Here is a 57,671-nt window from a genome sequence, read left to right on the forward strand (position 1 = left end):
AATAATTGCTTTTTCTTTTTCTAGATAATCTTCTAGTGATTTTACAATAATTTTTTGAGCTCTTGAGCTCTCATGTTTCCTTTTATCCTTATTGCCTTCTATAACTGTATTAATGTCATCAACACAATAATAAGCATTCTGTTCTAGATCTCCTAATTTAGGATCTAATGCCTGTGGTATAGAAATATCAATAAAAACTCTTGGCTTTTCTCCTACATCTTCACATTTGACTATGTACTCAGTAACATTAACTGCTGCAATTATAATATCCGCTTTTTTAATCAGTTTAGGTAAATCTGATAAATAATATGCACTAGCATTATTAAAGGTAGATGTAATTTTTTCAGCTTTTTCTATTGTTCTATTAGCTAACATAATATGTTTAGGATTAAGAGCTGTCACATGGCGAAATAAAAGCTCCCCTGTTTGACCAGCACCTACTATAAGCACATTTTTGGTAGAAATATTGTCCAACTGCTTTTTAGCTAAAGTAATTGCTGAAAATGCTACTGATACAGGACAGTGACCGATTCTAGTTTCACTACGAACCTTTTTAGCTGTAGCAAAAACCTTCTGGAAGACTCTATCTAATTCCTTACCTATAGCATGATTTTTTTTACTAAGAGTATATGAATCTTTAACCTGACCTAATATCTGAGGTTCTCCTAAAACCATAGATTCCAAACCACATGCTAGTTTCATCAAATGCATGATTACTTCGGTACCTTGACGTAATTTAAAGTAATCTCTTATTTTAAATTCTGGATTTCTAACATAACTTTGCCACCAAGCCAAAATATCATCTACAACTCTTAAATCTGTTATTTCAAGATATACTTCAGTCCGATTACATGTTGACAAAATCACAGCATGAACAACATTATCTATAGCTAGTATTGACTTATATAACATCGACACATCAAGCCCTGAAAGTGCAAACTCACTACGAACTTCTATTGGGGATTTTTTATAATCAATTGCTAAAGATATTAATGCCATATTCAAATAATTTTTAAACGTAATAATTACTGATTAAACTCAGAAAAACAAAATCATATTTTAGCATAAAAGACCGAAACATTACATTCTAAATCTAACTAATAAACTTAGAACGTTGGCAACTTTTATGTTAAGATGTTGTAAGTTTACTATAAACAAATTTAATTTGTAGACGTCAATAACCATGAAAAATTTATCTAAAAAACAAAGTCAAGCCCTATATACGATAGTAGGTATAATAGTTGTAGCTATCATTTGCACTATAATTTTACAGTTTTATAACTCTGATAATGAAAAACGCATGTTTGAAGCATCAGACATTTACCAAAGAGCACTAATTGCAAATGAAAATCCTAAATCTCCGACAAGTATAAAAATATCAAAATTTGAAGAGGTAACAAAAGACTACCCAAATACTAGCTTTGGCATATTTGCTAGTTGGCAATTAGCTGATTTATATATGGCTCCTACTGATTTAGATACCAAGAGTTTTAATATTAATTTATCCAACCTACCTAAAGCTATTGATGTATTGCAACAGAGTGTCCAAAGCAATCCTAATGATACCTTGACAGATATTACAAAAGTTAGGCTTGCTAAGCTTTATATATCAAGTAACAACCCTGATAAAGCTATCTCTATTCTTCAAAGCATTAACTCTCTAAATAGCAATGCATATCCACTAATGCTATTAGGCGAAGCTTATAGTGAGAAAAAAGATAAGGATAAAGCATTAGATGCTTGGAATAAAGCTCTACAAGATCCTAACAGCTCAGCTGAATTCAAACAAATAATTACCCAACTTATAAATAACGCTAAATAATCATGAAAAAATTATTTTTATTAACAACTCCTTTGCTACTATCATTATTAGTCGCTAGTTGTTCTGAGAGTAATGTCCCACCACCCACACCATTAGCCGAAAAACCTCCTAAGGAGGCTAAGGTGAAAGTTAAATGGAGCAGATCTACGGGTAATGGTAATGGCGGTTTACCAATCTATAATGTCTCACCTGCATATGCTAATAATATGGTATTTGTTCCTAATCAAAATGGTATGGCTTATGGTTTAGCAATTACAAATGGTAAAATAATTTGGAAGCATGATACTGGCACCATTCTATCATCTCAACCAAGTACTATAGCTAACGCGGTAATATTTGGTTCTATAAAAGGAACTTTAACAGCTGTCGATCAAAAAGATGGTCAAATACTATGGCGGACAGATGCTCCAAGTAGTATCTTTTCTCAACCAACAATATATAGCAACCATTTATATACTCATACTCACGATGGTTCTGTGACTTCTTTTGATGTCACCAACGGTGCAAAAGTATGGAATGTAACAAACAATATTCCTGAGATAACACTACCAAGTGACTCATCTCCTATTATACTTAATGACACTGTGATGGTAGGGTCTGCTTTTGGTACAGTACTAGGCTTTACTCTAGACAATGGTGATAGAACTATCAACTTACCAATTGCTATTGCCCATGGCTCTTCACCTGCTGATAAGATGGTAGATATCACATCAAATCCAATGTTATATGGTAACTATCTTATATTTGGTGCCTATCAAGGTGCTATTGTTGCTCTAGATAGAGATACCGGAAAAATGCTTTGGGCAAAAAAAGCTTCTATAATTAATAATATGGCTATTAATAATGGTGTGATTTTCACAGTACAAGCTAATAGTGAGCTTAAAGCATACGATATCCAAACTGGAGATACAGTTTGGACACAAAATATACTAGAGTGGCGCAAAATAACTGCTCCTATATATTATAAAGGATTGATTGTAGTCGCTGATTATCAAGGTTATTTACACTTTTTCAACTCGCTGAATGGAGATTACTTAGGTAGATATAAACTTACTCCTAGAAGCGACTTTTTTGACTATGGAATTTCAGGACAATTAGTTCCAACTGAAAAAGGTATACTTGTAGAAGCTGATAGTGGTACTACATATTTAGTTGATGCTCATAGTGATAGAGTTATTTATGAAAATATCCTAGGTGACTATAAAGTCGACCGAGGTCAAAACGTTAAGGTTATTTATCCTCTAGAACAACCAAAATCGGCTCCTATGGAAAATACACCAAAAGATCTATCTAGCAAAGAAGTTGACTCTGACAAGTCTAAAAACAGTACTGGCTCAGCAGCGACAACTGCAGCGGTTGTCGCAAATGCTAGTGGTAATACAGATATATCGAACTCAACTAATCAAAATTCACCAAGTTCGAGCAACAGTACAAATTCAGAAGCACAAAACTCTAACTCTTCGATAGCTGAAGGTGTTGTAACATCAAATAACACAACCCCTATACCAAAAGGTAAAACTGCCACCATAATAGTTGGTGACTTTAGTAAGAGTGGTTCTGACTAATGTATAAAGGTATACGTCCATCGATTTTCATTTTGATTCTAATGGTCTCTTTGGGACCTTTTGGTGACACTATTTATGCTCCTGCTTTACCAGAAATCAAAACTATTTTAGGCACAGACTATCCTCATGTACAACTAACTATAACATCTTACCTACTTGGTTATTCAGTTAGCCAGCTTTTATACGGTCCTTTTTCAGATAGGTTTGGACGTAAGCCTGTAATGTTAGTAGGCTCAGGCTTTTTTATCATTAGTTCAATAATATGTCTACTCAGCACAAATATTGACACTCTAATTTATGCAAGACTACTTCAGGGATTTGGTGCTGCTGCTGGCGGTGTAATAGCAACAGTTGCCGTCAAAGATGCTTTTAAAGTTAGTGAGCAAGGCGCTATATTTGCTATTATGAATATTGCTTTTGCTTTAGCTCCTGCATTTGGTGCTATTCTAGGAGTTTTCCTTAGTCCTAACCTGATATTCTGGATATTATTAGTCGCTGCTACATTTTTATTTATTCAAGTAACTGTTTTTTTTCCAGAAACAGTAAAAGAAAAAAATATAGATGCACTAACCCTGAGATCCTTCTTTAAGAATTACTTTTCCCTTTTCAAGGATCATCAATTCTTCTTTGCAACCTTTGTATTAGGAATAAATATTAGTGTGATATACGCCTGTTTAGTTACAGCTCCCGATATTTTTATAAATATTTTAAAGCTTGAAAAAGCTAATTTCTTATATCTACTTACAATTATGGTTACTGCCGTAGTATTAGGATCAATTATATGCTCAAAGCTAAGTCGTGTAATAGCTTATAAGCATTTAGTTAATTTTGGTATGCTTTGTACTTTAATATCAGGATTGCTCTTTATTTATGCATTCCACAAATTAACAGGATTAACCCTATCTATAGCTTTAACTGGTGTTCTTTCTCTGACATTTATAGGTGTATCATTCAGTGTACCCTTATTAACACCAATAGCATTAGAGAACTTTACTACTACTGCTGGAGCAGCATCTTCAGTTATGGGTTTTATGCAGATGGGAATTGCTTCAATAACTACTGCTGTAATTAGTCAAATTCATTTTGGCAGTGAATTTACTCTAGCTTTTGCATTTGTACTACTGCCACTTATTGGACTAATAATATTTTTTCCTTACAGTTGCTATTTTCTCAAAAAGTAAATATCAAGGACCTTTATGCCTTAGGTTTACGAATTAAAATGATTATATGATAGAATCTACTTTAAATAATATATTTCAAATATCTAAAAATTTATAAATGCAAAACTATAATGCTAAATCTATCGAAGTTCTTACTGGTTTAGATCCTGTAAAGAAAAGACCTGGTATGTACACTAATACCGAAAACCCAAACCATCTTATACAAGAAATTGTTGATAATAGTGTTGACGAAGTTTTAGCTGGATATGCTAGTAAAATAAATATCACCTTATATGATGATAATAGTATCGAAGTAGCTGATGATGGTCGCGGTATGCCTGTAGATATCCATCCAGAGCACAAAATGTCCGGTATCGAGCTTATTATGACTAAACTACATTCAGGTGGTAAATTCAGCAACAAAAACTATACACACTCTGGTGGTCTTCACGGAGTTGGGGTTTCTGTTGTCAATGCCTTATCAAGCAAACTTGAAGCAGAAATCAAACGTGATGGTAATGTTTATCAAATAACTTTTGAAGATGGTCTAAAAACTAAAGATTTAGAGATCATTGATAGCGTTGGTAAAAAAAATACTGGTACTAAAATTAGATTTTGGCCTAACAAAAAATATTTTGATGATATCAAAGTTAACGTTAAAGCTCTTAAAAATCTCTTAGAAGCTAAAGCAATACTCTGCAAAGCACTTACAATTAAATACTCAAATGAAATAAAAAAAGAAAGAATCTCTTGGCATTTTGAAACAGGATTAAAAGGTTACCTTGACCATAAATTAGAAGCTGAGACTCTTCCGCTTGAGCCTTTTATGATAGATAATTTTTCAAATGGTGATTCTTATTTAGATGCTGTATTTTGCTGGTGTGAGGATCCTTTAGAAAGTATCAAAAACAGTTATGTTAACCTAATTCCAACACCGCAAGATGGCACACATGTTACAGGTCTTAAAAATGGTGTTTATGAAGCTATCAAAACTTATATTGAAAAAAATTCTCTTGGGATAAAGAATGTCAAAATTACAGCAAACGACTCATTTGCTAAGTTAAATTACGTAATATCCGTAAAAATAACAAATCCTCAATTTACAGGCCAGACAAAGGAAAAACTCTCCAATAAAGATGTGACTTCATTTGTAACCACAGCTGTCAAAGATTTGCTAACAATATGGCTGAATCAAAATCCTGATGAAGCCCGTCAAATCATCGAAAATATTAATAGCATTGCCCAAAAAAGAATTAACGCTGATAAAAAAACTACTCGTAAGCGTATTATGAATACTTCGATTCGCTTGCCTGGTAAACTTACAGATTGTATCAGTTCTGATGTAAACTCGACTGAACTTTTTATAGTAGAAGGTGACTCTGCTGGGGGCTCCGCTAAACAAGCACGTGATAAAAACTTTCAAGCTGTCTTACCTCTTAAAGGTAAAATCCTAAATAGTTGGGAGCTTGATGCAGATACTATTATGAACTCCCAAGAAGTTCATAACATTGCTACAGCAATTGGCGTTGATCCAGATAGCGATGATATTTCTGGCTTAAGATACAACAAGATTTGTATCCTTGCTGATGCTGACTCAGACGGCCTACATATTGCAACTCTTTTATGTGCCATGTTTCTTAAACATTTCAGAAAACTTATCGAGTATGGGCACATTTATATTGCTCAACCGCCACTATTTAGAATTGACATCGGTAAGAATACTTTTTATGCTCTTGATGAAAACGAAAAAGAAAAGATTTTAGCTGAGAATACCAAACTAACAGGTAAGATAAATATTATGCGTTTCAAGGGTCTTGGCGAGATGAATCCTATCCAATTACGTGAATCAGCTATGGATGTATCATCTAGAAGACTTTTACAGCTTACAATCTCTAATACGTATGATGATGCTGAAATTTTAGATATGCTTTTGGCGAAAAAAAGAGCCAAAGACCGTCGAGATTGGCTTGAAAATCATGGTGATAAAGCTGAAATTGAATAATATTTTTCTCTCTCTACAAATAAGGAGTATAATTAAAAATAATACTTAACTTAAAGGAAGATTAAGTGTCCATCTTATACTCAAAAAATTTTGACTCTTTTGATTGGGGCTGGCTTGTAATAAGCTTTGGTATGGCTCTAGGGGCTGGTATAGTTTTGGTACCAGTTACAGTTGGAGTATCTGGCATATTTATATATTTAATATCTGCATTATTTGCCTACCCTGCTATTTTTTTATTTCAAAAACTGTATATGAACACTCTATTTGATACCAAGGAGTCAAAATGCTACAGTGAAACCATAAAAGACCTATTAGGTGAAAAATGGAGCATTGTTCTTGGTTTTTTATATTTTATAATGATGTCCATATGGACTATAGTTTATGCTGAGACAGTAGCAAATGCTCTTAGCGATTATCTATATCACTTTAATATAATAAATATTAGACTCGATAATAGTACTATTTATAGCTTGATATTAATGATCATTTTAGTAGCTATTGGAACAAAAAGTAAAAATCTACTATTCAAAGCATCTACTTTACTAACTCTTATACTTCTATGCTCTGTTATCATAGCAGCTATATATGTTATCCCTGAATGGAACTTCTCTCAGCTGAGTATTTATCCAAAAGGCTGGGAGGCTGTACCTAAAACAATAATTATGATTCCATTTTCTTTAACAACCATATTATTTATACAATCATTAAGTCCCATGGTGATGGGATATAGAGAACAATACTCTAAGAATAATGATTTAGCAAAATACAAAGCTCAAAGAACTATGAAAATAGCTTTTTTTACATTATTGATAATTGTTTCTTTTTATGTTCTTTCTTTGGCTTTAATTATTCCTCAAGATCAAGCAATTTTGGCAAAGAATCACAACCAATCTGTATTTTCAATACTCTTAAAAATCTATAGTCATAATACATTTTTGCAAATACTCGGAGTAATTATAAATATTTGTGCTATTTTAGCAGCTTTCTTGAGCATTTTAACAGGAATGAGAGAGTCATTACGAGGTGTACTATTAAATATCACAAAAAAATTCTTTGATAAGAACAAATTCTCTTCAAATCAAATAGAAGCAACTATTATTATTTTGATAATACTATTAACATGGTTATCTATTATATTCAAAATACCTATTTTTTATTTAGTTCCATGGTGTGGTCCTATATTTGGCATCATAGGTTGTTTAATACCGGCCTATATTGTTTTTAAGGTAGATAGATTTGCAAAATATAAAACTATTTCTGTTTACTATATAGTTTTAGTTGGAATCATTTTGTGTATATCGCCACTATTATCTGCATATCTTTAAAGTAAAAAGATAATTTAGTTTCTCATTTAGAAAAATTTATAAAATAAAAGATATTTTTTGATAAAAGATACGGCAACCTAGGGTCATTAAAATCTGCTTTTATTTACAGATATCTGCCAATCTTCCTGTCATTACTCCCAAAATAGCATCATCTGTTTCATTCATTCCTTTACCAGTGGCTAAGATTGCAATATTTTTGATTGTATCTTCAACATCATCACCAACAATACCGTCATGTGGAGTTACCGTATTACCAAGCATTGCAGCATTCACAGCATCAAACGCTGCATATACTGAGTTTGCTATCTTAATCGAGCATGATGAATTAGCACCATCACACATAATACCAATAATTCCTGCTAAAGCATTAATGATAGATTTCTCAACTTTATCCTCAGATAAGTTTAACATCATTGCTAAACCACCAGCAATACCAGCAGATGCGCATGTTGGTCCACATAGAGCTGATAGCCTACCAATACTTGATTTGATATAAACTGTTGAAACAATAGCAAAGAATAAAGCGCGATATAGCTCTTCTTGAGACTTGCCCTTTGACTTTGCAAACTCAATAAGTGGTAATGATAAAGTCAGCCCTATGTTACCACTACCAGCGGCTGTCATCACAGGTAATGCCGAGCCTCCCATTCTTGCATCACTACCAGCTGATGCTGCTGCCGCAGCACGATTACGGATATCATCTCCATAAAAGCCATTATCGATACCTGAACGAATATTTCTACCAGTCTGGATACCATATTGATGCACCAAACCCTCATTTGATATATTAGAATTATCTTTAACAATTTTATCTAACATATCACTAATTTTAGATGTATCTAAATGAGATGCAATTTTGTAAATCTCTTTAATCGAGAATTTAGAGATTATTTCATCAACAAGATTGCTCTTATTATCTGCATCATCAACTTCATAAATAATTTCATCATTCTTCTTGATTAAAGTAATATTTGTATGCGTATATTTAAACTCGACTATAACCTTGTCTTGTTTGTAATACGCTTCTATACGAATATATAGCTTTATAGGCTTGGATGCATTAAATACTTTTATACAATCTTTTTGTAAATACTCTTGTACTTTCGGAAGATCTGCTTTAGTTACCCCAGAAATTACCATAAGTTCTTTAGCTGCATTACCAGCAATTGTACCCATCGCGACAGAGGCTTCTATACCAATCATTCCACCACTATTTGGCACAGTTACGCTTTTTACATTCTTTATCATATTACCAGAAGCAAAAACATCTATTCTATCAGGTATATGTCCTAGCACATCTCGTGTTTTTGCAGCACAATACGCCAAAGCCACAGGCTCTGTACATCCTTCAGCTGGTACAACCTCTTTATACAACAAGTCTATCAATTGCTGTTCTCTACTCATCTCTCTAATCTCCTTTAGATTTAAAATCTACCTTTCTCCAATCAAAATATTTACCAGGGTCTGTTTTTCTATTCGGTGCGATATCACTATGTGCAGCAATATCACTCAACTCTCGATAACTCTGCTGTAAATCTCTTAATAAAGTATTGAGCGAATTATATTGTTGTTGATTATACACACTATTATCAGTGCCTTGCAATTCTATTCCTATCGAAAAATCATTACAGCCTTGTCGGCCATTAAATTCACTTACTCCAGCATGCCACGCTCTATCATCTGCAGAAACAAATTGCATTATCTCGCCATTTCTTTTTATATAAAAATGTGCAGATACTTGTACACCATTTAAACTTTGAAAGCTCTCATGTTGCTGGCAATCAAGCTTGTTGGCAAAAAGCTTCTCAACATTAGTATTATCATACTCACCTTCTGGTAAACTTATACAATGTATAACTACTAGACTGATATCATTAACATTAGGTCTTTGATTAAAGTTAGGACTTTTTATATGCTTAGCTTTTTTATACCAACCTTGCTCGAACATCTTAGTATTTAAAATCATTTGTAATAGTATTATACTTTATCAACTAATTTGGTAATTTTGAATAATTTTAACTATGAAATGCCTTGATTGTAAGCTTGCAAAAAGAACTTTTTTATACGGTATAATAACATTAATAATCGTAGTATTTAGCTATAGTTTCTTAGATGTAAAAGTAGCAAATTTTATACATACTAGTGATTTTTTCGGTACAGCAATTAGTACTCTAGCAGCGCTAACCTCTCAAATTTTTTCACCTAAAATTTGGGCCATCATCACTGCTATTGTTACACTAATATGTATTTATAAACACATAACTAAAAAGCCATCAGAAAAACTCTACATTATGTCATTAACCTTGATAATGACTATTTTAATCACCACTATAGTCAAAGTCATATTAGCAAGGTATAGACCAGAAATGTTACTCTTTGACAACAGATATGGTTTTCACTTTTTCTCTTTCAAAAAAGCTTATAATTCTATGCCATCTGGTCATACAGCATTAACTTTTGCTGGCTTACTTGCGATAGCTAACTTTTTCGACAAAAAATTTATCACGATTATAGCCGTAGCTGTATGTTGCTTCGTTGCTGTTAGTAGAATTATTATCTTAGATCATTTTATCTCAGATGTAATAGTAGCTGCATACATAGGTATTTTTACCTACTTATGGTCAAAAGCATTTGTTGAAAATAAAAGATCGAACTAAAATCAATTTATATATTCTTTGAAATAAGTCAGTGCTTTTCGATAAACATCTTGCTTGAAATAAACCACATGATTTATTGGATACCAATAACTAACCCATCGCCAATTATCAAATTCAGGAGAGTCATTGGCTTCTAAGTTAATATTACTTTCTGAAGTTTTTAATCTTAATAAAAACCATTTTTGTTTCTGTCCTATACATACAGGCTCTCGACTTCTCACAAGTGAATCTGGAATATCATATTTAAACCAATCTCTAGTAGATGCAATTACTTCAACATCATGAGGACGTAAACCAACTTCTTCGTATAACTCTCTATACATAGCCTGCAATGGTGTCTCGCCTATTGCCACTCCTCCTTGAGGAAACTGCCAAGAGGTTCTACTCTTTCTTTGACCCCAAAATACTCTATCTTGTCTATTCAGTAAAACTATCGCTACATTTGCTCGATACCCACTTTTATCTATCATTATTCAAAGAAAACTTTCTTCTACCTAATCTTATTGTAAACTAATTTTTCTAAGTTTGATAACTTATAATTAGATTTAGTTCATAACAATATTATCTATAAATATTAACAAAATAACCATTTTTTGATTCTTTACTTATCTTCATCAGTCAAATCATTTAACATAGTTATTAATACCCATATAAACACTCTTAAAATAGTGATTCCAAACACTCTTAGTAATTGCTTTTTTATACAAGCTAAACAAACTCCTAACAATATAGCTATCACTGATGAAAATATTGAGCTTACATATCAGCAAACAGCTAACCAAATTATAAATCTAGCGAGATACTTGTCAGAAAATGGCTATAATCAGAATAGTATAATCTCTATATACAGTTCAAAACGATATGAGATTATCATTGCCTTTTTGGCAGTATCAAGTATAGGAGCAAGTTGCGTACAGTTAGATAAATCATTTCCTTTACCTTTGCTTAAAGATATTATTAACGATACAAACTCGGACCTAATCCTATGTGATGAAATACCAAATATTAAATCAGTTAAATGTATAGATTATATAAATATCATCTCAAAATATAATGACTCTAAGATTCAAGTACCTAGTGATATAAACACAGATCCAGAAAAAGATTTTTGGCTAGTATACTCATCAGGTACTACAGGCAAAAATAAAGGAATTTCAATATCTCATAGAGCAATCCTTGAATCATATAAGATTAGAGAAACTATCAAACCATATGATAGTGGTAGTTCGATTGGTTGTAATATTTATTATCTCTGGGAAGCATTTAGACCCTTATTAAAAGGCGGAAGAACTAATATAATTCCAGATACAATACTTTATGATTTTAAAGCGCTTGCAAAATATATCAAAAATAAGAAAATCAATGAAATTCTTTTTACACCTTCATATCTTGAAACTTTATTATCAACCTCTGAAGATACTGCTATAGAAATATTTAATAATATTGATACATGCTGGTTAAATGGAGAAGTAGTTTCTAGCTGGTTACAATACAAACTAGAAAAATTCATGAGCTCCACAAATATATATAATCTGTATTCCATATCTGAATGTCACGATGTTGCAGTATATAAATTACACCCAAATGATAAATATTTAGAAGAAGATGGCGTTGTCCCTGTTGGTCATGTACTACCCAAAGTTGATGCAGTTGTGCTTGATGAAAATAAAGAAATAGTTAAGAATGGCCAAAAAGGAGAAGTCTATATCCACTCTATAGGATTAGCTAATGAATATATCAATAGACCTGATCTGAACGCAGAAAGATTTATCACTGCAGCAAATAGTCCAATCAAGAAGCGACTTTATAAAACTGGAGATTTTGGCAAGCTATCAGATGATGGACAGTTAATAACAATATATGGTCGATGTGATTATATTATCAAACTAAGAGGTTATACCCTTTCACTACCATTTATTGAATCTGTTATTAAGGATAAATTTGACATAATGCACTGTATAGTCGATAAAATTGGTGCCACAAGAATGTCAGAATCACTAATTGCATATTTAGAAATTCCTAAAGAGAATCAAGATACTTTTCGCCAACGATGGAATCTAAAAGATAACAATAAACCATCTAAAAAACTACTAGATAAAATTGCTCCTTATCTAGCTCACTATATGCTCCCTAAATATATTGTTCTACTCGATGAAATACCTCTTAACAGATACTCAAACAAACTTGATAGGAATAGCATTAAACATGATGATTTAATCATTGAAACTCAAGAAGTTCAATCAATCAATAATCTGCAAGACTATAAAAGACTATGGTCAAATATCTTAAATATATCTGAAGATGATATATCTCTAACAAGCTGTTTTTTTGAGCTTGGCGGATCATCCTTATCTGCAATGTTACTTATAAGTAATCTAAAAGAGCTTGGCTTTGATATTACTATCAGCAATTTTGTTGAAAAAAGTTCTCTAAAAGATAGTTATAATCTAATAACAAATAATCAATCCTCAACAAAACAAAAAATCACTCAAGAGATCTTGGATGATATTAATAAATTTACAACCGCTATAAAACCAAATATTTGCCAAGATTTACCCTCAACAAATACTGGAAATATCTTATTGACAGGCGCAACAGGATTTTTAGGCTCTCACCTTCTAACTCACTTAATATCAAATGAGAAAATACAAACAATTTACTGTTTGGTACGAGCTACAGATAAAAACCAAGCAAGACAAAGAGTCGAAAAAACTCTTAAAAAACTTAACGTTAAAACAAACTCAAAAATAGTATATTTAAATGGAGATATTACTAAAACAAACTTTGGTTTAGATAGTAAAAAATGGTTAGAACTATCTAAAGAGATAAATACTGTTATTCATACAGCAGCGTCTGTTAACCTACTATTACCTTATAATGCTTTGAAACCAAGCAATCTTGATGGAACAGCACATTGTATTGATTTTTGTCTTACGAATAAAAGTAAACATTTAATATACATATCCACTAATGGAATATTCCCATTACATCTGAATAAAATTTTTGATGAATCTAACTCCATTGATTGGATTGAATCACTAGAGTCTGGCTACTCACAAACAAAGTGGGCAGCAGAAAAACTTGTTCATAGAATGATTGAAAAAGGTCTTAATGCAAGTGTTTTAAGACTAGGAAATATCTCACCTCAAACACCTAGCTATATAAACAAATCCGATACGAATTGGTTACTACTAAAAGAAATAATTACCCAGAAGAAAATACCTCAAAATATAAACTTAGAAATGACTCCCGTAGATCATATAACTAAGATTGTAGAATATCTCATATTGACTAAGCCAGACTACAACACCCTTAATATTACTAACAAAAATTTTCTTAACGCAAACATATTAGCTAAATGTTTCAATTATGAAACTATCGAATATAATAATTGGCTTGATGCTATTATAGATGGCTCAACAAAATTCTTAGCAAAAGATAAGCTAAATATCGACTCATCAATATGTAACTATGATAGAACCAATTACCAAAGAATCATGAAAGAAATCAATATCAATTATCCAGAAATAACTGCTGAATATATAAATAATATTTTTCTAGGAGGTAAAGATGAGCTTACTTACAAATAAACATGTATTAATAGTCGGTGCCTCTAGTGGTATGGGTAAAGCTATTGCTAATGCATGCCGAGAAAAGCAAATGAAAATATCTTTATGCTCGCGTCGTGAAATTGATATTCAAGATGATACTACATTCTTTCAATCAGTAGACATCCAGAATTTAGCTCAAGTAGAGAGTTTTATAAACCAAAGTATAGATAATTTTGGTGAATTTGATTATGTCATTAACTGCGCAGGTGTTATGTATTATCAATGTATAGAGAATAGAAATTACCAAGAATGGATGACTACCATAAATACTAATGTCATAGGATTTACTAATCTTTTATACTCTGTACTACCATCACTAATCAAAAATAAAGGCATGCTGATAAACATAACATCTGATGCTGCTAGGCAAGCCTTTCCAGGTCTAGCGATTTACTCGGGTTCAAAGGCTTTTATGGAATATACACTTAGAGCCATTCGTTTGGAGTTAATTGATAAAGATGTCAGAATTATCAACATCCAACCAGGTAATGTTGCTACTCCATTGCAAAACATGTCTACAGATAGTGAGGCTGTCAAAAAATATGCTAGTGATGATTCAGATAATTTCATACAGCCACAACAAATAGCTGAGACAATAGTTTTTGCGATGAATCAACCAAAAAATGTTGCCATAAACGAAATACTAATAGAACCTCAAAAAGAGCCTATCAGCGGATAACTTCAAACTATATAAACATCTATACTTGTAATATTTCATTCAATTAGCTAATGTATAGATAAATTATTCTTATTCTCAGGATTTTTTGGTTTGAATTTTAAAAAACGAGCTTTTCTATTTGGCTCGCTATCTGGAATATTTTGGGGTCTTGACTATACATTAGCAGGACAAGTTCACACACTTCTTACAATGACTTTTTTAGTTTCAATGTGGCTTACTTCAATACATGATTTAGGAGTTGCAGCAACTGTCAGTGTCGTATCAAAATCATCTGTAAAAAAAGTTAAAGATCTAAAGCTTTGGCAAATTATAAGTATATGCTGTATCCCGCTTCTAGGTGGACTTGCGATGACTATGTACATGCTTTCGACAAGAGATATCTCTACTGGGACAGCAATCATAATATCATCATGCTATCCTGCTGTAGGAATGATAGGCGCGCGAATCTTTCTCAAGGAAAGCTTAACTCCTCTGAAAATATTAGGATTTACAATTGTTTTAATTGGTATTACCCTAACAGCCTATAGTGAATTATTTGATCAGGTAAATAGCATTATAGGTCTTAGCTTTGCAATTTTAGCAGCTATTTTTTGGGGACTAGAAGGTGTTATCTATAAAATGGTTTTGAATGCTGATGTCTCGGCAAATACATTACTTTTTCTACGTAAGATCTCTACAATTATAATATTCTTACCATTCACTTGGATTATAATCAATACAGTTAGTATTTATGTGCTATTACTTATAGCTGCTATTGGTGTTATTGGCTATATTGCAGATCTAGCATATATGCAAGCATTTAAGTACTCAAATGTAACTTTAGCAATGTCACTAAATATTACTTATATTATTTGGGGGCCTTTATTTGCCTTTATGCTATTTGATCAAAGTATAAGTATTCTACTTCTCATAGCTTGTGCAATTTTAATATTTATAGGCAATTATCTAATATTCAAATCCAAATCAGTTTACTAAAAAACTGAATTTTCCCCGTATAAATAATTAGGTAGCTGAAAGGTATAAAGAGCATAACCTCCTACTAGATCAGATGATTGATCTCCTATTGAGATAAGTATCTTATACCCCAAAGATTCAATATAAGCCCTTCTCTCTGCCTTAAAATTTTTAAAGCCCTTGGAATCATATTCTGTCAAGTTATTTGGAAAAACAAATACATCTTCAAAACCTACATAACCAGCATTATGTAATGCCTGTTTTGTCGCTTCAAGATGCTTAGCAAAACGCGCGCTTATGAAAAATATTTTAAGTCCTTTAGCAAGACAGTAAAGATAGAAGTCTAAAGTAGCCTTGATTGGATAAGCACTAGTTTTTGCAAGTAGTTCATCCCAAATTTGATGATTCTCCTGTTGAGGAAAGCCTACTTCTTTAAAAGGATAATAATGATTCAATGAAGTTTCATCAATATCAAGAACTATGGCATGATTTTTTAATGATGATTGAGCATCTATTATTTGCTTAGCTTTTTCAAGAATACTTCTTACCTCATCTTCATGAGCTTGACTCTCATAATAAGAAATAACTTGTTCTTGTGTCATATATACGTTTATTTTAGACCTAATTCTTTCAATCTTTCTTCTAGAAATATTCCAGCTTGAGGATATTTTTCAGATAGATATACTTCTGGCTTAGGATGTATAAAGCACGGTGTTGAAACTCGATCAAGATTCTCTATTTCACCTTCTGGCTTTACAACTCTATGCTTAGTTGCAATATACTCACCATTAGTCATTTCTTGAAGCATGTCACCGATATTTATAACTAGAGACTCACTATCACATGGCACATCATACCATTGATTAGTTACTGGTGATAAAACTTGTAAACCTGGTGAAGAAGCTATTGGCAACAATGTAATTAAGTTGATATCTTCATGGGCTGCAGCTCTTACTGCACCTGACTCTTCATCACCTTTCATAGCAGGATAATGTAATATTCTTAACAACGTACTTTCATAAGAAACAGTATCTCTTAATCGTTGTGGTAGCTTACTAGCAACAGCTGGATCCATATGCTCATCTATCCATTCAAGAAGTGTCTCACCAAGCTTCATCATTTTTTCAAACATTTCTCTAGCTGCACTACTTACTTCCTGAGGATATCGACCATTAGGAAAATATAAATGATAGAAGTGCTTAATGTCTTTTACTGTTTCACCCTTTGCAACTTCAGAGACATCTTTTGGAAAATATCCATCTTGGTTTTCAACATCAAATAAATATTTATCAGCATCACCTGACTTTAAAAAATCTTGCCACTCATTATAAACAGTTTGGATAAGATTCCAGTCAATAGGATGAGTCTTTAAAACTGCAAAACCAGTTTCTTTCAAAGACTTTGTAAACTCTTCAGCTGCATTATCTGCATAGTAATCAACGCTACGAATATTCATTTTTACTCCATATTTTTAGAGGGAAACAATTCAAGGACTGCCTTTAATTATATCAATAATACTTTTATGTTTCATTAACTTGATGATATCTTAGATAGGAAAACTTAATTAAATAAACTTCTATATCTTCTTATTTATTTTTCTACGCAAATATATCTCTAACTTATCAAGTGATCTTGCAAGTTTTTTACTTATTGCAATAAATGGTAATAAAGCTAATCCTATAAAAAATAATCCTGGTCCAGGAGTAAATAGCATAATTAGACCAAGTATCAAAGCCACAATTGAAATTATTAAAAACATTAATAAAACTAGAGGATTAGATAATTTTTTACGATAATATCTGTGCAATAAATAAAACCTTTTTCCTGGTTTAGCTTTTACTATACTTTTAAGTTTTAATATCACTTTTAAATATACCTTCTAAGTTAAGCAAATAACGCTAGCTCTAATAGTTTTAACCTCTTGGATGATGTTTTTGGTATATTTCTTGTAAGCGATTTTGAGATATATGTGTATAAATAGTTGTTGTTGATACATTACTATGACCTAATAATAACTGAACCGATCTAAGATCTGCACCATGATTGAGCAAATGTGTTGCAAAAGCATGTCTTAGAGTATGTGGCGATATATCTGTGTTTATGCCCGCAATAAGCGCATAGCTCTTAATACGATGCCAAAAAGATTGACGAGTTATTCTCTTTGAATGTTTGCTAATAAAAACAGCTTCCTCTTTAAAATTTTTAGCTAACGACTCGCGCGACTCTTCAAAATACTTATGTAAATATTCAAGAGCATACTCTCCTATCGGCACAATTCGCTCTTTCGAGCCTTTACCCATGACTTGTATTACCCCGACATTCAAATCTATATCATGAGTATTTAGCCCAACCAACTCACTAACTCTCAAACCGGTAGCATACATAAGCTCTAGCATTGCCTTATCACGAATACCAATATCATCTGTTAAATCAGGCGCTTGAAGTAGCCTTTCGACATCAACTTCTGTCATATCTTTAGGCAACCTTTTAGCTAACTTCGGTAAAGTTAATTTTGTAGTCGGATTAGTAGTAGCTTGTCCTGTCGATATAAGCCAATTATAGAACTTACGTAATGTAGATATCATACGCGCATTAGATCGGCTACTATAGCCATTCTTAGAACGATAAGATATAAAAGCATATAGTTGCTCAAAATCAAGATTAATCAATTCTACTTGTGAGAAGTAACTTTGTAAGAACTTTAGATCTGTGCGATAAGATGAAATAGTGTTTTGGCTTAAACCGTGCTCAAGCCAAAGATTATCAAGAAAAGCATCAACAGCTGTAGACACTTTTTGATTTTCCTAGAATTATACTTTTTCTTTAATTCTAGCAGCCTTACCAGTAAGACCTCTCATGTAGTATAGCTTAGCTCTACGTACATCTGCTCTCTTCTCAACAGTGATACTGTCAATTAGAGGTGAGTGAGTTTGGAAAGTTCTTTCTACACCCATACCTGAAGACATTTTTCTTACTGTGAAAGCAGAGTGAAGACCTCTGTTTCTTTTTCTAAGAACGAAACCTTTGAAAGCCTGAATTCTTTGCTTATCGCCTTCTTTAATCCATAGGTTAACAGTGATCGAATCACCTGGATTAAATTCTGGAAGATCTGTTCTGATTTGTGACTTTTCTACTAATTCAACAAATTTATTTTTCATTTTTCTCTCCTTTTGTGCTTACCATATCTATTTTATAATCATTTATAATTTGCTTATCTTCTTCAGATAGGCATAGGCACTCAATTAAATCTTTACGACGCTCATAAGTTCTTATCAACTTCTGTTTACGCCTCCATTTTGCTATTTCCTTATGATTACCAGATAACAAAACACTTGGGACCGCATTACCATCAGGCAAAACAGCTGGCTTTGTATAATGCGGGTAGTCCAAAAGACCATCATAAAAAGAATCCTCAATCATGGAATCCTTGTTACCCAACACCTCTGGCAATAGCCTTATCAGACTATCCATAACTAACATAGCAGGGAGCTCACCACCACTTAATACAAAATCACCGACTGAAATCTCTTCATCAACATAATCTTGAATCAAGCGCTCATCAACCCCTTCATATCTACCACAAAGCAGTATCAATGAATCATTTTCTAAAAGCTCAAGAGCCTTATTATGATTAAACACACTACCCTGAGGTGACAAGTATACTACTTTTGTATTATAACCTAAAGTACTTTTTGCATCTTTGATTGCCTGTGATAATGGTTCATATTTCATAACCATACCGGCTCCACCACCAAAGCTGGTATCATCTACCGTTGCATGCTTATCAGTTGTATAATCTCGAGGATTAAAGCATTTTATAGATACCTTAGAGTCTTTTATCGCCCTAGCAGTAATCCCAAAATCATTTATCGCCTTAAACATTTCAGGAAATATAGATATTATGCCAAATTTCATTTTTCTAAATCTAGAATTAAAACAGCTCTAATTTTAGTACTTAAGACAAACAAACACAAATATTGAATCACAAAGCAATTGACTAATAATCGTATTCCCAATCAACAACTATTTTTTTTAAATCAAGATCTTCACTAACAATATATTGCTTAACATAAGGAATAAGATATTCATCAGAGTCTTTCTTACAAACTAAAACTTCATTAGCACCAGTTTCAATAATCCCAATTACTTTACCAAATGAATCATTAGCTGTATTTACAATCGTACATGCAATTAAATCTGTAAAATAAGCTTCGTCGTCACCAACCTTTGGCAATGCTTCTTTTGGCACTCCAATTAGAGAGTTAACATACTTCTTTGCAGTTTCTACATCATTAACACTAGCAAGCTTAATATACAGCTTATCAGCTCGTCTTAAGACACTCTCATCTTTAAGTGGTTGCCAAGCACTATTAGCCGGTAACTGGATATACCAGTCGCCATAACTCAAAAGTGTTTCTATTGAACTTGCTAAAGGATACAAGTTAAGCTCGCCATCAAGCTTATATGTAGCACCAATTTTAGCTATTTCCACAAAATCTTGTGACATAAAAGAAAAATAATTTGATTCTATAAATACGAATTAAGCAACTTTTTTAGCTTCTTTGATTAAGCTAGCTACTCTATCAGATGGTTGAGCACCTTTAGCAAGCCAAGCTTCAGCTTTAGCTACATCAAGCTTTAATCTTTCTTCACCACCTTTAGCTAAAGGATTAAAGAAACCTAGTTTCTCGATAAATCTACCATCTCTTGGACTTCTTTTATCAGCAACTACGATTCTATAGAAAGGACGCTTTTTAGCACCACCACGTGCCATACGAATTACTACCATTTATTTATTCTCCGGTTTTATATTTTAATTTTTTAATTATTAAAATTTATTAGCTAAGCTTAGCAGCCATAAACCTAGCAAAAATTATGCAAAAATTTAATAGCAATACTTTAAAGTCTCTTGACTAAAATGTCAATAGTTGACTTTACATAAACATAATATATAATACCCGAAGTCGCTGAATTTAACAAACAACTTGCTTGCGACACTAAATAATAAGCTAAAGCGTTTCTACTAAATTTTTATTCAAAATTTTCTAGAGACCTTTTAGCAATACTAAAAGGGAGAACAAAATGTCAAAAAATTATTTATTCACATCTGAGTCGGTTTCAGAAGGACATCCAGACAAACTAGCTGATCAAATATCAGATGCAATCTTAGATGAAATTTTAAAACAAGATAAAAACGCTCGTGTTGCATGTGAAACTTTAGTAAAAACTGGTATGGCTCTAGTTGCTGGCGAAATTACAACTTCTGCTTGGATTGATATTGAGGAGCTAGTCAGAAAAGTAATCGTTGAAACTGGATACGATAATGCAAACAAAGGTATTGATGGCAGAACTTGCTCTGTAATCAATGCTATTGGTAAACAATCTAGTGACATTGCCCAAGGTGTTGATCGTGGCTCGCTAGAAGATCTTGGTGCAGGTGATCAAGGACTAATGTTCGGTTTCGCCACCAATGAAACACCAACTTTGATGCCTTCTGCGATTTACTACTCTCATTTACTAATGAGAAAACAAGCAGAACATAGAAAATCAGGCAAACTTGCATGGTTAAGACCAGATGCAAAAGCTCAAGTAACTTTAGCATACGAAAATGATAAACCTAAGTTCATTGATACAATTGTTTTATCTACTCAGCATAATGAATCAATATCTCAAAAAGATTTACACGATGCTGTTATCGAAGAGATTGTGAAAGAAGTAATCCCTGCTGAACTAATCACAAAAGACACGAAGTATCACATTAATCCAACGGGTGTGTTCTTAATAGGCGGTCCTCAAGGAGATTGTGGTCTTACAGGTAGAAAAATTATTGTTGATACTTATGGTGGAGCTGCTCATCATGGTGGAGGTGCATTCTCTGGAAAAGATCCTTCAAAAGTTGATCGCTCTGGCGCATATATGGGTAGATATATCGCTAAGAATATTGTTGCTGCTGGGCTAGCTGATAAATGTGAAGTTCAAGTTGCTTATGCTATTGGTGTAGCAAAGCCTGTTTCTTTGATGGTCAACACCTTTGGTACAGGTAAAATTTCTGATAGCAAAATTGAAAAACTAGTCTCAGAAACTTTTGATCTTAGAGTTGGTAAAATTATCGAAAATCTTGATCTACTTAGACCTATTTATCGCAAAACTTCTAACTATGGTCATTTTGGTCGCGAGTTACCAGAGTTTACTTGGGAAAAAATAGATAAGGCTGATAATCTTAAATCTGCTGCTAAAATCTAATTTCTTATTTATATTCTCTATATTTCAATAAAATCAACCACCTATATTATTAGAATCTATTACAATAATATGACAATACTTTGTGAATGTGAAAGTGATTGTCTTTTTATTAAGAGTTTATAGCTAATCATATATTATTTATACAATATTGAGAATAATTATATAAACTCATATGCCACTATACTCCGGCATTTCTAGTATCTATTTTTCAATCTAATCGAAAATACAAGGTAATAAGAAAAAGACTTATATTAGGAAATATAATTGGCTCTATTAGAGACTTTTAAGATAAACTTTTAGAGGTGCTCATGAAACTTCTGAGTTAGATGACTCTAACTAAATTAGATAATTTAATAGTTCGTTAATCACTAAACATTTATATCTAAAGAGTAGTTCTTGAAAGCAACAAATCTAAATATCCCTTACCAGTTTCTATAAAGTTAATCATATTTTAGGTTACAAAGTTCGATAATAGAATATAGACACTCTTTTTTTGGACAGTATCAAGGCAATATTACATTACATTACATTGTGTCAGGGCTTGACTACAGAATCTGGTAAAAGCTTAGATATGAGTCATTTAGTCAATTATCACTTAAATTATTATGTGCATAAGAACAAATTTACTAAACAACCTACAACCTTTGATACATAAATTTTAAAGTTATATTTATAAAATATTAGAGGGAAAGTTTTTGAAAGAGAATACTTAAGAAATATTTATTAGATTATGCTATAGTACTAGCTTTGTTATATTTTTTCTTCGCTTGAATAAATTCGATTTTTAAATCTTTATATTTAGATTTTATCTCTTTGATATCAGCTTTAGATAATACATTTTCTTTCTTAGCTTTTAGATATTCTTGCTTAGCACTATACATGTTTTTAACATTTGTAACTAACTTAGAGTACAATTCCTCAATACCCAAATCAAACGATTTATTCTTCTTAGTTAGCGCCTCATCTAACTTGACCTTAGCTTTCGCAATTTCAATCAAATGCTTAGGCGTAGTTTTAAGATCATAACACCAGCCTATTTTTGCTAAACCTGCAATAAACCACTTAGATGGATCTAGATCAAACCATCTGATACCATTTCTATAATCACCAGCAAACGCATGATGATAGTTATGATAGCCTTCTCCACCAGTCACTATAGCAGTTATCCAACTATCTCTAGCTGTATTTTTTGTAGAATATGGTCTTTTGCCTATAGTATGAGCCAAAGAGTTAATACAAAAAGTTGCATGATGTACTAAAATAACTCTAAGCAGACCACCTAAAATTAAAAAACCTAAGGCGCTCTGCCAAGCAGCAGTTAACGTACCGCCGGTTAAGAATCCAAATATAAATCCTATTAATGTAGGCAATCCAAAACATGCTAAAATAGCTAACACAGTATAATGATTATGTTGGAAGACCACAGCCTTATCTTTTAGAAGATCATTGACACCTCTAATTTCTTGTACATCTGGACTACTATGTCTTAACAGCCAGCCAAAATGAGAGAACCAAAAACCTCTTGTAGCTGCATACGGATCTTTTACAGGATCATCAACATCTTTATGGTGCTTTCTATGATCTGAAGCCCACTGAATTATACTATTCTGTAAAGCTGCTGTCCCAAAAACCATAAGAGCATAACTTACTATCTTATTAGCTTTATAAGTTTTATGTGACCAAAGTCTATGATAGCCCATTGTAATACCAACACCTGTTAGAATATAAAATACAACTAAAGCCACATAATCCGCAGTTGAAAAACCATAAGTCATTGCATACCAAGGTACAGCAATCAGAGCAACTATTGGAAGTAACAGAAGTCCGAAGACACTCTTCCAAACTATACTGCCTTGTTTTTCTATGGTTTGATGTATTATTTCATTATTATTATTCATTTAGAACCTTTAACCTTTTTTTGAATTTAACCCACTTGATGTGGATACGGGAAAATTAACTACAATGCTATGATAACACGTATCTGATTTTTTTGATAGCTATTTAAGCGCGTTTAAATTTGAGCTCTAGCTTTAACATTGATTTCTAAATTAGAATCCTTAAAACTATTGGCATATCTATAAGCGCCAGCAAGAGCAATCATTGCACCATTATCTGTACAATATTTCATTGGAGGGAAAAATATCTCATAACCCTTATTCTTAGACAGTACATCCAACTTAGAGCGTAGCAATTTATTCGCACTAACCCCACCAGATATAACCAACCTTTTATTTCCTGTCTTCTGTAAGGCTTTTTCACACTTTGTTACTAAAACATCTATAGCCGCTTCTTGAAATGCATAACATAAATTTGCTTTATTTTCATATGACTGATCTGTTTCACTATACCAAGTATTCAATACAGCAGTCTTTAGACCACTAAAACTAAAATCCAAATTAGGCTTATTTTTCATTGGTCTAGGCAGATCATACTTTTTTTTATCTGTAGCTTTTTCAGCAAGATTAGCCACCTCGACTCCACCAGGGTATGACATCCCTAGAAGTTTAGCTGTTTTATCAAATGCTTCTCCGGCAGCATCATCAATAGACTCTCCGAGTAAAGAGTATTCACCAAACTCTCTAACTTCGAATAATTGAGTATGCCCACCAGATACCAGTAATGCAACGAATGGATATTTTATATCACTACTTTGATCTAAAAGAGGGGATAATAAATGTCCTTCAAGATGATGTACGGCTACTGTATCAATATTATGTATCAATCCTAATGTTTTAGCAAAAGTTGCCCCCACCATTAGTGCACCAATCAGTCCTGGCATAGCTGTATAGGCAATACAGCTTAAGTCATTAAAATTGATGTTAGCATTACTGAGCAGCTCTTTAGTCAAAATATTTAATTTTGCAATATGTTCACGTGATGCAAGTTCTGGAACTACTCCACCATATTTTTTATGCAAATCTATCTGACTATACAATACATCTGCAACAAGAGTTTTAGATGAATAATCATAAATCGCCAAACCAGTTTCATCACAGGAGCTTTCTATACCTAAAACAAGCATTATTTCTTAGCAGCCCCAGCACCACCATTAGTCTTTGTGATCTGAATAAATTTAGTTATAAATGAGCCCACAACCAAACCAATCACAAAAGCAATAGATAAAAGCACCATAAGAGGCAATGTTGTACTACCAAATATGTAATCAAAACTGACATTATCAGTATTCAATATAGATAAAAAAACAATTACAATAATTGCTAAACCAAATAGTATTTGCCAAAACAGTTTTTTAATTGTACTAAACATTAGCTACATTCTTAAATAAGACATATTGACAATATTATAGTTAATTTTTTTGAAATTATAAAACTTAATTTGAGAGATATTTTAGAAAACTCTTTGGTATTGCATTTATAAATATGCAATACCTTGATACAAATAATAATTAGAAATCTAAAGATTCCAAAGCATTTCTTAATGACTCTTCAATATCATCATTAATATCTTTATCTTCTTTTTCAATCTGATTCTCAAAGAGAGTATCTTCAGTGTTAAATGATGATGCTTCTGTGAATATCATATTATCTTCTACACCTAGCTCTTCTCTCATCTTCTCAATTTTATTAGACTCTTTTCTAACCGCTAAACCTGTACCTGTAGGTATTAATCTACCAATAAGAACGTTTTCTTTAAGTCCTCTTAATTGATCAACTTGAGAATGTATCGAAGCCTCAGTTAATACTCTAGTCGTTTCTTGGAACGATGCTGCAGACAAGAATGACTCCGTAGATAAAGATGATCTAGTGATACCCATTAGAGTAAGCTCATACTCAACCAATCTCTTACCTTCTTTAGCTAGCCTATCATTTTCTTCAAGTATTCTTACTAATTCAATACTTTCATCTTTGACAAACTTACTATCACCTTCATCAAGAATTGTTGCTTTTCTTAACATCTGTCTAACGATCGTTTCAATATGCTTATCGTTAATTACAACACCTTGCATACGATATACAGACTGAGCTTCAATCAATATATAGTCAGCAAACGCTTCTAAACCTTTATACTTAAGAAGATCATGTGGATCAGTAGGACCATCGGCTAACACGTCGCCTTTAGATACCTGTTCACCATCAAAAACTACTAGATGTCTAGATTTAGGCAATAGTATCTCTTCAGCAATATGACCGCTCTTATCCAAGATTTCAATCCTTTGCTTTTCTTTAGTATCTCTATTACCCAATCTAACCATACCATCGCAAGGCGATAATATTGCAGCATCTTTAGGTCGTCTAGCCTCAAAAAGTTCAGCAACTCGTGGAAGACCACCTGTAATATCCTTATTCTTAGATCCTTCTAAAGGAATCTTAGCAACAACATCACCAACCTCTAATACTGAATCATCAGTAACGTTCAATACAGCACCTACAGCTAATGAAATTGATTTAAGCTCATTGCCTTTTTCATCAACAACTTTAACAACTGGCTTTAAGTTCTTAGAGGTTGTTCTTTGAGATATTGAAGTTATCTCAATAGTTTGCTGACCAGTTAAATCATCATATGTATGCTTTGATGTAATACCATCAATAACATCCTCTAAAACTACTTTACCAGCAACATCAGTAATCAATGGTTGAGCATGCGGATCCCAAGTAGCTATAACATCGCCAATCTCAACACCCTTGCCACTTGCTAAAGGAACAACCGCACCCATAGGGATTTTATGTTGCTCTCTAACACGGCCCATAGTATCAGAAACTATAATTTCACCAGCTCTTGATATAACTATATTTTGACCATCTTTATTTGTAACTGTTCTTATGTTTTTGAACTTAATCTTACCAGCAGTCTTAACTTTAATATCAGATACTGTAATACCTAATGATGCCGCACCACCAGTATGGAATGTTCTCATCGTAAGCTGTGTACCTGGCTCACCAATTGACTGAGCAGCAATTACACCAACAGACTCACCGACATTGACTTTTCTTTCACGAGCAAGGTCACGACCATAACATTTAGCACATAAGCCTCTACGAGTTTTACATGTAATTGGAGATCTAACCTTGATCATGTCAATACCATTATCGTCAAGTATCTCAACAAGATTTTCATCAAGTAGAGTACCAGCTTCTAATAGAACAACTCCCTTTTCAGTCACAACATCAGCAGCTAATGTTCTACCTAAAGCTCTCTCTACTAGAGGAACTTTAACTTCGCCATCTTCAACAATAGCTGAGAACATTAAACCATCATCAGTACCACAATCTTCTTCGATAACAACTAAATCTTGGGCAACATCCACAAGTCTACGAGTTAGGTAACCAGCATTAGCTGTCTTCAATGCTGTATCTGCTAGACCTTTACGAGCTCCGTGAGTAGATGTAAAGTACTGCAATACTGACAAGCCTTCTCTAAAGTTTGCAGTAATAGCAGTTTCAATCATCGTTCCATCTGGCTTAGCCATTAGACCACGCATACCTGCAAGCTGTCTCATCTGGTTATAAGAACCTCTAGCACCTGATTTTGCCATCATATATACAGAGTTAAATGATTCGATTTCTTTATTCTCACCATTTACCATTACAGTATCTTTTGAAATCGCATCCATCATCGAAGCACCAACCTCATCCGAGGTTTTGCTCCAAATATTGATGATATTATTATATCTTTCATTCTCTGTAATTAATGAAGACTGATACTGCTCCGTAATATGCTTAATTTCTTTTTCTGCTTCTTCTACTTTAGCTTCTTTATTTTCAGGTATTGTCATATCATCAACACCTACAGAAACGCCTGATAATGTCGAATATTTAAAACCTGCATACATCAGTTTATCTGCTAAAACTACAGTCGCCTTACCACCTAGCACTCTAAATGCTTGATTAATAATCTTAGAAATTTCTTTCTTAACAAGTACTTTATTTAATAATGAGAATGACAAACCTTCTGGCAATATATTAAGAAGTAGTGCTCTACCAACAGTAGTATTTATAACCCCCTTCTCATTATAAGTATTGCCTTTAGTATCAAAAACTTGTCTATCTATTCTAAGCTTAATTTTAGCATGGATATCTATAGTGCCAGAGTTATATGCTCTACTAACGTCATCATAGTTTGAAAATAATTTACCTTCACCACGAGCGCCTTCTTTTTCTCTAGTAATGTAGTACAAACCTAGTACAATATCTTGAGTAGGAGTGATAATCGGCTGACCAGATGCTGGAGATAAGATGTTGTTTGTAGACATCATTAATACTCTAGCTTCTAATTGAGACTCTACAGTTAATGGTACGTGTACAGCCATTTGGTCACCATCGAAATCGGCATTAAATGCCGCACAAACCAAAGGATGTAGCTGTATTGCTTTACCTTCGATTAGCTTAGGTTCGAATGCCTGAATACCAAGTCTATGAAGTGTTGGAGCACGGTTTAGTAATACAGGATGCTCATTAATAACAACTTCTAAAATATCCCATACAACAGCTTCTTCAAGCTCAACCATTCTCTTAGCTTGTTTGATAGTTGTTGCATAACCACCTAATCTTAACTTAGAGTATACAAAAGGCTTAAATAGCTCTAATGCCATCTTTTTAGGTAAACCACACTCATGCAATCTTAGAGATGGACCAACCGTAATTACAGAACGGCCAGAATAGTCTACACGTTTACCAAGTAAGTTCTGACGGAAACGTCCTTGCTTACCTTTTATCATATCAGCAAGAGACTTAAGTGGACGCTTATTTGAACCTGTTACAGCCCTACCACGTCTACCGTTATCTAGTAACGCATCTACAGCTTCCTGTAACATTCTCTTTTCATTTCTAACAATAATATCTGGAGCATTTAAATCCAATAGTTTTTTAAGTCTATTGTTTCTATTAATTACTCTACGATACAAATCATTAAGATCAGAAGTTGCAAATCTACCACCTTCAATTGGAACTAATGGTCTTAAATCTGGCGGTAAAACTGGTAATACAGTCATTACCATCCACTCAGGTTTATTTCCAGATGCTTGGAAAGTTTCAAGAAGTCTTAATCTCTTAATAGCTTTTTCTTTTTTAGCTGTAGATTTACTCTCTTCATATTCGGCTTGTAGAGACTCTATTTCAGTTTCAAGATCGGTATCTGCTAATAAGTCTCTTATAGCTTCTGCACCCATAGATGCTTCAAACTCATAACCATAGTTCTCTAGAGCTTCAGCATACTCATCATCAGTAAGAAGCTGTTTTTTCTCTAGTGGAGTCATGCCTGGATCTGTAACTATGTAAGATTCAAAGTATAGAACCTTCTCAACATTCTTTAATGGCATATCAAGAAACAGACCTATTCTAGAAGGCAAAGATTTTAGATACCATATATGTACTACTGGACACACTAAATCTATATGACCCATTCTTTCTCTACGTACTTTGGCCTGCTCTACCTCAACACCACAACGCTCACATACTACGCCACGATGCTTAAGTCTTTTATACTTACCACACAAACACTCGTAGTCTTTTATTGGACCAAAGATTTTAGCACAGAATAATCCATCTCTCTCTGGTTTGAATGTTCTATAATTTATAGTTTCTGGTTTTTTAACTTCACCATGAGACCATGAACGAATGACCTCTGGAGATGCTAAAGATATTTTAATAATATCAAACTTTTTACTATTGTAGTTTTGATGTAGGATACCGTTATTCACAGGTAATTCTCCTATACTTTTATTTTAAATAACAAAAAATAAGTAGCTTCAAATTAAGATGCTTATTCTTCCTCAGATGAATAGTCAAAATCCATATCTATACCCAATGCTCTAACTTCATTTCTTAAAACATTGAATGATTCTGGAACATCTACATTCATAGTTAACTTACCATCAACTATATTCTTATACATCTTAGATCTACCAGTTATGTCATCTGACTTAACGGTTAACATCTCTCTTAGAGTATAAGCAGCACCATATGCTTGTAACGCCCAAACTTCCATCTCACCGAATCTTTGACCACCAAATTGCGCTTTACCACCTAATGGTTGTTGCGTAACTAAGCTATAAGATCCAGTTGATCTAGCATGCATTTTATCATCTACTAAATGGTCTAACTTAAGCATATACATATAACCAACCGTTACATGCCTATCAAATGGTTTACCGGTACGACCATCAAATAGTTTCATCTGACCATTAGTTGCAAAGCCACCTATTTTTAGCAATGATTTGATATCTTCTTCTTTTGCACCATCAAATACAGGGGTAGCAATTGGCACTCCTCCTTTTAGATTTTCACAAAGATTCAATATCTCTTCATCATTTAAAGCTTTAAGATCAACTTTCTTGTCACCTACACTATTATAGACTTCTTCTAAAGTTTTTCTTAACTCTGCTGCTTTTCTTGTTTTTTCTAGAGTTTGCTCTATTTTCTTGCCTAAGCCATAAGAAGCTAACCCTAAATGAGCCTCTAGAATCTGACCGATATTCATACGCGAAGGAATACCTAGTGGATTCAAACAGACATCTACAGGAGTACCATCTTCCATATATGGCATATCCTCTACTGGTAACACTCGTGAAACCACACCTTTGTTACCATGACGTCCAGCCATCTTATCACCTGGCTGAATACGCTTTTTAATAGCGACAAAAACTTTAACAGTCTTAAGTACACCAGGAGATAACTCATTACTTTGCATGATAGATTTTTTCTTAGCTTCAAATCTAGCATCTACAGCTATTTTTGCTTCTTCGTAATACTCTCTAGCATTCTGTACTTTTTGCTCAAGTTTTTCATCTTCAAAAGAAATTTCCAGCCATTTAGAAAAAGGTAAAGTTGCTAAAAATTCTTTTGTAAGAACAGCACCTTTCTTAAGTCCTTTTGCCTTTTGTATCTTAGCTCCAATCACATCTGTCTCGATAGATGATTTAACTACAGATTCAATCACAGCAAATTCTTCATCGAAATCTTTACGCGCTTTATCAATTAGTTCTTTCTCAATTTTAAGAGCTCTTTTACTCTTGCCACCTTTATCATTTTCAAAAACCTGAACATTAATTACAGTACCTGAAGTACCACTAGGCATTCTTAATGAACTATCAGCAACATTTGATGCTTTTTCATTAAAGATTGCTCTAAGAAGTCTTTCTTCAGGAGTTAACTGCTGCTCAGCTTTTGGAGTAATTTTTGCTACAAGAATATCACCTGATTCAACATTTGCACCGATATGGACAATACCTGACTCATCAAGCTTAGCAAGACTTGACTCACTTACATTTGGAATATCTGCTGTTACTTCTTCAGGACCTAATTTAGTATCACGAGCCACACATGTAAACTCTTCAATATGGATACTAGTGTACTTATCATCTTTTACTATTCTCTCAGAAAGTAAAATTGAATCCTCAAAGTTATAACCATTCCACGGCATGAAAGCAACCATAAGATTATGGCCAAGTGATAACTCACCAAAATCAGTTGCAAAACCGTCAGCCAAAATATCACCCGCTTCAATCTTATCACCAACATTAACTATTGGACGTTGATTGATACAAGTATTCTTATTTGAACGCTTAAACTTAGTCAGGCTATAAATATCAACTAACTTGCTTGTTTTAGATTTTTCAGTATCAACTTTAACAACTATTCTATTAGAATCAACTTCTGCTATCTCACCAGCATTTCTTGCGATAATACAGTTACCAGAGTCTCTCGCAACAATCTTCTCCATACCAGTACCCACTAGAGGCTTTTCAGATTTAAGCGTTGGTACAGCTTGACGTTGCATGTTTGCACCCATCAATACCCTGTTAGCATCATCATGCTCTAAGAATGGTATTAATGCTGCAGCTGCTGAAACCATCTGTTTAGCAGAAACATCCATATACTGAACTCTACTTGACTCAGTAAATATTGCCTCACCGCCAGAACGACACTGAATAAGATCTTCTACAAAGTGGTTATTTTTATCAAGTTTAGTCGATGCTTGGGCAATCACATAATGGTCTTCATCAATAGCTGATAAATATTCAATTTCATTAGTTACTTTACCATTAACTACTTTTCTATATGGTGCTTCTAAAAAGCCATAATCATTAACTCGTGCATAACTTGCCAATGAGTTAATCAGACCAATGTTTGGACCCTCTGGAGTCTCAATAGGACATAGTCTACCATAGTGAGTTGCGTGAACATCGCGAACTTCAAAGCCTGCTCTATCACGCGATAAACCACCTGGACCCAGTGCTGAAATTCTTCTTTTATGAGTTACTTCAGAGAGTGGATTATCTTGATCCATAAACTGAGATAAAGCACCCGATGTAAAGAATTCTTTGATTGCTGCTGTAATTGGTTTAGAGTTAACAATATCTTTAGGCATAAGCTTATCTTTATGTACCAAAGACATACTCTCACGGATACCTTTTTCTACTCTATAAAGACCAATTCTAAACTGGTTCTCAACCATCTCACCAACAGAACGAACACGTCTATTACCTAAATGATCGATATCATCGACCTTGCCTTTACCATCACGGATATTAATAAGCTCTTCGATAACACCTACAATATCACTATTTTCTAAAGTATAAATATCTTTAGATACATTATCAGAACCTAATCTTGCATTTAGCTTCATTCTACCTATATCAGATAAGCTATATCTACTTTCAATGAAGAATAGTCCCTCAAATAGCGCTTTTACAGAAGCTGCTGCTGGAGGATCACCAGGTCTAAGAACCTTATATATTTCTACAAGTGCTTCATCTGTATTTTTAGTAAGATCATATTTCAGGGTATCTGATATATATCTACCTCTTTCGGTAGTTATAAAATCAATAACTTCCAATTCAAGCATGCCCGCTTCTACACATGCTTCTAATAAATTTTCTGTAACATCGTCATTAGCATAAGCTATCACTTCACCTGTAGCTTCATTAACGATATCTTTTGCCACTCTAAGAGTACTAACTAAATCAAAATCAATCGCTACAGAATCAACTCCTGCATCTTTGATTTTCTTAATATCTCTAGATGTTAATTTTTTATTTTTCTTAACAATTGTATTATCTTTTTCATCAATAATATCAAACTTAAGCACTTCACCTTTCATACTAGAAAGATCATCAAGCTTAAGTGCAAAACCTTTATTATTAAAACTAATTGTCTTACTATCAGAGAATCTATTTAATATTTCCTCTTGCGTATATCCAAGAGCTTTTAAAATTACTGTAGCGCAAAATTTTCTTTTTCTGTCGATTCTAGCCCATATAATACCTTTTGAGTCAAACTCAAAATCAAGCCATGAACCTCTGTAAGGAATAATACGTGCCGAAAACGCACCTTCCTCTGAATCATCCTTACTAAAGAATACACCAGGTGATCTATGTAACTGTGATACAACTACTCTTTCTGTACCATTAATTATAAAAGTACCATTAGTTGTCATAAGAGGAATATCGCCCATATAGACATATTCTTCTCTAATATCCTCCACCACTTTTTCGCTAGGAAGGGCTTCTTTGTTATATACAACCAATCTCAACTTCACATTTAATGGAGCATCGTATGTAGCACCACGTACCTGACACTCTGTTTCATCAAAAGTAGGTTCACCAATTTGATAATCGACATAATGAAGTTCATATTGCCCATTTTTACTTTCTACAGGAAAAGATTGCTTAAGCACTAATTCAAGACCAGAGTGAAGTCTACCTTTTGCATCATCTGCATTTAAAAATTTTCTATAAGACTCTGTTTGAATGGAAAGTAAATATGGCACATCTAAGATATGAGGAAGAACCCCAAACTCTTTGCGAATTCTTTTTTTCTCAGCGTATGAGTAAGACATCAAAAACATCCCTAAGATTTTGTTTACACAAAATAAAAAGCAAATATGACTATATTTGCACCAATATCTATGTATCTTTCAATACTAGAAAGACTAGGGGCCAAAACTGACCACTAGTCATAAATTTCTAAAAATTATAATTTAGAATTTTATTATTTAAGCTCAACTTTAGCGCCAGCTTCTTCAAGTTGCTTTTTAAGAGCTTCAGCTTCATCTTTAGATGCAGCTTCTTTAACTGTGAAAGGAGTACCTTCAACAGCATCTTTAGCTTCTTTAAGACCAAGACCAGTAGCGCCTCTTACCGCTTTAATAGCAGCAATTTTATTTGAACCAGCATCAACTAAAACAACGTCAAATTCAGTTTTCTCTTCAGCAGCTTCAGCAGCAGCAGCTGGAGCAGCAGCAACAGCAACAGCAGCAGCAGCAGATACACCAAATTTTTCTTCCATCATTTTAACTAAATCACATACATCCATTACACTCATTTCAGCAACAGCATTTAGGATATCTTCTTTTGTTATAGACATTTTTATAACTCCTATTTATTTAACAATTAATTCTTTTTTAGCTTTTCTATAAGCCAGTGCAATTATTTACTATCTCCAACAGCAGCAAATACTCGTACCGCCTGAGACGGAATCTCATTAAGAGTACGAACAAACTTAGTAACTGGTGCTTGCATAACATTAAGTAATGTAGCAAGTGCCTCTTCCCTAGTAGGAAGCTTAGCAAAGTCATCTAACTTTTCAGGACCAAACAGTTCACCAGACATAGCTAAATTTTTCACTTCAAAAGCATTATGATCTTTTTGGAAGCTTTTAAATAGCTTAGCTGCTGCACCTGGCTCATCCTTAGAAAGAGCAAGAACAAGAGGACCTTTAAGAGCATCACCAAGACACTCAAAATCAGTTCCTTTAATTGCTAAACGTGCTAAGTTGTTACGCACAACTCTTAAATAAACTCCAGACTCACGAGCTTGCTTTCTTAATGAAGTCATTTCATTAACAGTCAAACCACGGTAGTCTGCTACTGCTGCAGACAATGCTGAGGACACTTGTTCAGCAACTTCAGCAACAATTGCTTTTTTATCCTCTATTCTAAGTGCCATATCGACTCCTTATTTATTGTCCACACTTTATTTAATTAACACGATATTTAGACCAAAAAAGGTTGTCAACATCGTCTGCGTAGGATAAATATTAAGCCAAGCAAGCTCGACTCCTACGGTCTTTGATCGTTGCATTTTCATACAACCCAAAGAAATTGCAAAGCAGTATATTATATATTTAAATCCGAAAAGTCAACACTTATTCCTGGACCCATTGTACTAGATACAGAAACTTTCTTCAAATATATACCTTTTGATACTGATGGCTTTGCTTTTTTAAGATCAGTCAATAGCTGCTCTAAATTCTGTTTTAAAGCATCACTAGTAAAGTTTACCTTACCAATAGTAGTATGAATTATACCTGCTTTATCGACTCTATATCTAACTTGACCCGCTTTAGCATCTCTAACTGCTTTAGCAACATCCATAGTCACAGTACCAACCTTAGGGTTCGGCATAAGACCTTTAGGACCAAGTATTTGACCAAGCTGTCCAACAACTCTCATTGAATCTGGTGAAGCGATAACAACATCAAAGTCCATATTACCTTTTTTAACTTCATCAGCTAAATCTTCCATACCAACCACATCAGCACCAGCTTCTTTAGCAGCATCAGCAGCAGGACCTTTAGCAAAAACTGCTACTCTAACAGTTTTACCAGTACCATTAGGAAGAACAGATGCTCCTCTTACAACCTGATCAGATTTACGCGGATCAACTCCCAAAGCAACAGATACATCTACTGATTCAACAAATTTAACAGATGAAACATCTCTTAAAATATCAAAAGCTTCTGATACAGGATACTTTTTCTCAGCATCAATCTTAGCTGAGATTTCTTTCATTCTTTTTGAAATTTTAGCCATTACTCAACCCCTTCTACTTTTACACCCATACTACGTGCAGAACCCGCAATAATTCTTACAGCAGCATCAATATCTGCAGCTGTTAAATCAGGATCTTTAACCTTAGCAATCTCTTCTAATTGCTCACGAGTAATAGTACCAATAAAATCTTTTGAAGGATTTGATGAACCAGACTTAACCTTGATAGCCTTCTTAATTAAATAAGAAGCTGGAGGAGTCTTCATTTCAAAAGTAAAACTACGATCACTATACACTGATATTTCAACAGGTATTGGCATACCAGGCTCCATACCTTGTGTCTTAGCGTTAAATTCCTTACAGAATCCCATAATATTAACACCGTGCTGACCCAATGCAGGACCAATTGGTGGACTAGGATTCGCCTTCCCTGCTGCTACTTGCAACTTAATAATAGCTTCTATTTTTTTCTTAGCCATTTATTTTTCTCCAAATTTAGGTTAATAGCACTTATATAAAGATATAAGCTCCCCACATCCTAGTAAATCATTACTAAGATTCTTTTTCAACCTGTGAAAACTCAAGCTCAACAGGAGTAGATCTACCAAATATAGATACCGCCACTCTTAATCTTGATTTTTCATAGTTAACTTCTTCAATAACACCAGTAAAATCGTTGAAAGGCCCTTCAAGAACTCTAACAACTTCTCCAACATGATAAGTTTTTCTCAATCTAGGTTCAACCGTAGAAGTACTTCCCTCTACAAATCCTAATATCCTCTCCACCTCAGCCTTACTTAATGGAATTGGCTTACCTCGTGAACCAACAACAGTTAGCACTCTAGGTACAGCCTTTATGATATCCCACGCTTCCGTAGTTAAATTAGCCTCAATCAAAACATATCCTGGAAAGTACTTTCTTTCACTCTTACGTTTTTGACCACCCTTCATTTCAACAACATTCTCAGTTGGAACAAGTATTCTACCAAAGTTTCCTTTTAAGCCTGCTATTTCTATATTTTCTTCTAGCTGAGTTTTCACTCTTTTCTCATAACCTGAGTGCACTTGCACAACATACCAAAGCATATTTATATCCCTTTATTAACCCAGAAAATACTGAATAAAACTCTCAAATATAACACCAAATAAAGATATTATTAGTGCAAAAATTATAACAACCACTATGACCATAGCCGATATCGTCATCGTCTCCTTGCGTGTAGGCCATACAACCTTTGCCAACTCAAGTTTAGACGCCTGAAAAAATGCCCAGAAGCGACGCCCTTGATTCGTAAATCTTGCAACAACTAAAGCCACCAAGACCACAATAACAGCTAAAGATGTATTATAGGAGCTATAACTCCCACCAAGCACATCAGAGTACATAGTGACCGCAACACCAAAGACTATAATTGCTGCTGAAACTACCCACAACAACAAGCTACTTGACTTAGAAATCTTCTTGATTTCGCTAGTCTTTGTAGCACCACTGACCCACACTTTATTTAAACCTTGATTTTTTTTCACAAGATATCCCTTTCTTAAAAAAGTATTTACATAGAGAAATTATAAACGTAGCCAATAAAATATCACACCAAATAAATAATATCAAGAAATAAAAAAGGCGATGTTGCAAAAGTCACAACACCGCCTTAATTATGTGGCAGGCCAGGAGGGACTCGAACCCCCAACTTGCGGTTTTGGAGACCGCTGCTCTACCAATTGAACTACTGACCTATATTTTTTGTTAAACTATCTATTATTCGATAATTTTAGCAACAACACCAGCACCAACCGTTCTACCACCTTCACGGATAGCAAAACGTAGACCTTCATCCATAGCGATTGGGTTGATTAAAGTGATAGTCATCTTAATGTTATCACCAGGCATTACCATTTCAACACCTTCTGGCAACTCAACAGCACCAGTAATATCTGTAGTACGGAAGTAGAACTGCGGTCTATATCCTTTGAAGAATGGAGTATGTCTACCACCTTCTTCTTTAGAAAGAACATATACTTCAGCTTCAAACTTAGTATGTGGCTTAATTGAACCTGGCTTACATAGTACTTGACCACGCTCAACATCATCTCTCTTAAGACCACGAACTAGGATACCTACGTTATCACCAGCTTCCCCTTTGTCAAGAAGCTTACGGAACATTTCAACACCAGTTACTGTAGTTTTTTGAGTTGGACGAATACCAACAACTTCAACTTCATCACCAACATTGATCACACCACGCTCAATACGACCAGTCACAACTGTACCACGACCAGAGATTGAGAACACATCTTCAATTGGAAGAATGAATGGCTTAGCAGTATCACGCTCAGGAGCTGGAATATAATCATCCATAGCAGCAACTAGCTCAACAATCTTCTCAACATACTGCTCTTCACCTTCGATAGCTTTAAGAGCAGAACCCATAATAACTGGAGTATCATCACCAGGGAAATCATACTGATCAAGAAGCTCACGAACTTCCATCTCTACCAACTCTAGTAACTCTTCGTCATCCACCATGTCACACTTGTTCAAGAAAACAACTATATACGGTACGCCAACTTGACGAGAAAGTAAGATGTGCTCACGAGTTTGTGGCATAGGACCATCCGCAGCAGAACATACTAGGATAGCGCCATCCATTTGAGCAGCACCAGTAATCATGTTTTTAACGTAGTCCGCGTGTCCTGGACAGTCAACGTGAGCATAATGTCTATTTGGAGACTCATACTCTACGTGAGAAGTATTAATAGTAATACCACGTGCCTTTTCTTCAGGCGCATTATCGATCTCATCAAACTTACGAGCTGAACCACCGTTCTTTTCAGCCATAACTTTAGTGATAGCAGCAGTAAGAGTAGTCTTACCATGGTCAACGTGACCAATTGTACCTACGTTTACGTGCGGCTTCGAACGTTCAAATTTTTCTTTAGCCATTTCTATGCTCCATTTTTTTTCAACAAAAAACAATAAATTAAATATGGTGCTCACAACCAGACTTGAACTGGTGACCTCTCCCTTACCAAGGGAGTGCTCTACCAACTGAGCCATGCGAGCTTATTAATAATGCTTATTTTATAATTTATTTTAGGTGGAGCGGGTGATGGGAATCGAACCCACGCTATCGGCTTGGAAGGCCGAAGTTCTACCATTGAACTACACCCGCATGGTGGAGGGAGCAGGATTCGAACCTGCGAAGGCTGAGCCGTCAGATTTACAGTCTGATCCCTTTGGCCGCTCGGGAATCCCTCCCCTAAAACTTTTAGATAACTATAAAGTTTATTTGACTAAAAATCAAGCTTTTTTATGATAATTTGCACTTTGCTTTGCAGAAACAACTTATCTAACAAAAAACTAAGTTTATATTACTATGTGTAAATATAAATGTAAAGCCATTATAACCTTTTTTATAAAACTATACATGTTTTTTGTGCTCTTGTCATAGCTACATATAATATTTGGTTTCTCTCCGTATAGTTCTTGTTTAATACAATATCTTTTAAAAGTATGAATACTTTTTTATAAGTTGATCCTTGTGCTTTATGAGCTGTAACAGCAAAGCCATAATCTAAATCCTTCTTTATTACATTGCTTTTTGCTCTTAAGCCACCATCAGAATACCTTTCGATATCAATCATTAATAAGTTATTTTTGCGAAACTCATAGTAAGTTGACCACAATCTATCGCCTCTAGCAATTTTTAATAAATTATCGTGAATCTCAGCATACTCGTTGAGGTTTTCACTACTATCTGAATCTATTATAAAAATACTTTTCTCATCAAAGCCTCTATAAATCTTTGCTTTCTCATGTACTCTTACCGTATATCCAAACAGTCCATTTATATTTTTTTGCCTATCTGAAACCTCCACCACCTTATAATCTACACAATTATTTATCAAAAAAGATTCTTTAGTACTAGCTTTTATCGCTCTATAACCTATTAGGACATCCCCTTTTTCTATTAAATTAGCATTTTCTCCAAAAACCAAATTCCTAATTATCCTGTTTGACTGCATAACCGTTCTATTACGCCAAGCTATTAATTTTGCATAATTTAAATCAGCTTTTGCATAAGAGGAACCAAAAACTTTTTTAATCTCATCTCTAAATTGATCACTTGAATTAACGAATAACACACCTTCGCCATCTTTGTTCAGCATACTTTCTTTTTTATCCAAAAAGATTGGTAACTCTTCCCCGACATTTCTAAGTTGCTGACTTAGCTCTGCTATAGGATTATCATCAGATTGACGCATAAGTTGCGTAAGTTCATAGTTATTCTCTAACTGAAAAATTGGACTTTCTTGATCTCCTACAGGAGGTATTTGTGCTTTATCTCCCAAGAATATAACCTTAGATGATAATGACTTAGTAATTTCAGCATCAATAAGTTCAAATAATGATTTATTTATCATGCTTGCTTCATCTATTACTATCAAATCATAGTTTTTGATAGTAGCTTTATTAATTTGCCCAAAAACAGGTTCATTAGGGTTAAAATCAACAAGATTTATATCAGGTTGCAATCCAAGCAAAGAGTGAATCGTATACCCAGGTGCAGAAGTTGATTGTGAAATAACAGCATTTGCCTTACGGGTTGGTGCTGAAACTATTGCTCTCTTAGGATACTCATCCAAGATCTTCTTAACAACAGTAGTCTTACCTGTACCTGCATATCCTGAGAGTAGAAAATAAGTATCTTTACTCTTAAGGAATTTTTTTATATGACTAATCGCTTTTATTTGCTGATTATTGAGAATTATTTTTTGACCATTTGGCGTATATAAATAATTTTCGGAATTAAGAAAACTTTTTTGCATTACTTATTTTCTGATTCAGAGAATCTTGTAATAACTCTAGAAAGAATTAAATTATTTGGTACAACAATTTCATTATCGTTTTCATCATCAAGTTTTGTATACAAAAATCCAATTGACTTAATCCGACCTTTGACACCACCTAAATCCACCTTTTCACCTATTTCAAAAGGCTTACTAAATGCAAGCATAATACCAGATGCGATAATATTATAGGAAGTTTTAAGAGACATAGAAATACCAAAAACAATCCCTGTCAAAACTCCTGTCACAGGCGATATAGGCACTCCAAGTTTCGCTAGTGCGATTACTACAACTAAAACTAAAAAGATAGTATAAACAACACTAGATAAAAATTGCGATACTGTTTTATCGTAGTCTTCAAGCAGACGATAAACTAGTTTTTTGATATATTTAGATATCCAAAAACCTATGACTAAAATTAAAATTGAAATAAGTAAATTGATCCAAAAAGAACTTCCAATATTAATTTGTTCAAACATTTTTTTTACTCTCCATATATATTCTTTTTGCTCTAGTAAGCATAAAAACTGCTATACAACTAAGCACTATTGATACTGAAGCAAACGAAATCTCTTCGATAGCTACTTCATGTTTCACAACCCCTGTCATAGCGTTTAGGATAAATACACCATTCTCCACAATAAATAATGCCATACTTATAGCAAAAGCGGATAAACATATAGAAAACCTGTATAAAAATGCCGATATTGTAAATAATAACAATAATGGATAGATAACTATCTGCAAAGCATCTATAAAAAAATGTCCAAATGCTGCAACACAGTCAAAATTATATTTTATTGTAAATATATATATAAAAGCGAATACAAAAAAAGTTGCAAACAATATTAGAGCATCTCTGCTAAAAACATTATCATTAAAATCAATGTATCTCTTTCTTGAAAACAAAAGTCCACACACTGTAATAAACGCAGCACCAGAAATAAAACCATCGTAAGAGAAAGTATTTTCTAGATAAATGTGATGAGCAACATATCCATAACTACCCATCCCAAATAAAGATACTGAAAAACATATCCAAAACGCCACATCCCAAGGTTTTCTTTTTGCAAAGATATAGCTTAAAATCACGCAACACAAGAATAGCATAACTGAAATAAACAGCCTCAAAAGATCATCAGCTAGTAGTGGTAGATAAATCATCTCACACATTTTATTAGAAAACTCCTTTTGTCTTCAGGAACAGATATAAACCTGTAGCAATGACACTCCCTAAAATAGGACCAAGTATCGGCACCCATGCATAGCCCCATTGAGAAGAACCTTTTCCTTGTATTGGCATAATAGAATGAAATAATCTTGGACCAAAATCTCTAGCAGGATTTATAGCATAACCAGTCGTTCCACCTAATGACAAACCAATCACAACCACAACAAATGCAACTGGTATACCACCTAAAGCACCCATATCTATCGGATATGCTGTCGCAATTGCTGGATCGCCAACCTGGACAACTACTCCATGCATCGCCAATATTGCTAAAACTAAAACAAAAGTACCAATAACTTCACTAGCAAAATTAGACGGCAATTGTTTGATAGCCGGAGAAGTACAATGTGTCGCCAGCTTCAAGTCTGTATTATCAGTGGCTGAATAATGAGGATAGTACATAGTCCAAACAAGTAACTGCCCAAGCATAGCTCCAATAATTTGACTAACGATATATGGAGCCACCCAAGACCATGAAAATTTGCCAGCTAGAGCAAGAGCTATCGTAACCGCCGGATTCATGTGAGCACCACTAATTGGGCCTGCAACCAACACTCCTATAAACACTGCTAATCCCCAAGCCAATGTTATAACAATCCAACCCCCATTATGAGATTTAGTTTTATTTAAAACCACTCCTGCTACAACACCATTACCTAAAAGGATAAGTAACATTGTACCTATTACTTCTGCTATACATGCTTCTAACATAATTACCCCAGCTATTTACCGTTTTTTCTTACCGATTGTTTAATCAAACTCAAAACATACTCGAAATCATTATCAAAACCTATTTGAATCTCATAATCCCCATTACCTAAGTGTCCTATATTTGACATATCTCTAGCAATTTTCTTAGGATCATCCAAACTCCCTATTGGTAGGTTTATCCATATTTTTAATGCTTTTTTCTGAACTTGCACATCAATAATATTTTTAACACCAACAAAAGCAATATAATGCTTATTTGGTTTAATATCGATATCTCCAAAATTTAAAACAGCAACCTTAAGTTGCATATAAAGCTCTTTTATTTCATCAGAAGCTTTAGACACAAGATCTTCTTCAGAGTAAACTTTAATTTCTTTACTAACACTATCTATAGCATTATCTTTTTTAGATATTGTTTTTATACTCTCTTGTGAATCCGTTTTACGGATCTGCTCATATGAAATAGTTTTATTTTCATATCTTTTAACTTCCCATAGCTCTATAGGTAAGTCTTTAAAGTTTATTGCTTCTCTCTGATAATTTGTAAAAGCTTGAGATATAAATATAACTCTTGACTGAGACCAATCAACATCTTTCCTATTTAATGACTGCTCTGAACCCTCGTTATACTCTAAAATAAAGTCTGCTTTATTATTCAACATTAAAGATAAATAAGCATAACCCTGATCAATGACACTAAAATTCTTGTCTCTCTTGTATTCGATAATCACAAAAGACTTTGTGTCTCTATCAAATGCGAGAGAGTCTATCCTAAAGTTATTAAGGGCAAACTCTGACTTAACAAGCTCTAAGCCAAAAACAATTTGAATGTTATCTTCTGTTAATAGCTGGATCTCTTTTTCTAATCGAAAAGGCTTCTCTTTTATATACTCTAAAGATTTATCAATTTTAAATAGTGCCACATCAAAAACCCTTATTTATACAACTCATCCACATCAAAGTTTTTAGCAAACTCTTTAAAGCTAGTAACTTGTTGATCTTGCCATGATTGATCTTTACCAAGCTCTTTTGCCATAAGCTCTGCTACTACTGGAGCTGCAGTAATACTAGCTTTGATATCTAAAAACGCCGCCCTAGTACGACGTGCCAATACATCTTCGACACTTTTAGCCTTTTCAGCTCTCACATGATAAATCACTTCCGCCTGATAGTATGGTAAATCACTATGTAGCAACTTATGATTATCTAACTCTTTTTGAATGGTTTTGATATCTTCAGCATTTTTGCCATAAACTTTTAAAGGGTATGCATCTTTTGGCTCAATAGCATCAACAAGTAACTCATCAGAAGTTTTGGATATTTTTTGAGCGATTTTTTTGGTTTCAATGAAATCTAAAACATCTTGCCCCATTCTTCTAAAGATTGTCCATTTACCACCAACAACACTTATTAAGCCATCCTTTGACTCTACAATTTCATGTTTACGTGAGATTTTTGCTGTATTTTTAGCATTCTTTGGCGATACTAGAGGCCTTTGACCACAATATACAGACTTAATATCCTTAATAGTAGCTTTTGTTTTTGCATACTGATTAAATGTCTCTAGGATAAAGTCAATCTCAGATTTTTCTGCTCGTGGTTCAATACTTGGAGCCTCTTTCTTTATATCTGTTGTACCTACTATTAGATGATTATGCCAAGGTAAAAAAAACAATACTCGACCATCCTCAGTTTCTGGAATCAAGATTGCATGCTCGGTAGGAAACTTTTCTCTATCAAAAACAATATGCGTTCCTTGAGCAACCGATACATATTTATGAGAATCTTGCTGATTCGCTATATCTATAGTTTTATCAGTAAAAGTACCAGTAGCATTAACAATGTGTTTAGCTGTAAATTCTTTTTGTTCCCCCGATAAAGTATCTACAACTTTTACAGTATCCAATTTTGAATCTGTTGAGCTAAATATTTTTTCTACTTTATGATAGTTAAGAGCGACACCACCTTTAGCTTCAAAAGTTTTCATCAAAGAAATCAAAAGCCTAGTATCATCAAATTGACCATCGTAATACACTAAGCTCTTCTTAAGTTTTGAATCATCGATATTTGGCAACACTGCTAATGTTTGTTGTTTATTAAGATTATAGCTTTTGCCAATTTTATATTTACCTGATAAAAACTCATACAACTTAACACCAATTGTATATTTAACTGTCTCAAAATAGCTACGCGTTGGGATCAGATAAGATTGTTTATGAGTTAAATGTGGGGCATTATGCAAGAATGAAAATCTCTCTTCCAAACCCTCCTTTACTAGAGCAAAATCAAAATTCTCTAGGTACCTTAAACCACCATGTATCAACTTAGTCGATTTTGAAGATGTACCTTTACCAAAATCATAAGCCTCTAAAAGTAGAGTTTTATAGCCTCTTGAAACCGCTTCAATAGCACAACCAAAACCAGTTGCACCACCACCTATTATTATTATGTCGTATTCTTTTTTCATTTATATTTAAAATCTTTGTATTTAAAAACTATTTGCTCTCTTGTCGAGCTACCTTAAATCTAGCCAATAAAATATTATTCAGCCCAAGCCATACTTCTTTGAACTGCTTTTTTCCAGCCTTTGTAATCATACGCTACAGTTTCAGGATCTTTTTTCGGCTCAAAAGTTTTTTCTGTTGTAAGAATAGTCTTAAGTTCTTCTTTATCTTTCCAGAACCCTACAGCTAGACCTGCCAAGAATACCGCACCTAAACCTGTAATCTCATTAATTTTAGGCTTAGAAATTTCTGATTGTAAGATATCTGATTGGAATTGCATCAAGAAATTATTTTGCACTGCGCCACCATCGACACGAAGACCTGCCAAATCAAGACCGGTATCTTCTTTCATACAATCTAAAACATCCTTTGCTTGATAAGCTATAGCCTCAAGAGCTGCTCTAATAATATGCTCACGTCTAGTATCTCGAGTGATACCAACAATAGTCCCACGAGCATACATATCCCAATATGGCGTACCAAGTCCAACAAATGCCGGCACCAAGTACACACCATCAGTTGAGTCTATTTTTGTTGCATAGTACTCACTATCCTCTGCAGAACGTACAAGACCTAGACCATCTCTAATCCATTGGATAACTGCTCCTGCAATAAAGACACTCCCCTCTAAAGCATAAGTTGGTTTACCATCCTCAGCCCAAGCGATTGTAGTCAGTAAACCAGCATCAGAAAATACAGGCTTGTCACCCACATTCATTAGAGCAAAGCATCCCGTACCATAAGTATTTTTTGCCATTCCTTCTTCAAAACAGCAGTGTCCAAACAATGCTGACTGCTGATCTCCAGCAACTCCTGCTATTGGAATTCGTGCACCTCCTAGAGTGCTAGGGTGTGTATGTCCAAAATCACCACTCGAAGATCTAACCTCTGGCAATATTGATACTGGAATATCTAAATACTCTAGAATTTTTTTGTCCCATTCAAGTGTATTGATATTGAACAACATTGTTCTTGAAGCATTTGAAAAGTCAGTAGCGTGAACTTCACCCTTAGTTAAATTCCAGATTAACCAAGTATCAATTGTTCCAAAAAGTAAATCTCCTTTTTCTGCTTTTTCTCTAGCTCCGTCAACATTGTCTAAAATCCATTTGATTTTTGTAGCAGAGAAATACGCATCAACAATAAGACCTGTGTTTTTACGGATATGTTTTTTAAGATCTTCATTCTTGTTAATTTCATCACAAATATGCGATGTTCTACGACACTGCCATACTATAGCATTATATACTGGTTGACCTGTATTTTTATCCCAAACTACCGTCGTTTCTCTTTGGTTAGTGATACCAATCGCTGCAATATCTCTAGGAGAAACTCTAGCATACTCAAGAGCTTCTCTAACAATACTGCTTTGTGATGCCCATATTTCCATTGGATCATGCTCTACCCAACCACTTTTTGGATAAATCTGTGTAAATTCTTTTTGTGCTATTTTTTTGATATTGCCTTTTTTATCAAAAATTATTGCTCGTGAACTAGTAGTACCTTGATCTATTGCTAATATAAATTGCTTGGACATGAAAATTCCCTTATAAAAAATAATAAACTTCTAAAAAGATATTCTAAGCTTTTTTCTCTTTAATAAAAAGAGACAATAATACAGATAAAAACATTAATATAGGCAAAATGAATAACGAATATTTAAAAGCTTCTAACTGTCCAAAACCATAGTTTTCAAAAAATGAAACCATATATCCAACAAATGGCTGAAGTACAGCACCACTTAAAGGTATAAATAGATTAACTGCAGCAATACCAGTAGCTATATACATTGGACTAATGTGTTGGCGCAAAATTGTAAAATTAAGAACATGAGCTGCCTGCATACCACCCCATAACACACACAGTATACACATAATTATTGGATTAACATGCAAATATACAACCGCTATAACGATAAATAAACCAAAAATTGAAGCCCAAGTAAGTAAGGCTTTTTGTTTGTTTAACAATGTTGCTATCACTCCCCATAAAGGGCTAAAAATTGCAATCCCAATAAATATCATAGATGATGCTAAACCAGCGTAATGCTCAGGATATCCATCCAAACTTAAGAATCTATAACTCCATAAATCTGCAAAAATAGCTGTCGTACCATAAATTGTGAAACAGAAAAATCCATTTAGTAAAATTTGCTTTATCTTAAAAACTATCGGAATATCTTCAATCTTAGTATGAGTGTCAGCTAATTCATCAGTATCTGTCTGATTATGAGGTTCTTTAAATGGTATGAAAAATAATACACTTAAGAACATAATTATTGAAACAACAAGAATCCCAGACATTATCACTTGAATACTAAAATGGTTTGCTAGAATTACTAATGGTAAACCCGTAAAAGTACCTGCACCATACATAAGCATCTGAGTTGCTCCCGTGAATAGAGGAAAAGTTCTTTTAGGAAGCCATATAGCTATCGCTTTTAGTGCAGATAAAAAAGCAAAACCACCGCCAATACCAGCTAATACTCTATATAAAATAAGATACTCTGGAGATGTAGCCATAGTTGCAATAAGAACTCCTATAGAGAATATCAAAGTACTTATTGCCATAATCTTTTTGACACCAAATTTATCAAGCAAAATACCAGCTGGAAGTTGTGAAGCAACATACGCCCAGTAAAATGCCGAACTTAGTACGCTAATTTGTTCAGCTGTTAGATTATATGGATCTGTGGAAAAATCATTGTAAAGTGAATTCCCTGAAGCTCGAATTATAAATTCAAGCGCATAGAAAAACGCACATATAAACCATATTGTAAAACCGGCTCTTGTAATTTTTTGCATAATTTGAAACATATAGAACTAATGTATCAAAATTATGCTCCAAAAGCCCTTATATGTAAATAAAATAATATCTACTTAAACCAAACTAAATACTCTACTTGAATCCACTAAAAAAACTAACTTAAAAATTCCACTCAAAACCGGTCTTTAACATTTTTGAACCTCTATACTGAGCACCATCAAACCCTGTAAACATATCCGTATTACTAGCCATTTCACCTGTTAGATTATATTGACCCTCTAAAAGTAATCCAAAATTATCGGATACATTATATTTAGCTCCGGTCCGGCTACTTGCAAAAGCAGCTATTCTAGATCCTGTATCATAAGCTGAGTTAACATTATTTAATTGATAAGGATTAGCTCCTAACACTGTACCACCATAAACCTCAAACTTATCATCCCACATTTTTTTAACAAGCTTGGTTTCTTGTGTATAGAACTTAGTATCTTTAAGATCTCCCATAGATCCTTGAGCTACCAAATTAGTAGAGCTAGTATATGCATCAAAAACAAGACTATCAGTAAGTTCGATAGCATTATCTGAGACACCTGAAAGAAACTCTGAAGCATTATCTCTATCTATCACCTCATTACCGCGCTCAGTACTTGGTCGATAAAAAGCATCATTTGCTGTTATGTAATACTTACCTGTTTTTGGATTAAGCATGTTATCAGAATAACCCATAAAAAAACTTAAGAACAATAGAGTGAAAACTATCCTAACTTTCATAGATAACAACCTCCTTCTTAAAAATTTAATATTATCATAACAGCGATCAAATTAAAGTATGTTAAAAAAAGTTAATTAGACATTTATATAGCAAAAAGATAAATTGAAATTATAGTTTTTTAAATCTGATTTCAATGCAAAAGCTCAAATTATCATTGGTACTAATAGTCGGAATAAGTTTTTATTGCTATGAATTTTTCTTGAGAATACTTACAGGTGCGTATCAAGAACAAATAGTTGAACACTTCAATATCTCAACTCATATTGGATTTTCTTTCTTAGTGTCTAGCTATAATATTACATATCTACTGATGCAAATACCCGCAGGAATATTACTTGATAGGTATGGTAGTAAAAAAGTACTAATTGGTGCTACGATTCTTTGTGGGATTGGTAATATTATTTTTGTCTCAGGAGGATATGAGTTAGCATTATTCGGTAGACTGCTAGTTGGGCTGGGGTCTTCATTTGCATTTATAGGTGTTCTAAAACTTACCTTAGAGAATTTTGAGTCAAAGTATTTCCCGATTATCACAAGTCTTGTTATATCTTTAGGTACTCTTGCAGCAGCATTTTCTCAAAACATAAGTGTAATTATCTCTCACTATGACACTTCTTGGATAAATATTTTTATCTATTCTGGTGTAATAGCTTTACCGTTAGCTATATTTTTTCAGCTTATAATTCCGGATGAAAAATATTCTTCTGCTCTTATGCCCAAATTTAGTGAAATACTAAAAAGAGGTAAGCAACTAATAAAAAATAGTTTAATCTGGAAAAATGCAATGTGGGCAGGACTACTATATACGCCTACAGTGATTTTAACATCGCAATATGGAGTACTATATTTCAAACAGTCTTATGGTTTTGATAGCATATATTCAACAACTATGATAACCGCCATTTTTGTTGGATGGATTATCTTTTCTCCCATAATGACACATCTATGTAATAAATTTAGCGGTAAAAAAATTATAACTATTTCAATAGCTGGGATTTTATTAGTATCTATCCTAATTAACGCACAATTATTCAAAAATTATGCAATTAGTATAGCATTCTTATTTGGAACTTTTTCAGCATCACAAGTTCTAGTATGGTACTACTTTAATAAAATATGTCCGCCAAGTTTCGCTGCGGTTGGAATTGCTATCACGAACATGCTTATAACGTTAGTAATAGAGATAGGACAACTTAGTGCTGGACTAGCTATTGATAGCGGTGATCACTTTAACATAAATGCAAATACAAGTATAACGATTGCTTTTGGTATTGTGCTAGCTTTAGCATTTATTATCATGATAAATATGGTCAAAAAAATCAGAAACAACTCTTAGAGTTTAGATATTATGACAAGCCACATAAACATCATCCTTAACTGATCTTAAATTTGGACGCTCTTTCTTACAGATATCTGTAGCTATCTTACATCTTGTATGAAATGCACAACCTTTAGGTGGATTAAGAGGAGATGGAAGCTCTGCTTTTTCTATCTCAACAGTTCGTTGTCTAGCTAATTTTGGATCTGCGATAGGAATAGCATTCAGAAGGATTTTTGTATACGGATGCACAGGATTTCTGTAAATATTTTGTTTAGGAGATACCTCAACTAAACTACCAAGATACATCACAAACAATCTATCAGAAATATGTTTGACTATACTCAAGTCGTGTGCAACAAATAATATCGTAAGTTTAAAGTCTTTTTGTAGTTCTTTTAAAAGATTTACAACTTGTGCCTGTATTGATACATCTAATGCGCTAACTGGTTCATCACAAACAAGTAGCTTTGGTTCACAAATTAATGCTCTCGCGATACCTATCCTTTGGCACTGACCTCCAGAAAACTCGTGTGGATAACGATACATCTGCGATTCATTCAAACCAACTTTTTTCATCATTTTAAGAACTTTTTCATCAACTTCTTTTTTACTCAAATTCTTATTAAAATTAATCAAAGGCTCTGCAATAATATTTCTAACCACCATTCTTGGATTAAGACAAGCAAAAGGATCTTGAAAAATCATCTGAATATCTCTTCTCACACTTAACCATTGTTTATGTGATTTGTACTTGTGTAGAGGGTGCTCACCTTTCCAAACAACCTCTCCAGTAGTAATCTCATTAAGCCCAATCAAGGCTCTTAGAAGTGATGACTTACCACATCCAGACTCTCCAACTATACCAATAATCTCGCCTTCTTTTACATCGAAACTGACATCCCTTACAGCGGTAACTTTTTGAGTAACTTTACCTGTGATTGATTTTTTAATAGGAAATTCTACGGTTAGATTTTTGACTTCTAGAACATTCATCTATTTATACTCCTTAACAAGATGACAAGCTGTACGCTGATCTAGATATGAAGTCAATTCCGGCTTAGTATCTCTACATATATCTATAGCAACATCACACCTTGTAACAAATGGACAACCTTTTGGCATATTATAAATATTTAGTGTTTCACCAGGAATAGTCTGCAATATATCAACATCCCTTGTAATACTAGGCATTGTATTTAACAGACCTTTTGTATACGGGTGCTGTGCATTTACAAAGATACTATCTACTGTGCCCTGCTCCATAATATTGCCACAATACATAACCATTACATCATGACAAATCTCAGCTACCACACCCAAATCATGAGTGATAAACAACATAGACATATGAAACTCTTTTTGTAAATCTGATAATAACTGTAAAATCTGACCTTGAACTGTAACGTCTAGAGCTGTAGTAGGCTCATCAGCAATTAGTATTTCAGGTGAGCAAAGTAGTGCCATAGCAATTACAACTCTCTGACGCATACCTCCAGAAAACTCATGCGGATATAGTTTAAGTCTATTCTTCGCATCTGGAATTTGAACGGCATCCAATATTTCTAAAACTTTTTTAGTCGCATCTTTATAAGACATACCTTTATGTATTGTTAAAGGCTCTAAAAGCTGCTTGTGAATAGTTAAGTACGGATTTAAAGAAGTCATTGGATCCTGAAAGATCATTGATATTTTATCACCACGAATTTTATTTAAATTCTTAACAGGCATATTTATAAGATTTTGGTCATGAAACAAAGCTTGTCCTGATACAACAGCATTACCTGCCAGTAATCCCATAAGTGACAATACCGTTTGACTCTTACCGGAACCAGATTCGCCCACTATACCAAGAGTATGGCCTTTTTTAAGATCAAAGCTGATATCTCTGACAGCAGAAAATATGCCATCATCAGTCTTAAATCCGACATTTAAATCTTTAATCTGAAGTGCTAAATCTTTCATTATCTACCTCTTACTCTTTGGATCTAGTGCTTGTCTCATTGCATTACCAACGAAATTTAGAGCTAGAAGTGTTATAGTCAAAAATGCAGCTGGATAAACTAACAACCACCAATATCCCATAGTTATATATGATGCTCCATCACTTATCATCTCTCCCCAATCTGTCATTGGTGGTTGTACACCAAGCCCTAGGAAACTTAAAAAAGCTGATAGCATAAGTACTGTAGGAATTGTCAAAGTGATATATACAATAATAATTCCAATGAGGTTTCTGATAATATGCTTAGTGACAATCTTACGGTTAGTAAGACCACTAACTTTAGCCGCTTCGACAAACTCTTTATGTCTAAGTGCAATAGTTTGCCCACGCACAACTCTAGCCACATCCAACCAAGATACCACACCGATTGCAACAAATATAAGTATGAAGTTTCTACCAAATAATGTGACTAGCAATATTGCAAAAAATAAAAATGGTAACGCATACAAAGCATCTACAATTCTCATCATAAAGCCATCTATTTTACCTCCAATGAAGCCCGCAAAAGCACCCCATAATGTACCAATTACGACTGATACAATAGTAGCAACTATTGCAACCTCAAAAGAAATTTGCCCACCAACAAGTACTCTAACAAACACATCTCTACCAATAGCATCAGTGCCAAAAAAATGCTCAAAAGATGGTGCCTGAGTTGTACTATACAAATCTATATGAGAAAAATAATTATCTGGATAAAACCACGGTACAATAAAGCATGCAACTAAAATAGCTACTATCACAAACAGTGAAAATACTGCCACTTTGTCTTTTTTGAATCTTATAAATGCATCTTGAAAAAGGCTTTGTTTTTTATTTGCCATTATTTGACCCTCGCTTTAGGATCTATAAATCCATATAAAATATCTACAATCAAATTAAAAACTACAACTAAAATACTATAAATAATAGTTAAAGCTAACACTATAGAATAATCTCTATTTGTTGCTGCGTTTACCATCTGCGTACCCATACCTGGTAATGCAAATACTTTCTCAATAATAATAGTACCCGTCAGAATACCTGCTGCAGCTGGACCTAAAAATGAGATAGATGGCATCAAAGATGGTTTGATAGCATGCACTAGCACTATTCTAGTTTTTGATAGTCCTTTCGCATAAGCTGTACGAATAAATGGAGAGTTAAGCGTTTCTACAATACTATTTCGCTGAATTTGAGCTAGTATACAAATAAACGGCAAACTCAAAGCTATAACTGGTAGCACTAAGTGCCTGAAATCCATACCCCATTGACCTGGTGGCAACCAATGTAGCTCTACGGCAAATATAAGCACCAAAACTGGAGCTGTAATCACTGTTGGTATAGCAATAAAAGTAACAGAAAAAATACTTACAATTCTATCCAAGATACCATCTTGCTTTAGTCCAGCAATAGTACCTAAGGTTAAACCAAATATAGTAGTCACAATTAGAACTATAGTTCCAAATTTCACAGATAACCAAAAGCCACTATCTCCATCTGCTGGAAATATCAGCTCATTAACAGATGCGCCAATATTTTTATATGATAAGCCAAAGTCAAAATGAAATATTAAATTTTTCAGATAATTTAAATACTGTTGCCATAAAGGTAAATCCATACCATACTGATGATGTAGTTTATCTAGGACTTGTTGACTCATTGCTCTATCCGAAGAGAATGGATCACCTGGTGTTAGATGCACCAACAAAAATGTAATTGTAATAACAAAGAATACTGTTGGAATTGCTCCTAGTATTCTTTTTAAAATAAATTTCATCATAATATTTCTACCCTGTTAGAAAACTTATACTTCTGACTGCCTAATCGAAAGCTGCTTGGCTCTATATCTACCCATGACATTTTCTTTTGGTTTAAAACCTTTTACATACGGTTGTACAAGCTGTATAGCAGGCTGAGTAAACAATGGTATAGTTGGGTACCCTGCAGTTTGTTTGATTATCAACTCTTTCTGTAGCTTATAAAAATCATCCATAGAGTTAGTAGTTAGCGACTTGTTATAGATTTCATCAGCTTCTTTATCACAATAGTGTCCACGGTTATTGTCACTATCACATGTATACATTTCAGTATAAGTATTCGGCTGGTTAAAATCTGCAATCCAAGCCATTCTAGCAACATCAAAATTACCATTTTTTAAGCTATCAAGATATACTTTCCAATCTTCATTGAAGATACTAACTTTGACTAAATCTCCAAAATCTTGTTGCCACGAGCCTTGTAGAATTTGCGCCATTAAACGGTTAACATCAGAAGTATTGAAATTAACAGTAAACTCAAGTGGATGTTTTTTTGAATAACCAGCTTCTTTGAGAAGTTCTCTTGCTTGTTTTATTCTTTGCTCTATAGGTTCATTTATCCAGTCATAATCTGGAATATCTTTTGCTAGATCCTTGTATCTACCTCCAGCTATATCCTCTGGTATAACCAAATAAGAAGGAATAACCAAACCTTTTTTAACACCTTCGGCGATACCTTTTCTATCGATAACCATACTTAAAGCCTTACGTACTCTAATATCTTGAAACTTAGGATCTCTCATATTAAATATAAAGTAAGCTTGAGAAAGCATCGGTGCTGGCTGAAATTGATTATTTGTAAAGTTTTCTTTATACCACTCTACTGTATTAGCAGGTAGTGTATTATAGGTAAGACTTTCTCCTCCGGCTTTGTAATTCTCTAAATCACTAGCAACATCATTGATCATTAGATATTTTACAGAATCAATCCTTACATTTTTAGCATCCCAGTAATTAGAAGACTTCTCTGCCAAAGCATAACCATTGTGTATCCATTTTGTTAGTTTATATGCACCATTACTTATGATTGTATCAGGCTTTGCCGCCCAAGAGTCACCATACTTTTCTATTGCCTTTTTGTTGACAGGGAAAAATGCATATATAGTAAGAGAATCTAAAAATGTTGGATTAGGTTCTGTGAGTTTGATCTGTAGGGTATATTTATCTAGAGCTTTTACTCCGAGTGTCTCTGGAGACTTTTTGCCAGCCTGAATAGCTACAGCATTTACAATTGGATTAAAATATGAAGCATAAGCACGTGTTAAAGTCTCTGGTGTTACAGATCTTCTGTATGAGTAGACATAGTCATCAGCTGTCACAGGATCACCATTAGTCCACTTAGCATTTTTTCTCAGATAAAATATATAAGTCTTACCATCTTTAGATATCTTCCAACTAGATGCTCCCGTTGGAATAACCTCTGATTTTTGATTATAATCAACCAAACCTTCAAAGATATCCTCAATTACTCTACTTGAACTATTATCAGAAGATTGCTGTGGATCAATTGATGGCATATCAGAGCCTATATTTACAACAAGTTGATTATTATCCTTTGTTAATTGTCCAGCGTAAGGATCAGTATTTTTATCCGAATCATTCGAGCAACTAGCTAATATAAGCACACTAATCAAAGATGAGAGTATTAATGTCTTCTTGAACATAACCTAATATAAAAAATGTTAATTATTTCAATCTAAACTATTAATTTTTAAAACTCAATAATTATACATACTAGGATTGTATATTTTTTAGACCTTAACAAGATTAGCAATATCCGCCAATAAAATCTTCTGACCGACATCTACACCAAAGTCTACAGTATAAAACTCTTTTGAGCCTTGAGATTGTGCTTTGACAAAAATCCCCTTACCAAAGACTTTATGGAACACCTTATCTCCCTTTTTGAACTTATTACCTTTTGTATCATTTGACTTAAGAAAGTCAAAAGGAGATAAACCAAAATTTGATTTTTGCTTTAACTTTGGTTTATTTTGAGATCCTACAGTTAGTTTACCCTCATTAATATGTTCAGAGTCTATTTCCATCAGAAAGCGTGATTTGACTTGGAAACTACTTCTACCAAAGATATTACGCACTTGAGCATAGCTAATGGTTAGAGCCTTCATAGCTCTTGTAACAGCAACATAAAATAAACGTCTCTCTTCAGCTAGCTTTTCTTGGATTTTTTTAGATTCTGAACTAGTATATGCCTCTTCAGCATTAATAATCGAGCTAGGAGGAAATACTCCTTCTTCTGCTGCTACTAAGAAAACATAGCGAAACTCTAAACCTTTTGACGCATGTATTGTCATTAACTGAACACTATCTGCATTTTCATCAGCCTGCATCTCACCAGCTTCTAGTACTGCAAAAGACAAAAAATCTTGTAGTATATCAGTATTATCATCAAGTAACTCTATCTGCGGTTCAAAATCTTTAGCTGCACTTATTAACTCTTTTAAGTTATCAATTTTTTGACGATCTTTTTCAGTATCTTTTTCTTGATATGATGCCAACAAACCACTTTCATTGATTACAGTTTCAAGAAGCTTATCTAGACTTAAGTCTTTTATTTGTGATGAAATAGCATTTATACTTTCTATAAACTTTAACAGAAGAGACGCGGTTCTTTTTGTTACAATTTCTTTCTGGATAATATCTATAGTGGCTTGCCAATATGACACATTATTAATCTGTGAGAAATTACGAATTGTATCTAAAGTTTTATTGCCAATTCCTCGTGTTGGAGTATTAATAATTCTCTCAAATGCTAAGTTATCATTACTTGTAACAGCTAATCTTAAATATGCTAAGGCATCCTTAACTTCAGCTCGATCAAAGAAACGAAAACCTCCATAAATCCTATAAGGTATACTTGCATAAATACAACTCTCCTCAAGGACACGCGACAAGTAGTTTGAGCGATATAAAATTGCTATATCAGAGTAATCGACTCCAACATCATGTAACTGGCGAATTTTATCTATAATATATTTCGCTTCATCACGCTCATTAACTGCACAATATACTTCAACTTTTTCGCCATCTTCAGCAGCAGACCATAATTCTTTTGACATTCTATTATCATTATTTTTGATTACAGAATTGGCTACTTTAAGAATATTCTTCGTTGAACGATAATTTTGCTCTAATTTTATGATTTCAACATCATTTAGATCTGCGACATATTTGTGAATATTATCAACAACGGCTCCGCGCCAACCATATATTGACTGATCATCATCACCAACAGCCATCATGTAGTTATTATCTGTAACAAGTAACTTCAACCACATATATTGGACTTGGTTAGTATCCTGAAACTCGTCTATCAAAATATACTTGAATAAACTCTGATAGTATTCTCTAAGCTGTTGGTTAAGAGAAAACAATTCATATAAATACAAAAGTAAGTCGGCAAAATCTAAAGCATTATCTAACAGCAACCTCTCTTCATAAGCAGTATAAATATGAGCATAATTAATATCATACTGCTTTGTTAATTTGTTACTACGAACAGCCTTATCTTTTTGTTTATTAATAAAGTTTTGCAATAATTTTGGTGGATATTTTTTATCATCAAGATCCAAACTCTTAATTACTTTTTTGATTAATTGAGCTTGCTCATCTTGATCAAGAATCCTAAAGTTCTTATCTAGGCCCAACTCATGAGCATGCTTACGTAATAATCTATGAGCAATACCGTGAAAAGTACCTATCCACATACCAAAAGTTGAAATACCAAGCATTTTCTCAACTCGATGCTGGATTTCTTTAGCGGCTTTGTTTGTAAATGTTACAGCTAGAATATTTTCTACAGATACTCCTTTATCACGACAAAGATAGGCTATACGAGAAGTTAAAACTTTTGTTTTGCCACTACCGGCTCCAGCAAGTATCAAAGAATTACGATCCTCTAGCAAGGTCGCTTTTTTTTGTTGGGGATTTAACCCTGAAAGAAAGTC

Annotated in this window: 50 protein-coding genes and 4 tRNA genes (2 of these 54 running past the window's edge); 11 read left to right on the forward strand and 43 right to left on the reverse strand. The window is 33.7% G+C overall.

What is annotated here, in order from left to right; genetic code table 11:
• On the reverse strand, positions 1-999 hold the 5' portion of the coding sequence (locus IMS64_RS07870; protein WP_042524019.1) for a glutamyl-tRNA reductase. 246 nt of this gene lie to the left of the window's left edge; the window shows 999 of its 1,245 coding nt (coding positions 1-999); its start codon is at positions 997-999; its stop codon lies beyond the left edge, outside the window.
• A 184-nt stretch (positions 1,000-1,183) separates the two neighbouring features.
• Between IMS64_RS07870 and IMS64_RS07875 the strand changes: the two genes are divergently transcribed.
• The 5 genes from IMS64_RS07875 to IMS64_RS07895 all read left to right on the forward strand — a co-directional run bounded on the left by IMS64_RS07875 (position 1,184) and on the right by IMS64_RS07895 (position 7,874).
• A complete protein-coding gene (locus IMS64_RS07875) occupies positions 1,184-1,822 on the forward strand; it encodes a YfgM family protein (RefSeq protein WP_088821653.1) in 639 nt (212 codons plus the stop codon).
• A gap of 2 nt (positions 1,823-1,824) precedes the next feature.
• On the forward strand, positions 1,825-3,387 hold the full coding sequence (bamB, locus tag IMS64_RS07880) for an outer membrane protein assembly factor BamB (RefSeq protein WP_211490364.1): 1,563 nt from the start codon (positions 1,825-1,827) through the stop codon (positions 3,385-3,387).
• Positions 3,387-4,568 carry a multidrug effflux MFS transporter gene (locus IMS64_RS07885; protein WP_012280454.1) on the forward strand — a complete coding sequence of 394 codons (1,182 nt, stop codon included), beginning with the start codon at positions 3,387-3,389 and terminating at the stop codon, positions 4,566-4,568. The genes bamB and IMS64_RS07885 overlap by 1 nt, the downstream gene beginning before the upstream one ends.
• A 97-nt stretch (positions 4,569-4,665) precedes the next feature.
• Positions 4,666-6,549, forward strand: coding sequence for a DNA topoisomerase IV subunit B (gene parE / locus IMS64_RS07890; protein ID WP_211490365.1), 1,884 nt, complete (start codon positions 4,666-4,668; stop codon positions 6,547-6,549).
• Between the two features lie 65 nt (positions 6,550-6,614).
• Complete coding sequence (locus IMS64_RS07895) at positions 6,615-7,874, forward strand: aromatic amino acid transport family protein (RefSeq protein WP_012280452.1); 1,260 nt, start codon at positions 6,615-6,617, stop codon at positions 7,872-7,874.
• A 99-nt stretch (positions 7,875-7,973) separates the two neighbouring features.
• On the opposite strand, the gene IMS64_RS07900 is transcribed toward IMS64_RS07895, so the two are convergent.
• Positions 7,974-9,278, reverse strand: coding sequence for an L-cysteine desulfidase family protein (locus IMS64_RS07900; RefSeq protein ID WP_035736910.1), 1,305 nt, complete (start codon positions 9,276-9,278; stop codon positions 7,974-7,976).
• 4 nt (positions 9,279-9,282) lie between these two features.
• Positions 9,283-9,822, reverse strand: a complete 540-nt coding sequence (ampD, locus tag IMS64_RS07905) for a 1,6-anhydro-N-acetylmuramyl-L-alanine amidase AmpD (RefSeq protein ID WP_211491107.1) — start codon at positions 9,820-9,822, stop codon at positions 9,283-9,285.
• A 73-nt stretch (positions 9,823-9,895) separates the two neighbouring features.
• Between ampD and IMS64_RS07910 the strand changes: the two genes are divergently transcribed.
• Positions 9,896-10,531, forward strand: coding sequence for a phosphatase PAP2 family protein (locus IMS64_RS07910; protein ID WP_211490366.1), 636 nt, complete (start codon positions 9,896-9,898; stop codon positions 10,529-10,531).
• Between the two features lie 2 nt (positions 10,532-10,533).
• Here the strand turns inward: IMS64_RS07910 and IMS64_RS07915 are convergent, their stop codons facing one another.
• Complete coding sequence (locus IMS64_RS07915; protein WP_004287076.1) at positions 10,534-11,001, reverse strand: RNA pyrophosphohydrolase; 468 nt, start codon at positions 10,999-11,001, stop codon at positions 10,534-10,536.
• A gap of 198 nt (positions 11,002-11,199) precedes the next feature.
• Between IMS64_RS07915 and IMS64_RS07920 the strand changes: the two genes are divergently transcribed.
• The 3 genes from IMS64_RS07920 to IMS64_RS07930 all read left to right on the forward strand — a co-directional run bounded on the left by IMS64_RS07920 (position 11,200) and on the right by IMS64_RS07930 (position 15,796).
• Positions 11,200-14,121 (forward strand): non-ribosomal peptide synthetase, encoded by a 2,922-nt coding sequence (locus IMS64_RS07920; RefSeq protein ID WP_244972900.1) that lies wholly within the window; start codon positions 11,200-11,202, stop codon positions 14,119-14,121.
• Positions 14,102-14,821 carry an SDR family oxidoreductase gene (locus IMS64_RS07925; protein WP_211490368.1) on the forward strand — a complete coding sequence of 240 codons (720 nt, stop codon included), beginning with the start codon at positions 14,102-14,104 and terminating at the stop codon, positions 14,819-14,821. Before IMS64_RS07920 ends, IMS64_RS07925 begins: the two co-directional genes overlap by 20 nt.
• Before the next feature lie 90 nt (positions 14,822-14,911).
• Complete coding sequence (locus IMS64_RS07930; RefSeq protein ID WP_211490369.1) at positions 14,912-15,796, forward strand: DMT family transporter; 885 nt, start codon at positions 14,912-14,914, stop codon at positions 15,794-15,796.
• Here IMS64_RS07930 and IMS64_RS07935 read toward each other — a convergent pair.
• From IMS64_RS07935 to rpsP, 8 genes are all read right to left on the reverse strand, one after another.
• Positions 15,793-16,377, reverse strand: a complete 585-nt coding sequence (locus tag IMS64_RS07935; RefSeq protein ID WP_211490370.1) for an HAD family acid phosphatase — start codon at positions 16,375-16,377, stop codon at positions 15,793-15,795. The genes IMS64_RS07930 and IMS64_RS07935 overlap by 4 nt on opposite strands.
• An 8-nt stretch (positions 16,378-16,385) precedes the next feature.
• Complete coding sequence (locus tag IMS64_RS07940; protein WP_211490371.1) at positions 16,386-17,231, reverse strand: isopenicillin N synthase family oxygenase; 846 nt, start codon at positions 17,229-17,231, stop codon at positions 16,386-16,388.
• 120 nt (positions 17,232-17,351) lie between these two features.
• Entirely contained in the window at positions 17,352-17,534 is a 183-nt protein-coding gene (locus IMS64_RS09850; protein WP_244972901.1) for a PGPGW domain-containing protein, read from the reverse strand.
• Positions 17,535-17,688: 154 nt separating this feature from the next.
• Positions 17,689-18,567 (reverse strand): site-specific tyrosine recombinase XerD, encoded by an 879-nt coding sequence (xerD, locus tag IMS64_RS07950; protein WP_211490373.1) that lies wholly within the window; start codon positions 18,565-18,567, stop codon positions 17,689-17,691.
• Positions 18,568-18,585: 18 nt separating this feature from the next.
• Positions 18,586-18,933 (reverse strand): 50S ribosomal protein L19, encoded by a 348-nt coding sequence (rplS, locus tag IMS64_RS07955; protein ID WP_004287069.1) that lies wholly within the window; start codon positions 18,931-18,933, stop codon positions 18,586-18,588.
• Positions 18,923-19,690: a tRNA (guanosine(37)-N1)-methyltransferase TrmD gene (gene trmD / locus IMS64_RS07960; RefSeq protein WP_159183768.1), complete on the reverse strand. Its 768-nt coding sequence runs from the start codon at positions 19,688-19,690 to the stop codon at positions 18,923-18,925. The genes rplS and trmD overlap by 11 nt, the downstream gene beginning before the upstream one ends.
• 82 nt (positions 19,691-19,772) lie before the next feature.
• Complete coding sequence (gene rimM / locus IMS64_RS07965) at positions 19,773-20,282, reverse strand: ribosome maturation factor RimM (protein WP_211490374.1); 510 nt, start codon at positions 20,280-20,282, stop codon at positions 19,773-19,775.
• 33 nt (positions 20,283-20,315) lie between these two features.
• A complete protein-coding gene (gene rpsP, locus IMS64_RS07970) occupies positions 20,316-20,564 on the reverse strand; it encodes a 30S ribosomal protein S16 (RefSeq protein ID WP_004287066.1) in 249 nt (82 codons plus the stop codon).
• 293 nt (positions 20,565-20,857) lie between these two features.
• On the opposite strand from rpsP, the gene metK reads away from it, so the two are divergent.
• Positions 20,858-22,018, forward strand: a complete 1,161-nt coding sequence (gene metK, locus IMS64_RS07975; protein ID WP_200165647.1) for a methionine adenosyltransferase — start codon at positions 20,858-20,860, stop codon at positions 22,016-22,018.
• Between the two features lie 728 nt (positions 22,019-22,746).
• Here metK and IMS64_RS07980 read toward each other — a convergent pair.
• The 25 genes from IMS64_RS07980 to IMS64_RS08100 form a co-directional block, all read right to left on the reverse strand.
• Positions 22,747-23,916 (reverse strand): acyl-CoA desaturase, encoded by a 1,170-nt coding sequence (locus IMS64_RS07980; RefSeq protein ID WP_042524049.1) that lies wholly within the window; start codon positions 23,914-23,916, stop codon positions 22,747-22,749.
• Between the two features lie 113 nt (positions 23,917-24,029).
• Positions 24,030-25,040 (reverse strand): tRNA (adenosine(37)-N6)-threonylcarbamoyltransferase complex transferase subunit TsaD, encoded by a 1,011-nt coding sequence (gene tsaD / locus IMS64_RS07985; protein WP_211490375.1) that lies wholly within the window; start codon positions 25,038-25,040, stop codon positions 24,030-24,032.
• Positions 25,040-25,285 carry a lipopolysaccharide assembly protein LapA domain-containing protein gene (locus tag IMS64_RS07990; RefSeq protein WP_004287062.1) on the reverse strand — a complete coding sequence of 82 codons (246 nt, stop codon included), beginning with the start codon at positions 25,283-25,285 and terminating at the stop codon, positions 25,040-25,042. The genes tsaD and IMS64_RS07990 overlap by 1 nt, the downstream gene beginning before the upstream one ends.
• 139 nt (positions 25,286-25,424) lie before the next feature.
• Positions 25,425-29,675 (reverse strand): DNA-directed RNA polymerase subunit beta', encoded by a 4,251-nt coding sequence (rpoC, locus tag IMS64_RS07995; RefSeq protein ID WP_211490376.1) that lies wholly within the window; start codon positions 29,673-29,675, stop codon positions 25,425-25,427.
• Between the two features lie 62 nt (positions 29,676-29,737).
• Positions 29,738-33,814, reverse strand: coding sequence for a DNA-directed RNA polymerase subunit beta (rpoB, locus tag IMS64_RS08000; protein ID WP_211490377.1), 4,077 nt, complete (start codon positions 33,812-33,814; stop codon positions 29,738-29,740).
• 152 nt (positions 33,815-33,966) lie between these two features.
• Positions 33,967-34,341, reverse strand: a complete 375-nt coding sequence (gene rplL, locus IMS64_RS08005; protein WP_004287059.1) for a 50S ribosomal protein L7/L12 — start codon at positions 34,339-34,341, stop codon at positions 33,967-33,969.
• A 62-nt stretch (positions 34,342-34,403) separates the two neighbouring features.
• Entirely contained in the window at positions 34,404-34,922 is a 519-nt protein-coding gene (gene rplJ / locus IMS64_RS08010; RefSeq protein ID WP_004287058.1) for a 50S ribosomal protein L10, read from the reverse strand.
• Positions 34,923-35,092: 170 nt separating this feature from the next.
• The gene (gene rplA / locus IMS64_RS08015; protein WP_012280432.1) at positions 35,093-35,788 is read right to left on the reverse strand and encodes a 50S ribosomal protein L1; all 696 of its coding nucleotides are present in this window, start codon (positions 35,786-35,788) and stop codon (positions 35,093-35,095) included.
• Positions 35,788-36,225: a 50S ribosomal protein L11 gene (rplK, locus tag IMS64_RS08020; protein ID WP_012280431.1), complete on the reverse strand. Its 438-nt coding sequence runs from the start codon at positions 36,223-36,225 to the stop codon at positions 35,788-35,790. Before rplK ends, rplA begins: the two co-directional genes overlap by 1 nt.
• 73 nt (positions 36,226-36,298) lie before the next feature.
• Positions 36,299-36,832 (reverse strand): transcription termination/antitermination protein NusG, encoded by a 534-nt coding sequence (nusG, locus tag IMS64_RS08025; protein ID WP_211490378.1) that lies wholly within the window; start codon positions 36,830-36,832, stop codon positions 36,299-36,301.
• A 15-nt stretch (positions 36,833-36,847) separates the two neighbouring features.
• Entirely contained in the window at positions 36,848-37,273 is a 426-nt protein-coding gene (gene secE, locus IMS64_RS08030) for a preprotein translocase subunit SecE (protein ID WP_035736956.1), read from the reverse strand.
• Positions 37,274-37,407: 134 nt separating this feature from the next.
• Positions 37,408-37,483 (reverse strand) — tRNA-Trp (locus tag IMS64_RS08035).
• Between the two features lie 22 nt (positions 37,484-37,505).
• Positions 37,506-38,690, reverse strand: coding sequence for an elongation factor Tu (tuf, locus tag IMS64_RS08040; protein ID WP_004287053.1), 1,185 nt, complete (start codon positions 38,688-38,690; stop codon positions 37,506-37,508).
• Between the two features lie 44 nt (positions 38,691-38,734).
• A tRNA-Thr gene (locus tag IMS64_RS08045) sits at positions 38,735-38,810 on the reverse strand.
• A 35-nt stretch (positions 38,811-38,845) separates the two neighbouring features.
• Positions 38,846-38,919: transfer RNA gene (locus IMS64_RS08050), tRNA-Gly, on the reverse strand.
• Between the two features lies 1 nt (position 38,920).
• A tRNA-Tyr gene (locus IMS64_RS08055) sits at positions 38,921-39,005 on the reverse strand.
• A 155-nt stretch (positions 39,006-39,160) separates the two neighbouring features.
• A complete protein-coding gene (locus IMS64_RS08060) occupies positions 39,161-40,576 on the reverse strand; it encodes an ATP-dependent DNA helicase (RefSeq protein ID WP_211490379.1) in 1,416 nt (471 codons plus the stop codon).
• A complete protein-coding gene (locus IMS64_RS08065; protein ID WP_012280428.1) occupies positions 40,576-41,076 on the reverse strand; it encodes a mechanosensitive ion channel family protein in 501 nt (166 codons plus the stop codon). Before IMS64_RS08065 ends, IMS64_RS08060 begins: the two co-directional genes overlap by 1 nt.
• Positions 41,069-41,770 (reverse strand): hypothetical protein, encoded by a 702-nt coding sequence (locus IMS64_RS08070; protein ID WP_211490380.1) that lies wholly within the window; start codon positions 41,768-41,770, stop codon positions 41,069-41,071. Before IMS64_RS08070 ends, IMS64_RS08065 begins: the two co-directional genes overlap by 8 nt.
• 4 nt (positions 41,771-41,774) lie before the next feature.
• Entirely contained in the window at positions 41,775-42,539 is a 765-nt protein-coding gene (locus IMS64_RS08075) for an MIP/aquaporin family protein (RefSeq protein WP_211490381.1), read from the reverse strand.
• An 11-nt stretch (positions 42,540-42,550) separates the two neighbouring features.
• Positions 42,551-43,462: a DUF5655 domain-containing protein gene (locus IMS64_RS08080; RefSeq protein WP_004339889.1), complete on the reverse strand. Its 912-nt coding sequence runs from the start codon at positions 43,460-43,462 to the stop codon at positions 42,551-42,553.
• An 11-nt stretch (positions 43,463-43,473) separates the two neighbouring features.
• A complete protein-coding gene (locus tag IMS64_RS08085; protein ID WP_211490382.1) occupies positions 43,474-45,006 on the reverse strand; it encodes a glycerol-3-phosphate dehydrogenase/oxidase in 1,533 nt (510 codons plus the stop codon).
• Positions 45,007-45,080: 74 nt separating this feature from the next.
• Positions 45,081-46,580, reverse strand: coding sequence for a glycerol kinase GlpK (glpK, locus tag IMS64_RS08090; protein ID WP_211490383.1), 1,500 nt, complete (start codon positions 46,578-46,580; stop codon positions 45,081-45,083).
• A 43-nt stretch (positions 46,581-46,623) separates the two neighbouring features.
• Positions 46,624-47,847 (reverse strand): MFS transporter, encoded by a 1,224-nt coding sequence (locus IMS64_RS08095; protein ID WP_211490384.1) that lies wholly within the window; start codon positions 47,845-47,847, stop codon positions 46,624-46,626.
• A gap of 121 nt (positions 47,848-47,968) precedes the next feature.
• Positions 47,969-48,580: a hypothetical protein gene (locus IMS64_RS08100; protein WP_211490385.1), complete on the reverse strand. Its 612-nt coding sequence runs from the start codon at positions 48,578-48,580 to the stop codon at positions 47,969-47,971.
• A gap of 134 nt (positions 48,581-48,714) precedes the next feature.
• Between IMS64_RS08100 and IMS64_RS08105 the strand changes: the two genes are divergently transcribed.
• Positions 48,715-49,917 (forward strand): MFS transporter, encoded by a 1,203-nt coding sequence (locus IMS64_RS08105; protein WP_004287043.1) that lies wholly within the window; start codon positions 48,715-48,717, stop codon positions 49,915-49,917.
• A 3-nt stretch (positions 49,918-49,920) separates the two neighbouring features.
• Here the strand turns inward: IMS64_RS08105 and IMS64_RS08110 are convergent, their stop codons facing one another.
• The 6 genes from IMS64_RS08110 to IMS64_RS08135 all read right to left on the reverse strand — a co-directional run.
• Positions 49,921-50,895: an ABC transporter ATP-binding protein gene (locus IMS64_RS08110; RefSeq protein WP_211490386.1), complete on the reverse strand. Its 975-nt coding sequence runs from the start codon at positions 50,893-50,895 to the stop codon at positions 49,921-49,923.
• Positions 50,896-51,864, reverse strand: coding sequence for an ABC transporter ATP-binding protein (locus tag IMS64_RS08115; RefSeq protein WP_211490387.1), 969 nt, complete (start codon positions 51,862-51,864; stop codon positions 50,896-50,898). It abuts the gene before it with no gap.
• Positions 51,865-51,867: 3 nt separating this feature from the next.
• Positions 51,868-52,728 (reverse strand): ABC transporter permease, encoded by an 861-nt coding sequence (locus IMS64_RS08120; RefSeq protein WP_200148089.1) that lies wholly within the window; start codon positions 52,726-52,728, stop codon positions 51,868-51,870.
• Positions 52,728-53,666 carry an ABC transporter permease gene (locus tag IMS64_RS08125; protein ID WP_211490388.1) on the reverse strand — a complete coding sequence of 313 codons (939 nt, stop codon included), beginning with the start codon at positions 53,664-53,666 and terminating at the stop codon, positions 52,728-52,730. Before IMS64_RS08125 ends, IMS64_RS08120 begins: the two co-directional genes overlap by 1 nt.
• A 24-nt stretch (positions 53,667-53,690) precedes the next feature.
• Complete coding sequence (locus IMS64_RS08130; RefSeq protein WP_211490389.1) at positions 53,691-55,367, reverse strand: peptide ABC transporter substrate-binding protein; 1,677 nt, start codon at positions 55,365-55,367, stop codon at positions 53,691-53,693.
• Positions 55,368-55,454: 87 nt separating this feature from the next.
• A protein-coding gene (locus IMS64_RS08135) for a UvrD-helicase domain-containing protein (protein WP_211490390.1) crosses the window boundary here: on the reverse strand, positions 55,455-57,671 show its 3' portion. 12 nt of this gene lie beyond the right edge of the window; the window shows 2,217 of its 2,229 coding nt (coding positions 13-2,229); the start codon falls outside the window, past its right edge; the stop codon is at positions 55,455-55,457.

The sequence above is a fragment of the Francisella philomiragia genome (genome assembly GCF_018135955.1).
GTDB lineage: Bacteria > Pseudomonadota > Gammaproteobacteria > Francisellales > Francisellaceae > Francisella > Francisella philomiragia.

Bases quoted from the DNA above. Each gene is read 5' to 3' on its own strand.
- IMS64_RS07875 (WP_088821653.1), top strand. From the start codon at position 1,184: ATGAAAAATTTATCTAAAAAACAAAGTCAAGCCCTATATACGATAGTA.
- bamB (WP_211490364.1), top strand. From the start codon at position 1,825: ATGAAAAAATTATTTTTATTAACAACTCCTTTGCTACTATCATTATTA.
- IMS64_RS07885 (WP_012280454.1), top strand. From the start codon at position 3,387: ATGTATAAAGGTATACGTCCATCGATTTTCATTTTGATTCTAATGGTC.
- parE (WP_211490365.1), top strand. From the start codon at position 4,666: ATGCAAAACTATAATGCTAAATCTATCGAAGTTCTTACTGGTTTAGAT.
- IMS64_RS07900 (WP_035736910.1), bottom strand. From the start codon at position 9,278: ATGAGTAGAGAACAGCAATTGATAGACTTGTTGTATAAAGAGGTTGTA.
- ampD (WP_211491107.1), bottom strand. From the start codon at position 9,822: ATGTTCGAGCAAGGTTGGTATAAAAAAGCTAAGCATATAAAAAGTCCT.
- IMS64_RS07910 (WP_211490366.1), top strand. From the start codon at position 9,896: ATGAAATGCCTTGATTGTAAGCTTGCAAAAAGAACTTTTTTATACGGT.
- IMS64_RS07915 (WP_004287076.1), bottom strand. From the start codon at position 11,001: ATGATAGATAAAAGTGGGTATCGAGCAAATGTAGCGATAGTTTTACTG.
- IMS64_RS07925 (WP_211490368.1), top strand. From the start codon at position 14,102: ATGAGCTTACTTACAAATAAACATGTATTAATAGTCGGTGCCTCTAGT.
- IMS64_RS07935 (WP_211490370.1), bottom strand. From the start codon at position 16,377: ATGACACAAGAACAAGTTATTTCTTATTATGAGAGTCAAGCTCATGAA.
- IMS64_RS07940 (WP_211490371.1), bottom strand. From the start codon at position 17,231: ATGAATATTCGTAGCGTTGATTACTATGCAGATAATGCAGCTGAAGAG.
- IMS64_RS09850 (WP_244972901.1), bottom strand. From the start codon at position 17,534: ATGTTTTTAATAATTTCAATTGTGGCTTTGATACTTGGTCTAATTATG.
- rplS (WP_004287069.1), bottom strand. From the start codon at position 18,933: ATGAAAAATAAATTTGTTGAATTAGTAGAAAAGTCACAAATCAGAACA.
- trmD (WP_159183768.1), bottom strand. From the start codon at position 19,690: ATGAAATTTGGCATAATATCTATATTTCCTGAAATGTTTAAGGCGATA.
- rimM (WP_211490374.1), bottom strand. From the start codon at position 20,282: ATGTCACAAGATTTTGTGGAAATAGCTAAAATTGGTGCTACATATAAG.
- rpsP (WP_004287066.1), bottom strand. From the start codon at position 20,564: ATGGTAGTAATTCGTATGGCACGTGGTGGTGCTAAAAAGCGTCCTTTC.
- metK (WP_200165647.1), top strand. From the start codon at position 20,858: ATGTCAAAAAATTATTTATTCACATCTGAGTCGGTTTCAGAAGGACAT.
- IMS64_RS07980 (WP_042524049.1), bottom strand. From the start codon at position 23,916: ATGAATAATAATAATGAAATAATACATCAAACCATAGAAAAACAAGGC.
- tsaD (WP_211490375.1), bottom strand. From the start codon at position 25,040: ATGCTTGTTTTAGGTATAGAAAGCTCCTGTGATGAAACTGGTTTGGCG.
- IMS64_RS07990 (WP_004287062.1), bottom strand. From the start codon at position 25,285: ATGTTTAGTACAATTAAAAAACTGTTTTGGCAAATACTATTTGGTTTA.
- rpoB (WP_211490377.1), bottom strand. From the start codon at position 33,814: ATGTCTTACTCATACGCTGAGAAAAAAAGAATTCGCAAAGAGTTTGGG.
- rplL (WP_004287059.1), bottom strand. From the start codon at position 34,341: ATGTCTATAACAAAAGAAGATATCCTAAATGCTGTTGCTGAAATGAGT.
- rplJ (WP_004287058.1), bottom strand. From the start codon at position 34,922: ATGGCACTTAGAATAGAGGATAAAAAAGCAATTGTTGCTGAAGTTGCT.
- rplA (WP_012280432.1), bottom strand. From the start codon at position 35,788: ATGGCTAAAATTTCAAAAAGAATGAAAGAAATCTCAGCTAAGATTGAT.
- rplK (WP_012280431.1), bottom strand. From the start codon at position 36,225: ATGGCTAAGAAAAAAATAGAAGCTATTATTAAGTTGCAAGTAGCAGCA.
- nusG (WP_211490378.1), bottom strand. From the start codon at position 36,832: ATGCTTTGGTATGTTGTGCAAGTGCACTCAGGTTATGAGAAAAGAGTG.
- tuf (WP_004287053.1), bottom strand. From the start codon at position 38,690: ATGGCTAAAGAAAAATTTGAACGTTCGAAGCCGCACGTAAACGTAGGT.
- IMS64_RS08060 (WP_211490379.1), bottom strand. From the start codon at position 40,576: ATGCAAAAAAGTTTTCTTAATTCCGAAAATTATTTATATACGCCAAAT.
- IMS64_RS08065 (WP_012280428.1), bottom strand. From the start codon at position 41,076: ATGTTTGAACAAATTAATATTGGAAGTTCTTTTTGGATCAATTTACTT.
- IMS64_RS08070 (WP_211490380.1), bottom strand. From the start codon at position 41,770: ATGTGTGAGATGATTTATCTACCACTACTAGCTGATGATCTTTTGAGG.
- IMS64_RS08075 (WP_211490381.1), bottom strand. From the start codon at position 42,539: ATGTTAGAAGCATGTATAGCAGAAGTAATAGGTACAATGTTACTTATC.
- IMS64_RS08085 (WP_211490382.1), bottom strand. From the start codon at position 45,006: ATGAAAAAAGAATACGACATAATAATAATAGGTGGTGGTGCAACTGGT.
- glpK (WP_211490383.1), bottom strand. From the start codon at position 46,580: ATGTCCAAGCAATTTATATTAGCAATAGATCAAGGTACTACTAGTTCA.
- IMS64_RS08095 (WP_211490384.1), bottom strand. From the start codon at position 47,847: ATGCAAAAAATTACAAGAGCCGGTTTTACAATATGGTTTATATGTGCG.
- IMS64_RS08100 (WP_211490385.1), bottom strand. From the start codon at position 48,580: ATGAAAGTTAGGATAGTTTTCACTCTATTGTTCTTAAGTTTTTTTATG.
- IMS64_RS08105 (WP_004287043.1), top strand. From the start codon at position 48,715: ATGCAAAAGCTCAAATTATCATTGGTACTAATAGTCGGAATAAGTTTT.
- IMS64_RS08110 (WP_211490386.1), bottom strand. From the start codon at position 50,895: ATGAATGTTCTAGAAGTCAAAAATCTAACCGTAGAATTTCCTATTAAA.
- IMS64_RS08115 (WP_211490387.1), bottom strand. From the start codon at position 51,864: ATGAAAGATTTAGCACTTCAGATTAAAGATTTAAATGTCGGATTTAAG.
- IMS64_RS08120 (WP_200148089.1), bottom strand. From the start codon at position 52,728: ATGGCAAATAAAAAACAAAGCCTTTTTCAAGATGCATTTATAAGATTC.
- IMS64_RS08125 (WP_211490388.1), bottom strand. From the start codon at position 53,666: ATGATGAAATTTATTTTAAAAAGAATACTAGGAGCAATTCCAACAGTA.
- IMS64_RS08130 (WP_211490389.1), bottom strand. From the start codon at position 55,367: ATGTTCAAGAAGACATTAATACTCTCATCTTTGATTAGTGTGCTTATA.